38 protein-coding genes (1 of these 38 running past the window's edge) are annotated in these 57,671 nt (G+C 67.9%); 25 read left to right on the forward strand and 13 right to left on the reverse strand.

Going from position 1 to position 57,671, the window contains the following annotated elements; genetic code table 11:
* Positions 1-95 precede the first annotated feature (95 nt).
* Positions 96-857, reverse strand: a complete 762-nt coding sequence (locus tag CRM90_RS15095; RefSeq protein WP_102807773.1) for an isocitrate lyase/PEP mutase family protein — start codon at positions 855-857, stop codon at positions 96-98.
* A 153-nt stretch (positions 858-1,010) separates the two neighbouring features.
* Here CRM90_RS15095 and CRM90_RS15100 point away from each other — a divergent pair, with 153 nt between their 5' ends.
* From CRM90_RS15100 to CRM90_RS30710, 5 genes are all read left to right on the forward strand, one after another.
* Positions 1,011-1,307 carry an Rv0250c family protein gene (locus CRM90_RS15100; protein ID WP_102807774.1) on the forward strand — a complete coding sequence of 99 codons (297 nt, stop codon included), beginning with the start codon at positions 1,011-1,013 and terminating at the stop codon, positions 1,305-1,307.
* 68 nt (positions 1,308-1,375) lie between these two features.
* Positions 1,376-2,212, forward strand: a complete 837-nt coding sequence (gene sdhC, locus CRM90_RS15105; protein WP_102807775.1) for a succinate dehydrogenase subunit SdhC — start codon at positions 1,376-1,378, stop codon at positions 2,210-2,212.
* Positions 2,213-2,248: 36 nt separating this feature from the next.
* Positions 2,249-4,165, forward strand: a complete 1,917-nt coding sequence (locus tag CRM90_RS15110) for a fumarate reductase/succinate dehydrogenase flavoprotein subunit (protein WP_102807776.1) — start codon at positions 2,249-2,251, stop codon at positions 4,163-4,165.
* 2 nt (positions 4,166-4,167) lie between these two features.
* Positions 4,168-4,920, forward strand: coding sequence for a succinate dehydrogenase/fumarate reductase iron-sulfur subunit (locus tag CRM90_RS15115; protein ID WP_102807777.1), 753 nt, complete (start codon positions 4,168-4,170; stop codon positions 4,918-4,920).
* Between the two features lie 114 nt (positions 4,921-5,034).
* Complete coding sequence (locus CRM90_RS30710; RefSeq protein ID WP_199189912.1) at positions 5,035-5,190, forward strand: hypothetical protein; 156 nt, start codon at positions 5,035-5,037, stop codon at positions 5,188-5,190.
* A gap of 23 nt (positions 5,191-5,213) precedes the next feature.
* Here CRM90_RS30710 and CRM90_RS15120 read toward each other — a convergent pair whose 3' ends face one another.
* Complete coding sequence (locus CRM90_RS15120) at positions 5,214-5,696, reverse strand: flavin reductase family protein (RefSeq protein ID WP_102807778.1); 483 nt, start codon at positions 5,694-5,696, stop codon at positions 5,214-5,216.
* A gap of 117 nt (positions 5,697-5,813) precedes the next feature.
* On the opposite strand from CRM90_RS15120, the gene CRM90_RS15125 reads away from it, so the two are divergent.
* Both CRM90_RS15125 and CRM90_RS15130 read left to right on the forward strand, forming a co-directional pair.
* The gene (locus tag CRM90_RS15125; RefSeq protein ID WP_102807779.1) at positions 5,814-7,523 is read left to right on the forward strand and encodes an AMP-binding protein; all 1,710 of its coding nucleotides are present in this window, start codon (positions 5,814-5,816) and stop codon (positions 7,521-7,523) included.
* Between the two features lie 11 nt (positions 7,524-7,534).
* Positions 7,535-8,173, forward strand: coding sequence for a GAP family protein (locus CRM90_RS15130; RefSeq protein WP_102807780.1), 639 nt, complete (start codon positions 7,535-7,537; stop codon positions 8,171-8,173).
* A gap of 19 nt (positions 8,174-8,192) precedes the next feature.
* Here CRM90_RS15130 and pe read toward each other — a convergent pair whose 3' ends face one another.
* From pe to CRM90_RS15145, 3 genes are all read right to left on the reverse strand, one after another.
* On the reverse strand, positions 8,193-9,311 hold the full coding sequence (gene pe / locus CRM90_RS15135) for an acyltransferase PE (RefSeq protein WP_102807781.1): 1,119 nt from the start codon (positions 9,309-9,311) through the stop codon (positions 8,193-8,195).
* Positions 9,308-12,286, reverse strand: coding sequence for an MMPL/RND family transporter (locus tag CRM90_RS15140; RefSeq protein WP_102807782.1), 2,979 nt, complete (start codon positions 12,284-12,286; stop codon positions 9,308-9,310). Before CRM90_RS15140 ends, pe begins: the two co-directional genes overlap by 4 nt.
* Positions 12,287-12,416: 130 nt before the next feature.
* Complete coding sequence (locus tag CRM90_RS15145; protein ID WP_102807783.1) at positions 12,417-13,826, reverse strand: condensation domain-containing protein; 1,410 nt, start codon at positions 13,824-13,826, stop codon at positions 12,417-12,419.
* Between the two features lie 356 nt (positions 13,827-14,182).
* On the opposite strand from CRM90_RS15145, the gene CRM90_RS15150 reads away from it, so the two are divergent.
* The 3 genes from CRM90_RS15150 (at position 14,183) to CRM90_RS15160 (ending at position 28,736) form a co-directional block, all read left to right on the forward strand.
* A complete protein-coding gene (locus CRM90_RS15150) occupies positions 14,183-25,195 on the forward strand; it encodes a type I polyketide synthase (protein ID WP_102807784.1) in 11,013 nt (3,670 codons plus the stop codon).
* A gap of 304 nt (positions 25,196-25,499) precedes the next feature.
* Positions 25,500-27,335: an acyl-CoA dehydrogenase gene (locus tag CRM90_RS15155; RefSeq protein ID WP_102807785.1), complete on the forward strand. Its 1,836-nt coding sequence runs from the start codon at positions 25,500-25,502 to the stop codon at positions 27,333-27,335.
* Between the two features lie 174 nt (positions 27,336-27,509).
* The gene (locus tag CRM90_RS15160) at positions 27,510-28,736 is read left to right on the forward strand and encodes an alpha/beta hydrolase family protein (protein ID WP_102807786.1); all 1,227 of its coding nucleotides are present in this window, start codon (positions 27,510-27,512) and stop codon (positions 28,734-28,736) included.
* A 235-nt stretch (positions 28,737-28,971) separates the two neighbouring features.
* Here CRM90_RS15160 and CRM90_RS15165 read toward each other — a convergent pair whose 3' ends face one another.
* The gene (locus CRM90_RS15165; RefSeq protein ID WP_233209338.1) at positions 28,972-30,324 is read right to left on the reverse strand and encodes an acetyl-CoA C-acetyltransferase; all 1,353 of its coding nucleotides are present in this window, start codon (positions 30,322-30,324) and stop codon (positions 28,972-28,974) included.
* A 66-nt stretch (positions 30,325-30,390) separates the two neighbouring features.
* On the opposite strand from CRM90_RS15165, the gene CRM90_RS15170 reads away from it, so the two are divergent.
* Both CRM90_RS15170 and CRM90_RS15175 read left to right on the forward strand, forming a co-directional pair.
* Positions 30,391-31,761, forward strand: a complete 1,371-nt coding sequence (locus tag CRM90_RS15170; RefSeq protein ID WP_102807788.1) for a 3-oxoacyl-ACP reductase — start codon at positions 30,391-30,393, stop codon at positions 31,759-31,761.
* A 40-nt stretch (positions 31,762-31,801) separates the two neighbouring features.
* A complete protein-coding gene (locus CRM90_RS15175) occupies positions 31,802-32,617 on the forward strand; it encodes a MaoC/PaaZ C-terminal domain-containing protein (protein WP_233209348.1) in 816 nt (271 codons plus the stop codon).
* On the opposite strand, the gene CRM90_RS15180 is transcribed toward CRM90_RS15175, so the two are convergent.
* Together CRM90_RS15180 and CRM90_RS15185 are read right to left on the reverse strand one after the other, a co-directional pair.
* Positions 32,614-33,234, reverse strand: coding sequence for a TetR/AcrR family transcriptional regulator (locus CRM90_RS15180; protein ID WP_102807790.1), 621 nt, complete (start codon positions 33,232-33,234; stop codon positions 32,614-32,616). The genes CRM90_RS15175 and CRM90_RS15180 overlap by 4 nt on opposite strands.
* A gap of 51 nt (positions 33,235-33,285) precedes the next feature.
* Entirely contained in the window at positions 33,286-34,497 is a 1,212-nt protein-coding gene (locus tag CRM90_RS15185) for a glycoside hydrolase family 3 N-terminal domain-containing protein (RefSeq protein ID WP_102807791.1), read from the reverse strand.
* 141 nt (positions 34,498-34,638) lie between these two features.
* On the opposite strand from CRM90_RS15185, the gene CRM90_RS15190 reads away from it, so the two are divergent.
* From CRM90_RS15190 to CRM90_RS15205, 4 genes are read left to right on the forward strand one after another with little or no spacing between them, the layout of a single operon-like run.
* Positions 34,639-34,812, forward strand: coding sequence for a DUF2613 domain-containing protein (locus CRM90_RS15190; RefSeq protein WP_102807792.1), 174 nt, complete (start codon positions 34,639-34,641; stop codon positions 34,810-34,812).
* Positions 34,813-34,858: 46 nt separating this feature from the next.
* Complete coding sequence (locus CRM90_RS15195; protein WP_102807793.1) at positions 34,859-39,130, forward strand: alpha-(1->3)-arabinofuranosyltransferase; 4,272 nt, start codon at positions 34,859-34,861, stop codon at positions 39,128-39,130.
* Positions 39,131-39,139: 9 nt separating this feature from the next.
* Positions 39,140-40,129: a phosphotriesterase family protein gene (locus CRM90_RS15200; protein ID WP_102807794.1), complete on the forward strand. Its 990-nt coding sequence runs from the start codon at positions 39,140-39,142 to the stop codon at positions 40,127-40,129.
* On the forward strand, positions 40,122-41,588 hold the full coding sequence (locus CRM90_RS15205) for an AMP-binding protein (RefSeq protein WP_102807795.1): 1,467 nt from the start codon (positions 40,122-40,124) through the stop codon (positions 41,586-41,588). The genes CRM90_RS15200 and CRM90_RS15205 overlap by 8 nt, the downstream gene beginning before the upstream one ends.
* 1 nt (position 41,589) lies before the next feature.
* Here CRM90_RS15205 and CRM90_RS15210 read toward each other — a convergent pair whose 3' ends face one another.
* Genes CRM90_RS15210 through CRM90_RS15225 form a run of 4 tightly spaced genes read right to left on the reverse strand, consistent with a single transcriptional unit; the run spans position 41,590 to position 46,304 of the window.
* Positions 41,590-42,561 carry an SIS domain-containing protein gene (locus tag CRM90_RS15210; protein ID WP_102807796.1) on the reverse strand — a complete coding sequence of 324 codons (972 nt, stop codon included), beginning with the start codon at positions 42,559-42,561 and terminating at the stop codon, positions 41,590-41,592.
* Positions 42,551-43,762, reverse strand: coding sequence for a glucosamine kinase (locus CRM90_RS15215; RefSeq protein ID WP_102807797.1), 1,212 nt, complete (start codon positions 43,760-43,762; stop codon positions 42,551-42,553). Before CRM90_RS15215 ends, CRM90_RS15210 begins: the two co-directional genes overlap by 11 nt.
* Positions 43,763-43,766: 4 nt before the next feature.
* On the reverse strand, positions 43,767-45,068 hold the full coding sequence (locus tag CRM90_RS15220; protein ID WP_233209339.1) for a glycosyltransferase: 1,302 nt from the start codon (positions 45,066-45,068) through the stop codon (positions 43,767-43,769).
* 57 nt (positions 45,069-45,125) lie between these two features.
* Positions 45,126-46,304 (reverse strand): acyltransferase family protein, encoded by a 1,179-nt coding sequence (locus CRM90_RS15225; RefSeq protein ID WP_102807798.1) that lies wholly within the window; start codon positions 46,302-46,304, stop codon positions 45,126-45,128.
* Positions 46,305-46,474: 170 nt separating this feature from the next.
* On the opposite strand from CRM90_RS15225, the gene pgfA reads away from it, so the two are divergent.
* The 7 genes from pgfA (at position 46,475) to CRM90_RS15260 (ending at position 54,792) form a co-directional block, all read left to right on the forward strand.
* Positions 46,475-47,674 carry a cell envelope lipid trafficking protein PgfA gene (gene pgfA / locus CRM90_RS15230; protein ID WP_102807799.1) on the forward strand — a complete coding sequence of 400 codons (1,200 nt, stop codon included), beginning with the start codon at positions 46,475-46,477 and terminating at the stop codon, positions 47,672-47,674.
* Positions 47,671-49,416 (forward strand): MmpA family trehalose lipid delivery protein, encoded by a 1,746-nt coding sequence (locus tag CRM90_RS15235; RefSeq protein ID WP_233209340.1) that lies wholly within the window; start codon positions 47,671-47,673, stop codon positions 49,414-49,416. The genes pgfA and CRM90_RS15235 overlap by 4 nt, the downstream gene beginning before the upstream one ends.
* A 118-nt stretch (positions 49,417-49,534) precedes the next feature.
* Positions 49,535-51,754, forward strand: coding sequence for a propanediol/glycerol family dehydratase large subunit (locus CRM90_RS15240; protein WP_102807800.1), 2,220 nt, complete (start codon positions 49,535-49,537; stop codon positions 51,752-51,754).
* Positions 51,751-52,086, forward strand: a complete 336-nt coding sequence (locus tag CRM90_RS15245) for a diol dehydratase small subunit (protein ID WP_102807801.1) — start codon at positions 51,751-51,753, stop codon at positions 52,084-52,086. Before CRM90_RS15240 ends, CRM90_RS15245 begins: the two co-directional genes overlap by 4 nt.
* 2 nt (positions 52,087-52,088) lie before the next feature.
* Positions 52,089-53,783 (forward strand): diol dehydratase reactivase ATPase-like domain-containing protein, encoded by a 1,695-nt coding sequence (locus tag CRM90_RS15250; RefSeq protein ID WP_102807802.1) that lies wholly within the window; start codon positions 52,089-52,091, stop codon positions 53,781-53,783.
* Between the two features lie 33 nt (positions 53,784-53,816).
* Positions 53,817-54,263, forward strand: a complete 447-nt coding sequence (locus CRM90_RS15255; RefSeq protein WP_102807803.1) for an SRPBCC family protein — start codon at positions 53,817-53,819, stop codon at positions 54,261-54,263.
* Positions 54,247-54,792, forward strand: coding sequence for a TetR/AcrR family transcriptional regulator (locus tag CRM90_RS15260; RefSeq protein WP_102807804.1), 546 nt, complete (start codon positions 54,247-54,249; stop codon positions 54,790-54,792). Before CRM90_RS15255 ends, CRM90_RS15260 begins: the two co-directional genes overlap by 17 nt.
* 91 nt (positions 54,793-54,883) lie before the next feature.
* Here CRM90_RS15260 and CRM90_RS15265 read toward each other — a convergent pair whose 3' ends face one another.
* On the reverse strand, positions 54,884-56,041 hold the full coding sequence (locus CRM90_RS15265) for a glycosyltransferase family 4 protein (protein WP_102807805.1): 1,158 nt from the start codon (positions 56,039-56,041) through the stop codon (positions 54,884-54,886).
* Between the two features lie 123 nt (positions 56,042-56,164).
* Between CRM90_RS15265 and CRM90_RS15270 the strand changes: the two genes are divergently transcribed.
* A complete protein-coding gene (locus tag CRM90_RS15270) occupies positions 56,165-56,941 on the forward strand; it encodes a class I SAM-dependent methyltransferase (RefSeq protein ID WP_102807806.1) in 777 nt (258 codons plus the stop codon).
* A gap of 41 nt (positions 56,942-56,982) precedes the next feature.
* Positions 56,983-57,671, forward strand: the beginning of a protein-coding gene (locus CRM90_RS15275; RefSeq protein WP_102807807.1) for an aldehyde dehydrogenase. The gene runs 784 nt beyond the window's last position; only the first 689 of its 1,473 coding nucleotides appear in the window; the start codon lies at positions 56,983-56,985; the stop codon falls past the right edge of the window.

A 57,671-nucleotide genomic window follows, 5' to 3' on the forward strand; every position in this document is an offset into this window, starting at 1 on the left:
ACGCATGCAACAACTCCTCAGCTAGGAGCTGTTGCACTAGACCCCTGAACCCAAGCGCGGATTCTCCACGACAACCCCCACGCTCGGTGGAACTGCTAGCGCCAGCGGTCCAGGATCTCGTTGGCCCGCACGCTCAGCGCCCGCTGCCAGAACGGCCCGAAGCTGATCCGCCCCACCCCCAGCGGCCCGAACGACGCCGGGTCGTCGGACTCCGGCAGCGCGATCGCGTTGATCGGTAGCGGCAGCTCAGTTGCCAAGCGGCGCAACGTCTCCGGTTCGTGACGGCCCACCGGGTACAGCACGTCGGCTCCGGCGGCCGCCGCCTCGGTCAGCCGGGCGATCGCCCGGTCCACCCGGTCGGCGTCGTCGCCGTCGTTGCGCAGGAACAGGTCGGTGCGGGCGTTGACCACCACGTGCACCCCGGCGCTGTCGGCGGCGGCACGCAGCGCGCCCACCAGTTCGGCATGCTCGGCTGAGGATCGCAGTCGCTTGCCCTCACTGTGCACGGTGTCCTCGATATTGAGGCCCACCGCGCCGGCGCTCAGCAGCCCATCGATGAGGCGCTCGGCAGGCTGTGCGTAGCCGGACTCGATGTCCACCGAGACCGGCACATCCACCGCCGAGGTGATCTGGGTGACGCGGGCGACGACGTCGTCGAAACTCATCCCCTCGCCGTCGGGCTTGCCGACGGAATCGGCCATCGGATGGCTGCCGACGGTCAGCGCCGCGAACCCGGCCGCCACCGCCAGGTTCGCCGACCAGGCATCCCACACCGTCGGTAACACCACCGGATTGCCCGGCTGATGCAACGCCAGCAGTGCGTCGGCGTGCTTGGCAAGACTGCTCGTACCGGACATCGGGTCCCCTATCTGTCGGCGTGATCCTGGGCTGTCCAACACGACTGCCGCAACGCCATTCCCGACGTGACCTGTCTCACGTTGAGATCCGAATGTGGCTAGCATCGGGTGTCGTACTGTGATCCATAACACCTTCAGCCCAGGGAGGTCCCCTTGTCCACCACCACAGAATTGGCCGAACTTCACCATCTGATCGGTGGATTGCGGCGCTGCGTGAGCTCGTTGCAGAGCCGTTACGCCGACAGTCCGGCAATGCGCCGAATCGTCAACGATGCCGAGCGCATCCTCAATGACGTGGAACTTCTTGATATCGACGCCAATGAGCTTGCCCTAACCCAGCAAACGGCCGTGTCGTCAACCGAGAAGATCGGGATCCCCGACACCCCTTACGACTCCGCCTTCTGGCGCGACGTCGACGACGAGGGCGTGGGCGGCCACAACCGCCGCTGACCCGAATTTAACCGGGTGCCGTGATCTGGGTACCCTCCGATGAGTTCATGCGAAGGGGATCACAGTAGATGAGCGCACCTGCGGCTAACCGCCCGAAGACCGGCGTCTTCTCACCCGGCCGTGCCCAGATACCGCAACGCACGCTGCGGACCGACAACTGGCTGAAAGCGCCGATCTGGACCGACCTCGGATTCGCGGCTTTCGTCATCTACGCGACGGTGCGCGCGTTCCAGCGGGACCACTTCTTCGTCCCGCAGTACCACTACCTGACGCCGTTCTATTCGCCGTGCCTGAGCAAGGCATGCGGTGAGGCGAGCGACTTCTGGCCGCAGATCCTGCCGACGACCGGCCTGCTGTCGTTGCTGCCGTACGCCTTCCTGTCACTGCCGTTCCTGCTGCTGTTCCGGTTGACCTGCTACTACTACCGCGGCGCCTACTACCGCTCGGTGTGGCAGTCCCCGACGGCGTGTGCCGTGGCCGAGCCGCACGCGAAATACACTGGCGAGACCCGCTTTCCGCTGATCATCCAGAACACCCACCGGTACTTCTTCTACATCGCCGGCATCATCTCGCTGATCAACACCTACGACGCGATCGTGGCGTTCCACTCCGAAACCGGCCCCGGTGGCTTCGGATTCGGCCTGGGCAACATCATCCTCGTCGGCAACGTGGTGATGCTGTGGGTCTACACGATCTCCTGCCACTCCTGCCGGCACGTGACCGGCGGACGGCTCAAGCACTTCTCCAAGCATCCGGTCCGGTACTGGATCTGGACCCAGGTCAGCAAGCTGAACACCCGGCACAAGCTGTACGCCTGGATCACGCTCGGCACCCTGATGTTCACCGATTTCTACGTCATGCTGGTGGCCAGCGGCACCATCTCTGACCTGAGATTTGTTGGCTGAGAAGAACTTTCAAACCCATAGCTTGAGCGAGGTCAAATGACGGTGGAAGTCGAACGGCATTCCTACGACGTGGTCGTGATCGGTGCCGGCGGCGCAGGCCTACGAGCGGTGATCGAGGCCCGGGAACGCGGTCTCAAAGTCGCCGTGGTGACGAAGTCACTGTTCGGCAAGGCGCACACCGTCATGGCCGAGGGCGGCTGCGCGGCGGCGATGCGCAACGTCAACACCAAGGACAGCTGGCAGGTGCACTTCGGTGACACCATGCGCGGCGGCAAGTTCCTGAACAACTGGCGGATGGCCGAGTTGCACGCGCAGGAAGCCCCCGACCGGGTCTGGGAGCTGGAGACCTACGGCGCACTGTTCGACCGCACCAAAGACGGCAAGATCAGCCAGCGCAACTTCGGTGGCCACACCTACCCGCGCCTGGCGCACGTCGGTGACCGCACCGGGCTGGAGATCATCCGGACCCTGCAGCAGAAGATCGTCTCGTTGCAGCAGGACGACAAGAAGGAACTCGGCGACTACGAGGCCCGGATCAAGGTCTTCCACGAGTGCTCGATCACCGATCTGATCAAGGATGGCGACAAGATCGCCGGCGCCTTCGGCTACTGGCGCGAGACCGGCAAGTTCATCCTGTTCGAGACGCCCGCCGTGGTGCTCGCCACCGGCGGCATCGGTAAGTCGTTCAAAGTGTCGTCGAACTCGTGGGAGTACACCGGCGACGGGCACGCGCTTGCCCTGCGCGCGGGTACCGGCCTGATCAACATGGAGTTCATCCAGTTCCACCCGACCGGCATGGTCTGGCCGCTGTCGGTGAAGGGCATCCTGGTCACCGAGGGTGTCCGCGGTGACGGCGGTGTTCTGAAGAACTCCGAAGGCAAGCGGTTCATGTTCGACTACATCCCCGACGTGTTCAAGGGGCAGTACGCCGAATCCGAGGAAGAAGCCGATCAGTGGCTCAAGGACAACGACTCGGCACGCCGCACCCCTGACCTGCTGCCTCGCGACGAGGTTGCCCGTGCCATCAACGACGAGGTCAAAGCCGGCCGCGGAACCCCGCACGGCGGCGTCTACCTCGACATCGCCTCCCGCATGCCCGCCGAGGAGATCAAGCGCCGGCTGCCGTCGATGTACCACCAGTTCATCGAGCTGGCCGAGGTCGACATCACCAAGGACATGATGGAAGTCGGTCCGACCTGTCACTACGTGATGGGCGGCATCGAGGTCGATCCCGACACCGGCGCCGGCGCGACGCAGGGCCTGTTCGCCGCGGGCGAGTGCTCGGGCGGTATGCACGGCTCGAACCGACTGGGCGGCAACTCGCTGTCCGACCTTCTGGTGTTCGGCCGGCGTGCCGGGCTCGGTGCGTCCGACTACGTGCGGGCACTCTCGGAACGTCCCGCGGTGTCGGACGCGGCGGTCGACGCGGCCGCCAAGCTGGCGCTCGCGCCGTTCGAGCCGAAGGACAACCCCGAGAACCCCTACACCCTGCACGCCGAGCTGCAGCAGTCGATGAACGACCTGGCGGGCATCATCCGCAAGGAGGGTGAACTCGAAGAGGCGCTGGGCAAGATCGACGAGCTCAAGGCCCGCTACGCCAACGTCGTCGTCGAGGGCGGCCGGATCTTCAACCCGGGCTGGCACCTGGCGATCGACATGCGCAACATGCTGCTGGTCAGCGAGTGCGTGGCCAAGGCGGCGTTGGCGCGCACGGAAAGCCGTGGCGGACACACCCGCGACGACTTCCCCAAGATGGACTCGCACTGGCGGAACAAGCTGCTGGTGTGCCGGGTCGCGCCGGGCGAAGCGGACGCGGTCGTGCCCGACGTGACGGTGACGCCTGAACAGCAGCCCGTGATGCGGCCCGATCTGCTGGCGACGTTCGAGCTGAGCGAACTCGAGAAGTACTACACCGAAGATCAATTGGCCGAGCACCCTGACCGGAAGGGCTGAGAATGGCTGCTTACGACGCAAAACTGCGGGTTTGGCGCGGCGACGAGGACGGCGGCGACCTGCAGGACTACACCGTCGAGGTCAACGACGGCGAAGTGGTGCTCGACATCGTGCACCGGCTGCAGGCCACCCAAGCCGGCGACCTCGCCGTGCGGTGGAACTGCAAGGCCGGCAAGTGCGGTTCGTGTTCCGCCGAGATCAACGGCAGGCCGCGGCTCATGTGCATGACCCGGATGTCGACGTTCGATGAGGACGAGGTCGTCACGATCACTCCGCTGCGAACGTTCCCGGTGATGCGCGATCTGGTCACCGATGTGTCCTTCAACTACGAGAAGGCGCGGGAGATCCCGTCGTTCACTCCCCCGAAGGATCTGCAGCCGGGCGACTACCGGATGCAGCAGGAGGACGTGAACCGCAGCCAGGAGTTCCGCAAGTGCATCGAGTGCTTCCTGTGCCAGAACGTGTGCCACGTCAACCGTGACCACGAGGAGAACAAGAAGTCGTTCGCCGGCCCGCGCTACCTGATGCGCCAGGCCGAGTTGTCGATGCATCCGCTGGACACCATCGACCGCCGCGACATGGCCCAGGACGAAAACGGCCTCGGCTTCTGCAACATCACCAAGTGCTGCACCGAGGTGTGCCCCGAGCACATCAAGATCACCGACAACGCGCTGATCCCGATGAAGGAGCGCGTCGCCGACAAGAAGTACGACCCGGTGGTCTGGCTGGGCAACATTTTGTTCCGCAAGAAGTAGCTCCCTCGCGCGAGCAGACGCGAACGCCCCCGACACGCTGAGTGTTCGGGGGCGTTTTGCGTCTGCTCGCCAGTGCAGGTTCCCGTTGGCGCAAGCGTGAGTAGCCTCGAATAGATGGGGACAGTCCACAGCATCAACGACATCCGCACCGCGATTCGCGAGCTGTCCGCCCGCGCCGAGCTGGCCCGCAAGCAGGGTCGGACCGCCGATGCGGACGAACTCGAACAGCGCGTCGCCGGCTATCGCGACGAACTCGCCGAGAAGCGCTGACCGAAGGCGGAGATCAGGCTGGGCTAGATGCCCAGTCTGCGAAATGTGCTGCGGTGGAACACAATCGGCGGCACGTCATGCACAGTGATGTCCTGGACCCGCAGTACCACGATGGTGTGGTCGCCGGCCGGCACCAACTGATCGATCGAGCTCTGCATCCACACGCTGGTGCCGTGCACGAACACCGCACCGCTTTCATGAGAGTGCGTCTCCAGCCCGGCGAAGCGGTCGCCGGTCTTGGCTGCCAGCGTGCGGGCCGCCGCGTCGTGCGATTCGCCGAGCAGGCTGATGCCCAGGGACGGCAGGTCCTTCAGCTTGGGCCAGGTCTCGGAATTGTTCTGCACACAGAACGAGACCAGCGGCGGGTCCAGCGACACCGGCACGAAGGTGCTGGCGGCCAGGCCCACCCGGACGCCGTCGACTTCCGCGGCGATCGCGATGACACCGGACGGGAAATGGCCGAACGCCTCACGCAGCGAGGCGGGGCTCAGCTCTGTGTTGCTCATAGCGTTGACATCTTCCCACGTCGCGCCCGGCCGCGGCCAGAATGAATCCCGCCCAGAGGGCAATTGAGACTCCTGGGGGCGGGCACAGCTCAAATCTTCGTTGAGTAGCCTTGGACAGTGCCGAACGTCTCCATCCTGTCCGTGCTGCGTGACCGCGCCGATACGACGCCAGATGCCGTCGCCTTCACGTTCACCGACTACGACCGGGACTGGAATGGCGTCGCCGAAAGTCTGACCTGGTCTCAGGTGTACCGCCGCACCCTCAACGTCGCACGGGAGATCAGCCAGCAGGGCGTCCCGGGCGACCGGGCGCTGATCATCGCGCCGCAGGGCCTGGACTACATCGTCGCGTTCCTGGGCGCCATGCAGGCCGGCTTCATCGCCGTCCCACTCTCGGTGCCCGTGCCCGGGTCGCATGACGAGCGGGTCAGCGCGGTGGTGACGGACACGTCGCCGACAGTCGTGCTGACCACCTCCGCGGTGTTCGAGGTGGCCGCGCAGTACGTCGACGACGGCGCCGCCGTGATCGCCACGATTGCCGTGGACACCCTCGACCTCGACGCACCCGGCGCCGACAGCGTCGAGGTGCCCGACGGCCCCGACATCGCCTATCTGCAGTACACATCGGGATCGACCCGGCTGCCGGCCGGCGTGATGATCTCGCACCGCAATATGGTGGCGAACTTCGACCAGTTGATGGCCGACTACGTGCCACACTTCGGCGGCGAGTTCCCACCGGGTACCAGCCTGGTCTCCTGGCTGCCGTTCTACCACGACATGGGCCTGATGCTCGGGATCGGTGCTCCGATCTTCAGCGGGCACCCGGCCGACCTGATGAGCCCGATCGCGTTTCTGTCCCGGCCGGCGCGGTGGCTGCAGGCGCTGGCACGCCACCCGAAAGCATGGTCGGGTGCACCGAACTTCGCCTTCGACCTCACCGCGCGCCGCAGCACCGACGAGGAATTGGACGGCCTCGACCTCGGCGGCGTCATCGGCATCATCAACGGAGCCGAGCGGATCCATCCCGACACCCTGGTGCGGTTCAATGAGCGGTTGGCGCCCAACGGTTTTCGTCCCGAAGCGATGGCACCGTCCTACGGTCTGGCGGAGGCGACGGTCTACGTCGCCAGCAGCACCGCGAATGAGGTGCCGGAGGTGGTCGAGTTCGACGCCGACGAACTGACCCAGGGCAACGCCATTCGCAAGCCCGGTGGCACCCAGCTGCTGCGGTACCAACTGCCGACATCGCCGCTGGTGCGGATCGTCGACGCCGATACCTGCGAGACGTGCCCGGACGGCACGGTCGGCGAGATCTGGACGCATGGCGAGAATGTCTCGGCCGGATACTGGCGCAAACCCGAGCAGACCGGTTCCGCCTTCGGCGCGACGCTGGCCGGCCCGGCGGGCGACGTCCCCGCGACCGGTTGGCTGCGGACCGGTGATCAGGGCTTCGTCTCCGAGGGTGACCTGTTCATCGTGGGGCGCATCAAGGACATGCTGATCGTGCGCGGCCGCAACCACTACTCCGACGACATCGAGGCGACGGTGCAGAAGATCACCCGGGGCCGGGTCGCAGCGATCGCGGTGGCCGATGAGGAGACCGAAAAGCTGGTCACCGTCGTCGAATTGAAGAACCGCGACGATACCGACCTCGAGTCAGTGAAAAGCGATGTGGTCGCGGCTATTTCGCGGGCTCACGGTCTGCAGGTGGCTGACATCGTCCTGGTGGAGCCCGGGTCCATACCGACCACCACCAGCGGCAAGATCCGCCGGGCCGGGTGCGTCGAACAGTATCGGCAAGGACAGTTCGTGCGGTTGGATGCGTAGCTGATCATCCGATGTGGTTCACCCTGCTGGTGATGGCCGTGGCCGTCAGTCTGGAACCGTTCCGCATCGGCATGTCGGTGGTGATGCTGAATCGTCCCCGCCCGCATCTGCAGTTGGCCGCGTTCCTGTGCGGCGGCTTCGTGATGGGTTTGTCGGTCGGCGCGGTGGTGTTGTTCGCGCTGGAATCGCACATACCGGCCTCGGCGCATTTCACCCTCCCACGGGTGCAGATCGTGATCGGTGCGCTGGCCCTGGCGGCCGCGGCGATTCTGGCCGTCACCAAGGGCCGCCGCGACCGGACGGTGCCGGCGTGGTTGAGCCGTCTGCTCGACGGTCCGTCGCTGTGGGTCGCCGGAGTCGCCGGTCTGGGGATCGCGCTGCCCTCGGTGGACTACCTGGCGGCGCTGGCCGTGATCGGCGCGGGCACCGCCGATCCCGCGATGCGGTTTGCGGCGCTGCTCACGTTCACCGTGATCGCATTCGCACTCGTCGAGATTCCGCTGCTGGCCTATCTGGCGGCCCCGCAGCGCACGCATGCGGCGATGACCCGACTGCACGGCTGGGTTCGGGCGCGGCGACGCCGCGAGGTGGCGGTGCTGCTGGCCGTGGTCGGCGTCGTGTTACTCGCGGCGGGTCTTCTCGGCGTCTGATCCCTGTCGGCCGTCTGGATCAGTGCGCGCTGGGGCCGTGGTTCAACACATACTGCAGCCCCGCCGTCAGCTGCGACAGCGGATCGCTGCCGCCACCGAAGGCGGCCTGCGTGGCCGGCGCCGTGACGGCGGCCGGGTCGTAACCGTTCACGGGGTCGACCTCGATCGGCGCGGTCAACGGGTCATCGTTGCGCGAATACCCGGCATCCACTGAGGGTTTCAGCACCGCATCCAGCTGCCTGAGTGTCCCTTCGTCCACGCCGAGGTACTTGAACGGCAACACCAACGGCAGGTGCTGTTCCGGGATCAAGTACGTCGTCGTCTTCGCGCCCCGGGAGTTGACCGTGGTCCTGATGTTCTGCGGCGGCACCATGCTCGGATTGGTGAACGCGACGGCGGTGTGACCGGTCGCCAGCCCCACGACCGCATTCGCCAGCGCCATCCAGTTGTCCTGGCGGTCCGGCCAGTCGGCGATGCTGTCGTAGGCCGACACGAAGCGGTACGAGTCGTACTGGCTGTCGACCTGCGGGGGGATCCGGTAGTCCAGTGCCGGAACGACACTGCCGACCGGGAAGTTCTGGGCCAGGAAGCCCGCCCCGAAGGCGTGCGGGGAGATCGGATCGCCGTACGTGGCGAACGACAACTGATCCGGTGGCGGCGCGTTCGGATCGGTGGCCAACCGGTTCTGCACGGCGTTGAGCACCATCGCGCCCTCGGACAACCCGATCGCGGTACCCGGGCCGCCCGCCTGAACCGCCCGGAGGACGTTGCCCTCGCCCTCATCGACCGATTCGCCGATGCTCGGGCCGTCGATACCCAGACCCGGGAAGTTGTCGTCGAGCTTGCCGATACCGGGGAACAACCGCTCCAGGGTGTGGCCCTGAACCTGGCCGGCGGGATAGTCCACGATTTGCCGGTCCAAGCCCGGGAACCACTGGGCGCCGGTACGGCGGATGTACTCGTCGTACGGGATGCCCAGCACGTGCGCACCACCGAGGGCATAGCCCCGGCCGGGCGTGCCGATCGGCGTCGGCCCGTCACCCTGCGACCCGCCCGGTGACGGTTGGTCGGCGGCGGCGACTCCGCCCGTGGCGCACACCGTGATCAGCGTTGTCGCCGCAGCGAGTAGCTTCTTCATGCTTTGACGCTCCCCTGCGAGCTCGATCGTGACGGCCACCAGTTCGCTTTTCCTACCAGCGTAGCCATGGCGGGTACGGTCACGGTCCGGACCAGGAACGTGTCCAGCAAGATCCCGGCGCCGATGACGAACCCGCCCTGAACCACGGTACCGATGCTGGAGAACAACAGGCCCCACATCGACGCCGCGAAGATCAATCCGGCCGCGGTGATCACGCCACCGGTCGACGACAACGTCCGGATCACCCCGTAGCGGGTGTTGTCCGCGGACTCGTCCCGCAGCCGCGACGCGAACAACAGGTTGTAGTCGGCGCCCACGGCCACCAACACGACGAAGGCCAGCGGCGGCACCGTCCAGTGCAACTGCTGATGGAACAAGTACTGGAAGACCAGTACGCCGATACCGAGCGCCGCGAAGTACGAAAGCACCACCGAACCAACCAGATACAGCGGCGCGATCACCGCCCGCAGCAACAGCATCAACGTCAGCAGCACCACGATCATCGTGATCGCGATGATGAAGCGGATGTCCTTCTGGTAGTAGTCGCGGGTGTCGCGCAGCGCGGCGGGATACCCGCCCATCGAGATCGTGGCATCCGCCAGATACGTATTCGGCTGCGCGCTGCGGGCGGCGTCCCTGATCGCGTTGACCTGATCCATCGCCGCGGCGCTGAACGGATCGAGCTTGGTCAGCACCAGATACCGAACCGAGTGCCCGTCCGGTGAGATGAACATCTTCGACGCCATCTTGAAATCGGGCAGCTCGAGAACCTCGGGCGGAATGTTGAACCCCGCCATCGCCGGCGATGCGGCGTTCTGCTTCATCGACAGCAGGAACGCGGCCGCCTGATCGAGTCCGGTACGCATCAGCTTGATCTGGTCGACGACCTGGTCCACGCCGTTGGCCACGTCCCGACTTCCGCTGGCGGCGCGATCAGCCCCCTGCCGGAGCTTGGTCGTGCCCGCCTTCGCGCCGCCGGGCGAGTCGAGCCCCATCTGGCGCATCAGCTTCGTCAGCCGGCCGAACGCGTCATTGAGCTGGTTGAGCGTCGCGTTGAGGGACTGCTTGTCCTGCATCGACTGCAATTGCGTTGCCAGCGAATTGATCTCGTCGAGGGTGCCGTCATTGCGGGCGTCGACCAAAGCCTGGAAATGCCCACGGGTCTCTGCGCAGGACGGATCCAGGTCGCACACCGCATTGCCGTGTAGCGCGACCAGCACCGGGCCCACCCAGGCGAACATGTCCCGGGCCGCCGTGAAGCTCACACCCATCGAATTGCCGAGCCGGTTGACCGCGTTGACCAGCTTGGTCGCGACTTCGACGTTCTTGACCAGCTTGTCGCCGCCGTACTGGCCCTTGATGGAGCCGAACGCGTCGACCACGCTCTGCACGCTGCTGGTGATCTGACCGACCTGACCCCGCACGTCGCCGAGATTGTTCGCCAGCGTGTCGGCGCCGCCGGCCAGCCGGTTCAGGCTGCCCATGTTCTCGGCGATCATCGCCGAGCCGGTGCCCAGCCGGTCGCCGACCAGGCCGGCCTGATAGGTGGCACGGAACTCCTGCGGCACCTCACCCAGGGGCCGGGTGATACCGCTGACCATCGAGATGTTCGGCACCTGACTGATGCGCTCCGCCATCTGCTCGAGGTCGGCAAGCGCCCGCGGGTTACGCAGATCGCGTGGCGAGCGGACCAGCACGTAGGACGGAATCGACTGGTTGAGATCGAAATGCCGCTCCAGAGCGGTGTAACCCACCGAACTCGGGGCCCCCGGTGCGACGGCCTTGCGGTCGTCGTAGTTGTAGTGCGCCAGCCCCACACAGCTGGCCAACAGGATCAGGATCAACACGCTGGCCACCAGATGTGCCCGCGGTCTGCGCACGATGCGGATGCCGGACCGCCGCCACCACCGTGCGGTCAACTCGCGGCGAGGCGTGATCCAACCGCGCGGGCCGGCCAGCGCAATGATGGCCGGCAACAACGTGATCGCGGCCAGGAAGGATACCCCGACGCCGACCGCCGATGACACACCGACGGTCGAGAACACCCCCATCTTGGCGAAGCTGATGCCCAGGAACGTGATTCCGATGGTGGCCGCGGATGCGGTGATCACCTTGCCCACCGAGTTCAATGCCAGCCGCACCGCCGCGTCGGAGTCCTCGCCGCGGCGCATGTAGTCGTGGTAGCGGCTGATCAGGAAGACGGCGTAATCCGTTCCCGCACCGGCGATGATCGCGCTCAACAGGATGATCGCCTGGTTGGACACCCCCAGACCGGTGGTGTGTGACAAACCTGCGACCACGGATTGCGCGATCACCAGCGAGATTCCGATGCCGATCAACGGCAGCAGCATGGTGATCGGATTGCGGTACACGATCAACAGCACGAGGAGCACCAGCACACCGATCGCGATCTCGATCGGCAGGCGGTCTCGTTCGCCGGCCACGGTGAGGTCGGCGACGGTGGCCGCGGGTCCGGTCAGGTGCACCTCCAGCGGGCTGCCCGCGGTGCTCTGTTTGACGATGTTGGCCACTCGGTTGTAGGCCTCATAGGACTGCGGGGTCCCCAACGCGCCCGCGAGTCCGACCGGCACCACCCAGGACTTGTTGTCCTTACTCGTCAAAAACGAACGCAGAGCAGGTGTTCCGACGAAATCCTGCAACATCACGACGTCGTGCTGGTCGTCGCGCAATGCGGTGACCAGCTTGCGGTAGGTGGCTTCGTGAGCGGGCGTCAAACCCCGCTCGTCGGTCAGCACCACCAAGAGCAGATCGTCACCGCCGGGTTCTTTGAACGCCTCGGTCATCTGCCGCGCCGCCACGCTGGACGGCGCATCGCCCGGCAGCATCGACAACGGATGTTTCTGGGCCATCTCGGTCAGGCTCGGAAAGGTCAGCGGCAACGCAACCGCCAGGGCAACCCAGACACCGATCACAGCCCAGGGCCACCGCACCACAAAATCGGTCAGCCGTCGCACAATTTCCTCACACCGCGCGAGGCCTTGCGGCCCCGTGCCCCTTCACTGCATCGAACTTCACGAAATCCAACACTTCACTGAATCCAACACTTCACTGAATCCAACACTTCACTGAATCCAACAAAAGGCGTCACCAATGCCCGCTGTCGGCGATCCGTCCACACACCGACTTCATCGCGGCGATGTAGCGAGCGACCGATTTCTGGGCGGTTGGATTGTCCGGAAACATCACCGCCATCGCGGTGCCGGCCTCATACCGGAATATATAGATCGTCAGCTGGTAGCTGAAGCGGCCGTCGGAGTAGATCCCGATGTTGTTCGAATAGCCCATGTCAGCGGCCGCGAGCACGGCGTTGAGCGGTGCGGCGCCGCCATGCAGGAAGTTCGAGACCGGGAAGTTCGGGTGCGGCTTCTCCAACCACGGAGCCAGCTCGAGCACCCGGTAATACGGCACCCGCGCCAGGCTCAGGCCGGAATCGAACGACGTCTGCGCCGCCCAAGCGGCCTCGCCGAACGTCGTCGCGGCGATCGGCACGGTGATCGGCACCAGGCCGGTGAACCAGCCCTGAGTGGTGAAGTTGTCCGAGGTTCTGCGGGTGTCCCGAGGCGTGAGCCCGTAATACGTTGTCGCACCCGTCAATTCATGTTCCACCATGGCGGTGCAGGCATACAGACCGCCGACGAAGCGAACGCCGGCCGCGGTACACGCCGCGTCGAATCGCGCGGTCTGATCGGCGTCCAAGATCATCTCGCCGACCATGTCAGCGACCGTCGGCTCCAGGGCGTTCCCCAACGGCAGCGGGAACTCGGGAAGCGTGCCGTTGTTGTTCTCGGCAAACTCGATCCATTCCCGGACCTCCGGCGAATCGACCGTCAGATCCGCGGTGGCGTCGCGCTCCTGGATGCAGAAATCGTCGAAGCTGCCGGCCTCGGGCAGCGCCATCGGCTGTCCGGTCATGGTCAGTGACGTGTACATGCCGTGCGCCTCGAGCATGGTGATCCCGATCAGCGCCGCATCCCCGTGAACATGGTCGATGCTGGCATAAAAATCGAAGTGATCGTCACTTTGCACGACACCGAAAGAAAAGCAGCCCCATTCCATGGGAGTCGGAATGTCGACGATGTGTTTGCGCGCATCCTCGGCCGCCATGACGCCGTTGTCGATCGGTTCGAATTCAATATCGGCGGGATCGGTGATGGTGCGCCTGACAATATCGCCGGACCCCGCGTATTCGAACCAGCTCCGATACGTGTCGTGGCGGCGAAGATACGCGTTCAGCGCGTGATTCATGGCGTCGATATCGCACTGGCCAGGCACTTCGCAGGTGGCGATGATCTGCCGCGAATAGTCGAGTCCGGCCTTGTCCTGTTCGTAGACGCCGCGAATGTGTTGACCCTGCATATAGCTGACGGGCACCGAACTGACGGGCGCTTGACGCGCCTTTTCCATTGCGGCCTTTGTCGGGTGCCAGGAAATCACCACACCGGGGCTCGGCGACCAATCATCGATTGTGCCGATGGTTATCTTCCCGATGTGCAAAATTCCCCTCCCGGGTCTACAGCGGCTACGGCCTGGAGACCGGCAACCTGGTGGCCAGACCAAGATAGCGCCTGTCGCTGTGGCGGTTCGCCGTCGACCCGTAAAGCCCCTGGTCACAAGTAGTGACTAAAGGCCCTAAATAAACCGGTAACGCCTGGCCACGCACCCGTCGACACCAGGGTGAAAGCCGTTCGTTCAGCAACGCCCGTGCAATACTGACCGTCGGGAGATGAGCCGGCCGTCGCTGTCGGGAGATGACCGAGCCGTGGCCGTTCGGAAGTTGTTCCTGGCCCTGACGTGGTCTCCCACGACAGCACTGCGACACTTCACCGGCCCGATGCGGAGAACACAACCTGATGGCACCCACCGAACGTCCGACGCAGCAGACGCCTCGTTTTGCAATCATCGGTTACGCGGCACGTCTTCCCGGAGCCGCGGATGCGGACCAGTACTGGGACGTCCTGCACAGCGGCCGGGACGCGATTTCAGAGGTGCCGGCCGACCGGTGGGACATCGAGGAGTTCTTCGACTCCGACCCGGACGCGGCAGGCAAGATGGTCACCCGGCGAGCCGGGTTCGTCGACGACGTCACCGGGTTCGACGCACCGTTCTTCGGGGTCTCAGCGCGCGAAGCCAACCTGATGGATCCGCAGCACCGACTGCTGCTGGAGACCGCATGGCAGGCGGTCGAGCATTCCGGCACTGCGCCAACGACTTTGGCGAACAGCAGAACCGGCGTTTTCGTCGGCTTGGCCACCCATGACTTCCTGGGCATGGCATCCGATGCGCTGACCTACCCCGAGATCGAGGCCTATCTGGCAATCGGCACGTCCAGCGCAGCCGCCGCGGGCCGGATCAGCTACCGGTTGGGGCTGCAGGGCCCCGCGGTCACCGTCGACACGGCGTGCAGCTCCTCGCTGGTGGCGATTCACCAGGCCTGCCAGGCACTGCTGCTGGACGAATGCGACCTGGCACTGGCCGGCGGGGTGAACGTCATGCTCAGCCCGGCCACCATGATCACGTTCTCGCACTCCCGCATGCTGGCGCCCGACGGCAAGTGCAAGACCTTCGACGCCTCGGCCGACGGTTACGTACGCGGCGAGGGGTGCGGTGTCATCGCCATCAAGCGACTGGACGACGCGCTCCGCGACGGCGACCACATCCGCGCCGTGATCCGCGGCAGCGCGGTCAACCAGGACGGCGCCTCGGGCGGGCTGACCGTACCCAACGGCGTCGCTCAGCAGCGCGTGATCGCCGAGGCGCTGGAGCGGGCCGGCCTGACACCCACCGACATCAACTACCTGGAAGCCCACGGAACCGGGACGTCGCTGGGTGACCCCATCGAGGTCCAGGCCGCGGCCGCCGCGCTCGGCAAGGGCCGCGACGCGGACCAGCCGCTGCTGATCGGGTCGGCGAAGACCAACATCGGCCACCTGGAGGCCGCCGCGGGCGTGGCCGGCGTCCTCAAGGTCGTCCTGTCGCTCGAGCACTCCGAGCTGCCCCCGCACCTCAACTTCAAGAACCCGTCCCCGCACATCCCGTGGGACCGGATCCCGGTGCAGGTCGTGGACAAGGCTCGGTCGTGGGAGCGATCCGATCGACCGCGTATCGCCGGCGTCAGCTCGTTCGGGTTCTCCGGCACCAACGCCCACGTCATTCTCGAAGAGGCACCGGTCGTCAACCCGGTTGCTGCCGGTGCAGCGCCGGACGACCGCCGGTTCGCCGTGCTTCCGCTGTCGGCGCGCACCCCGGCCGCCCTGGTGCAGACCGCACAGCACTACCGCAGCTGGCTGGGCGAGCACCCCGACGCCACTCTCGCCGACGTCTGCCTGACCGCCGGGGCGGGCCGGGCCCACTTCGAACACCGCGCCGCCCTCGTGGTCAACTCCGTCGAGTCGGCCCGCGAGCTGCTCGGCGCGCTCGCCGACGACCTACCCGCTCCCGGACTGGTCCGCGGCGACTGCGTCGATGCGCCGAAGACCGCCTGGTTGTTCCCCGGACAGGGCAGTCAGTACGCCGGCATGGCCCGCGAACTGTTCGAGACCGAACCGGTGTTCGCCGACACCATGAACCGGTGCGCCGACGCTGTCGCCGATGTGCTCGACAAGCCGTTGCTGGACGTCATCTTCGATCTGGATGGCGCCGAGACCCTGAAGCAGACCCGGCATGCCCAGCCTGCGATCTTCGCGGTCGAGATGGGCTTGGCCAGGCTCTGGCAGTCGTGGGGTTTCGAGCCGGACGTGGTCCTCGGCCACAGCGTCGGCCAGTACTCCGCCGCCTGTGTCGCAGGGGTTTTCAGCCTCGAGAACGGCGCACGGTTGCTCGCCGAGCGCGGCCGCCTCTTCGGTGACCTGCCCGCCGGCGGGCGGATGTGCGCTGTCTTCGCCGACCCGGACCGGGTGGAGAGCCTGACCGACGAGTTCCCGAGCCTGTCGGTGGCCGCCTACAACGGCGCCAACACGGTGCTGTCGGGACCGGCCGCCGACCTCGAACGCGCGGTCGCCCACCTGTCGGACGAGGGCGCCCGCTGCGACTGGCTGGACACCAGCCACGCATTCCACTCGTCACTGCTCGACCCGGCGCTGGACGCCTTCGAGTCCTACGCCAACGAATTCGAATTCGCGGCACCTCAGCGGATTCTGGTGTGCAACCGCACCGGGGCGGCACTGGGTCGCAACGCCAAGCTCGATGGGCAGTACTGGCGCCGCCACGCCCGTCAGCCGGTGCAGTTCGCCAAGGGGGTGGCGACGCTGGCCGAACTCGGCTGCGCGCTGCTGCTCGAGGTCGGCCCGCAGCCGGTGCTCACCGCCGCTGCACTGCGGGCCTGGCCGGACCCGGCGACCGCACCCAAAGCCGTTGCGTCGCTGCGCCGTAACGGCGCGGACCACCGCCAGCTGACCGAGGCTCTGGCCGGCGCCTACGTCGCCGGGCATGTTCCCGACTTCGCCGCACTGCTGCACGAGCCGGCCCGCAAGCTCGATCTGCCGACCTACCCCTTCCAGCATCGCCAGTACTGGTATCAGAGCAAGCAATCCCAGTCGACCGCCAATGATGTCGCCCGCACCGAGGCTGTGCAGCTGCTCGAGGACGGCCGGATCGAGGAACTGGCCGCACTGCTCGGCGGCGACGGATCCACCACTGCCGCCGAGGTGCTGAGCAAGCTTGCCGCCCAACACAATCGGCAGCGGAGCGCACAGTCCATCGCCGATATCCGCTACGAGGTCCGCTGGCAGAAATCCATCAGCCCGTCGACCGAGGTCGGCGAGGGCGCAGCGTGGCTGCTCATCGGCGACGACGACGCCGTCATGCGCCCGCTGGTCGATGCGCTGACCGCACACGGCCACCGGCATCGCGTCCTCGGTCTGCCGGTGTCCGACGCCGACGAGGAGCGTCTGGTCGCCGACCTGACCGCGGCGGTGCAGGACGAGCCCGCGCTGCGCATCCTGCACCTCGCGGCCCTGGACTCGGACGGCGCGTCGTCGATGCGGTCCCTGCTGCGCATGCAACACCGCGTACTCGGGGGCACCCAGCGCCTGTTCCGCGCCGCGGCTGCCGCCGAACTGCGCAGCCCGATCTGGGTATTGACCCACAACGCGCAACGCGTGAGCGACACCGACACGGTGGCGCCGGAGCAGAGCGGACTGTGGGGCTTCTGCCGCGTCGCCGCGCTGGAGTACCCGCAGCTGTGGGGCGGCCTGGCAGATCTGTCCGGGACCAGCGCCGACGAGTGGACGCGGCTGATCAAGCAGGTCGTCACCGCGTCGCCCGGTGAGGATCAGATCGCGTTGCGGGACAGCGGTGTTCATGTCCCGAGGCTGGTCCGGCGGACCGGTCAGCCGAACTCGACCCCGCTGGAATTGCGCTCCGAGGCAACCTATCTGGTGACCGGCGGGCTCGGCTCGATCGGGCTGGAAATCGCCGGCTACCTGGCCGCGCACGGAGCTCGCCAGCTTGTGCTGACCAGCCGCCGCGCCCCAGACGAGGCCGCGCAGCGCCGCATCGACGCGCTGGGCGAACAACACGGCTGCGCGGTCCGGGTGATCGCAGCCGATGTCGCCGACCCGCACGACGTCGCGCGGCTGCTCGCCACCGTGGCCGCCGAGCTGCCGCCACTGGCAGGCATCGTGCACGCCGCCGGCGAGAACTGCACCACCCCGCTGAGCTCCCTCGACAGCACCGAGATCGACCGGGTGTTCTCCGGAAAGGTCTGGGGCGCTTGGTACCTCAGTGAGGCCGCCGCCGATCTGAAGCTGGACTTCTTCCTGTCCACCTCGTCGATCTCGTCGGTGTGGGGCAGCTACGGCCAGAGCGCCTACAGCGCGGCCAATGCCTTCCTCGACGGGTTGACGTGGCGACTGCGCGAGCGCGGCGTCCACGGCATCAGCGTGAACTTCGGCCCGTGGTCGGCCGGCATGGCAGACCAGGACGCCCGGGCCCAACTGGACCGGCGTGGCATCCGCACACTGTCGCCCACCGATGCATTGGCCGGCATGGCCGACGTCATGTTCGCCGCCGGTTCGCAAGGTCCGGCCGAAGCCGTTGTGGCGCGCATGGACTGGGCCCGCTTCCTGCCGATCTACCTGCAGGCCGGCCGCCGGTCGCTGATGGCCGAGGTGGCCCGCGAAGTTCCGGAGTCGGCGCCCTCGGCCCCCGGTGCGTCAGGCACCACCCGGCTGGTCGAACAGCTCACCGCCGCACCGGTCCAGCAGCGTAAGAAGCTCGTTCTGGAGTACCTGCGCAACACCGTCGCGGAGGTGACCCGGGTCGACGCGTCGGAGGTCCGCGAAGAGGCCGGATTCTTCGACCTCGGCATGGACTCTCTGATGGCGGTCGAACTTCGACGCCGTCTGGAACAGGCTGTCGGCAAGGAACTTCCGGCGACACTCGCCATGGACTTCCCGCGGCTGACCGACGTGGCCGACTACCTGCTCGGCGAGGTGCTCAACCTCAACGAGAAGGCCGGCGCACAGCTTGCCGCCGCGCCGGCGTCGCTGGCGGGTTCGGCGACCGACGAGCCGATCGCCATCATCGCGGTGGCCTGCCGGTTCCCGGGTGCGGCTGATGCCGATGCGTACTGGGATGTGCTGTCCGGCGCCGTGGACGCGATCCGGGAGATACCCGAGGACCGCTTCGACGTCGACCAGTACTACGACCCCGATCAGCAGACGCCCGGCAAGATCTACACCCGCAGCGGCGGTTACTTGGAGAGCGTCGACAGCTTCGACCCGGAGTTCTTCGGCATCTCCCCGCGCGAAGCGGTCTGGATCGACCCGCAGCAGCGCCTCATGCTCGAAATCGCTTGGGAGGGCTTGGAGCGTGCGGGCTACTCCCCCGCCTCGCTGCGCGGCAGCCGCACCGGCGTCTTCGTCGGCGTGGGCGCCAATGAGTACTCGCACCTGCTGTCCGGCGAATCGGTCGAGAACCTGGAAGCCCACTTCATCACCGGCAACGCGCTCAACGCGATCGCAGGCCGGGTGGCGTTCACCCTCGGCCTGGAAGGACCTGCGATGGCGGTGGACACCGCCTGCAGCTCATCACTGGTGGCGGTGCACCAGGCCAGCCAGGCGTTGCACTCCGGTGACTGCGACATGGCCCTCGCCGGTGGCGTCAACGTCCTGCTGAGCCCGGCGTCGATCGTCGCGGCGTCGCGGGCCCGGATGCTGGCGCCCGACGGCCGATGCAAGACCTTCGACGCGGCGGCCGACGGCTACGTCCGCGGTGAGGGTTGCGGCATCCTGGTGCTCAAGCGACTGTCCGACGCGCAACGCGACGGCGACCGGATCGCCGCGGTCATCCGCAGCAGCGCGGTCAACCAGGACGGTGCGTCCAGTGGTCTGACCGTGCCCAATGGCGGTGCGCAACAACGCCTCATCACCGCGGCACTCACCCGCGCGGGTCTCGGCGGCGCGGATGTCGACTACCTCGAAGCTCACGGCACCGGCACCCCGTTGGGTGACCCGATCGAGGTGCAGGCCGCCGCGGCCGTCTACGGCGCGGGTCGTGACGCGGCCCGGCCGCTGCTGATGGGCACGGCCAAGACCAACATCGGGCACCTGGAGTCCGCTGCCGGGGTGGCCGGTCTGATCAAGGTCGTGCTGTCGCTGCAGAACGAATTGCTGCCGCAGAACCTGCACTTCCAGAACCCGTCACCGCACATCCCCTGGGACTCGTTGCCGGTGCGGGTGGTCGACGAGGCCACCCCGTGGGTCGCCAACGGCAGGCCGCGCCGCGCCGGGGTGAGCTCGTTCGGCTTCACCGGCACCAACGCCCACGTGTTGATCGAAGAGGCACCGCAGCCCGCGCTCGGTGACGATCCCGCCGACGAACCGGTCGAGGTCATCGCGCCGGAGCCGGTGCGTGAGCCGCTGAGCGTCCTGCCGCTGTCGGCACGGTCCGGGCCGGGCCTGCTGGCGTTGGCGCAGCGCTACTCCGATTGGCTGGCAGCCCATCCCGATGCCTCGATCGCCGACGTGAGCTACACCGCGGGGGCGGGACGATCGCACTTCGAGCACCGGGCGGCGGTGGTCGCGAACTCCGTGTCCGAGGCCAAGATGCTGCTCGACGATCTGGTGGCCAACCGGCTGCGCCCGGGCGTGCTCCGCGGCGAGTGCACCGACCCGCCGACCACCGCGTGGTTCTTCCCGGGACAGGGCAGCCAGTACCCGGGCATGGCGAAGGAATTGTTCGACACGGAACCGGTATTCGCCGACACCCTGCGCCGCTGTGCGCAGGCCGTCGATCCGATGCTGCCGCGTCCCCTGCTCGACGTGCTGTTCTCCGGTGACCGCGAGAACGCGGAAACCCTGCGGCACACGTCATTCGCCCAGCCTGCGATCTTCGCCGTCGAGATGGGCCTGGCCCGGCTGTGGCAGTCGTGGGGCATCGAACCGGACGTGGTACTGGGCCACAGCGTCGGCCAGTACGCGGCCGCGTGCGTGGCAGGGGTGTTCAGCCTCGAGGACGGTATCCGCCTGATCGCCGAGCGGGGCCGGTTGTTCGGCAGCCTGCCCGAGGGCGGCCGGATGGTCGCGGTGTTCGCCGACCCCGATTACGTGGAGCGTGCCGCGACGAGCTTCCCGCGCGTCTCGGTTGGTGCCTACAACGGCCGCAACACGGTGCTGTCGGGCCCGGGCGAGGATCTGGAGCAGATCGTCGCCGCCTGCAGCGAGGACGGCGCCCGATGCACCTGGCTGGAAACCAGCCACGCCTTCCACTCGGAGCTACTGGATCCGGTGCTCGACGAATTCGAAACGTTCGCAACACAATTCGAGTACGCGGTGCCGACCCGGCCGCTGGTCTGCAACCGGACCGGCGCGGTGCTCACCGCCGAGACGCCGATCAACGCGCAGTATTGGCGCCGGCATTCCCGGCAGCCGGTGCAGTTCACCGAAAGTGTGCGCACCGTGGCGGCCCTGGGTTGCTCGGTGCTGATGGAGATCGGTCCGCAACCGATCCTGACCGCCGCGGCACTGCAGATCTGGCCGGAGTCCTCGGCGACGCCGCGCGCGATCGTATCGCTGCGCAAGGGCGCCAACGCTGCGCGCCAGATGACCGAAGCGCTTGCCACCACCTACATCTGCGGACACCGGCCGGATTTCGCAGCCCGGTTCCACACGACGGGCCGGCGACTCGAACTGCCGACATATCCGTTCCAGCGCCGCCGGTACTGGCCAAAAGCATCCAATACCACCGGATTGGGCTCGGACGGCGTTCGGCTTTCCGGGATCCTGGGCAGCGCCAAGGACCTGGCGTCGGGCGACACCGTCTACACGAACGTGCTGTCGGTCAAGACCCAACCGTGGCTGGCGCACCATGTCATCTACGGCACCGTGGTGGTGCCCGGCGCAACGTACGCGGCGATGGCCATGGCCGCCGCAGGCGCACCGGCACGGGTGAAGGAAGTCTTCTTCTACGAACCGATCATCCTGCCCGACAAGGCCTCTCGTGAGGTCCAGCTCAGCCTGCATCCCGTCGACGACGGCTGGAAGTTCCAGGTGCACAGTCGGCCCCACGGGGTTCGGGAGGCCGAGTGGTCGCTGAACTCCGATGGCACCCTGCTCTCCGGGGTAGACCCGGATGCGAAACCGGCGGAAACGGTCGCCCCGGACGAGGCGATCGAGCAAATGAATCGCACCCGCCCCCAGGAACTGTTCGACATCTTCCACGACATGGAATTGGCCTGGGGTCCGACGTGGTCCGGCTCGCTGAAGTCGTTGTGGGTCGGCACGGGTGAGGCGATCGGGGACATCGCGGTCGGCGAAGAACTCGGCGAGCATCTCGGCTCCGAGCCGATCCACCCGGTCTTGCTGGACCTGTGCACCGGTGTGGCATTTCCCGCCTTCCCCGCCACCCTGGCTGCCGAGCAGGGGATGACGGACCTATTCCTGCCGTTGCGGTATGGGCAGGTGACGATCGCCGAGAAGATGCCGCGGCGGTTCTACTGCCGGGCCCGTTGGCACGAGAACACCATCACCAACGAAACCCAGGTCTTCGACATCGATTTCCTGGATCGGGACGGCCGAGTGCTCGGTGGTATCGCCGAGTTCACCGTGAAGCGTGCGCCGCGCGAAGCGTTGATGCGCGGGCTGGGTGGCGATTCCAGCCGGTTGCTGTACAGCCTGGGCTGGCAGGAGATCGCGGCGGCTCCCGCAGTTGAGGAGGCCGGAGACGGTGCGGCCAAGAGCGCGAACGGCACCTGGCTGATCGCCGGCTTCGATTCGCTGGCGACCGAGGTTCCGGGGTCGGTGACGATCGACGAGGCGACGGATCCGCAGTCGTGGCAGCGGGCGTTCGCCGAGGCCGCCGAACGTGGTGCGCCGGTCACCGGAATCGTCTGGCGCAGTTCGGGACACGCTGCCGAGGACGGATCCACCGCGGATCTCGCGTCCCGGCTGGAGGCGCAGGTCGCCACGCTGCTCGGTGCCGCGCAGACCGCACTGGCCGAGCAGAAGGGCACGTTGGCCGACGGCCTGTGGATTGTCACCGAACGTGCGGTGGCCACCGAGCCCGGCGAGCCGGTCGATCCGGTCCAGTCGGCGCTGTGGGGATTCGGCCGCACCCTGATCGCCGAGCAGCCGAGCCTGCGTGTTCGCCTGGTCGACTCCGACGGCGGCGACGAGTCGCTGAGCTGGCTGCCCGGTGCGCTGGGTGCCCCGGTCGTCGAGCCGGAAATGGCAGTGCGGCAGGGACGTTTCCTGGTATCCCGGCTGCTGCACTGGGCGCGTAACGGTCAGCTGCCGATGCCGCGCAGCGACGACTACGCCCTGGCGCCGACCGAACGCGGTGCGATCGACAACCTCCGCCTGACCGAGATCGAGGTGACCCCTCCGAAGGACAACGAGGTGCAGGTCCGGATCGAGGCCGCCGGCCTGAACTTCCGTGACGTGCTCAACGTGCTGGGCCTCTACCCCGGTGATCCGGGCCCGATCGGTGGCGACCTGTGTGGTGTGGTCACCGACATCGGCTCCGCGGTCACCGGATTCGAGGTCGGCCAGCGAGTCTTCGGGTCGATGCAGGGTGCCTTCGCCAGCCGGCTGAACGTTCCCGCGCCACTGCTGACGACTGTGCCGGACGGGATCAGCGCGGTCGATGCCGCGACGATTCCCGCTGCGGCATTGACGGTCCGGCTCGCGTTCGACTGGGCGAAGCTCAAGCCCGGCGACAAGGTGCTCATCCACGCCGCCAGTGGTGGTGTGGGGCTGGCCGCGGTGCAGATGGCACGTGCGCACGGCGCCACCGTGTTCGCCACCGCGAGCAAGTACAAGCGCGCCACCCTGCGGGACATGGGCGTCGAGTACGTCTATGACTCGCGCACAACGGAATTCGCGGACCAGATCCTGGCGGACACCGACGGCGCAGGTGTTGATGTGGTGCTCAACTCGCTGACCAGCGAAGGATTCGTCGAGGCGACGGTGCGGGCCACCGCCAAGGGCGGCCGGTTCGCCGAGATCGCCAAACGCGACATCTGGACGCACGAGCAGATGGCCGAACTGCGTCCCGATATCGCCTACGAGATCGTCGCGCTGGACGTCACGATGATGACCGATCCCGACCACATCCAGCGACTGATGGTGGAGGTCGCCGACGGCCTTGCCAAGGGCGAGTGGACGCCGGTGCCCGCCGAGGTCTACCCGCTGACCGAGGCCAGGACCGCGTTCCGGCGGATGCAGCAGGCCCGCCACATCGGCAAGATCGTGGTGCAGATGCCCAAACCGCTTCAGCCGCGCGGGGATCGGAGCTATCTGGTCACCGGCGGTCTGGGTGCGCTCGGCCTGCACACGGCGTCGTACCTGGCCCAACTGGGCGCCGGCGACATCGTGCTGACCAGCCGCCGCGCCCCGGATGCGGAGGCCCAGGCGGCCATCGACGCCGTCACCGAGCGATTCCACTGCCGGATCCACGTGTTCTCGGCCGATGTCGCCGAGGAGTCCGAGGTGGCCGAACTGCTGGACAGGATCCGGGCCGAGTTGCCGCCACTGGCGGGCGTGGCACACCTGGCCGGTGTGCTCGATGATGCCCTGCTGCCGCAGCAGGACCTCGATCGGTTCCGGAAGGCATTGGGGCCCAAGGCGTATGGCGCGCACCACCTGCACAGGTTGACGAAGGACGACGATCTCGACTTCTTCATCCTGTACTCGTCGGCCTCGGCGGTGCTGGGCTCGCCCGCCCAGGGCAACTACGCAGGAGCCAACGCGCTGCTCGACGGGCTCGTCGCGCAACGACGGGCGCAGGGACTGCCCGCCACCGCCGTCAACTTCGGCCCGTGGGCGCAGGGCGGCATGGCCAGCTCGGCGGCCGCCGTCGCCAACCTCAGCGCGCAGGGCATGATGCCGCTCGAACCGTCGGCGGCACTGGCCGCTCTCGGCGAGGCCATCCGGCAGGGCGCCGCGCAGGCCACGGTGCTCAAGGCGAACTGGCAGCGGACGGCGAAGATGCTGGCCGGCATCCGTCCGCCGCTACTGGACCAGGTGCTGCCCAGCGGCGACGGCACAGTGGTCGGGGACAGCGAGTTGTTGCGGCAGCTGCAGGAGCTTCCGGTGGCGGCGCGAGCCGGCTTCATCACCGAGTTCCTGCAGAAGGAGGTGCAGGGCTTCCTGCGTCTCGCGCAGCCGCCTGCCGCGTCCAGCCGGTTCCTGGATCTGGGCACGGACTCACTGATGGCGGTCGAATTGCGCAACCGGCTGTTCGGTCAGTTCGGCGGGAAGTTCGACATCAGCCCGACGGCGGTGTTCGACCATCCGACGATCGGCGAGCTCGCCGAGCATCTGGTCTCGCAGCTGCCGGATTCCGACGAGCCGGCGGCCGAGCCGGAACCGGCGACCTCCGCAGCGCCTGCGGAGGCCACGCCTTCACCCGCCTCCGAGGACTGAAACGCGGCAACGCCGTAGCGAGTGTGACGAAAATCGCACCGCTGCGGCGTTGCGGCCGCGCTTCACGCGGCCGGGCATCTGACCTGTTCAGAGCCTCGTGGGCGGCCCGAAGTTTGGAATTGACGAACGCGGTAATACCCCAAACCGACCGGTGGGTTGGTTAGTTGGCTGAACTTGCTCACACGCGGTTGATTTCCAGTTACCCGTGGGTATAGTAAGCCGTGTTACTGGTGGGTAACTTAGACCAAAGTACTCAACCACAAAGCCCAAATTCAGATGACATTCTCGCTGAGGAGGACCCGTCATGAGCCACTACAAGAGCAACGTCCGCGATCAGGTATTCAACCTCTTCGAGGTCTTCGGTTTCGATAAGGCCCTCGGCGCGGGCGAGTACAGCGACCTCGACGCCGACACCGTGCAGGAGATGCTCGGGGAGATGGCCCGTCTGGCGGAGGGCCCGCTGGCGGCGTCCTTCACCGATGGTGACCGCAACCCGCCGGTGTTCGACCCCGAGACGCACACCGTGACCCTTCCCGAGTCGTTCAAGAAGTCGGTGAAGGCGTTCATCGACGGCGGCTGGGACAAGGTCGGCCTCGACGAGGACCTCGGCGGTATGCCGATGCCCAAGACTCTGGTGTGGGCCCTGCACGAGCACGTGCTGGGCGCCAACCCCGCGGTCTGGATGTACGCCGGCGGCGCCGGTTTCGCCCAGATCGTCTACGACCTCGGCACCGAGGAACAGAAGAAGTGGGCCATCAAGGCTGCCGAGCGCGGCTGGGGCTCGACCATGGTCCTCACCGAGCCGGACGCCGGCTCGGACGTCGGCGCCGGCCGCACCAAGGCCGTCAAGCAGGACGACGGCTCGTGGCACATCGACGGCGTGAAGCGGTTCATCACCTCCGCCGATTCCGACGACCTCTTCGAGAACATCCTGCACCTGGTGCTGGCCCGCCCCGAGGGCGCCGGACCCGGCACCAAGGGCCTGTCGCTGTTCATCGTGCCGAAGTTCCACTTCGACCCCGAAACCGGCGAACCCGGTGAGCGCAACGGCGTGTTCGTCACCAACGTCGAGCACAAGATGGGCCTGAAGGTCTCGGCCACCTGCGAGCTGACCTTCGGCCAGCACGGCATCCCGGCCAAGGGCTGGCTCGTCGGCGAGGTACACGAGGGCATCGCGCAGATGTTCGATGTCATCGAGCAGGCTCGAATGATGGTGGGCACCAAGGCCATTGCGACGCTGTCGACCGGCTACCTGAACGCCCTGGAGTACGCCAAGGAGCGTGTGCAGGGTGCCGACCTGACCCAGATGACCGACAAGACCGCGCCGCGCGTGACGATCACCCATCACCCGGACGTCCGCCGCAGCCTGATGACCCAGAAGGCCTACGCCGAGGGTCTGCGGGCGCTGTACCTCTACACCTCCACCTACCAGGACGCCCCGGTTGCGCAGGCGATTCAGGGTGTCGAGGCCGACCTGGCCGTCAAGGTCAACGATCTGCTGCTGCCGATCGTCAAGGGTGTCGGTTCCGAGCAGGCCTACGCCAAGCTGACCGAAAGCCTGCAGACCTTCGGTGGCTCCGGCTTCTTGCAGGACTACCCGGTCGAGCAGTACATCCGCGACGCGAAGATCGACTCGCTCTACGAGGGCACCACCGCCATCCAGGCGCAGGACTTCTTCTTCCGGAAGATCGTGCGCGACAAGGGTGTTGCGCTGGCGCACGTGGCCGGTCAGATCGAGGCGTTCATCTCCAACGAGTCGGGCAACGGCCGGCTGAAGTCGGAGCGCGAGCTGCTGGCCAAGGCGCTCGAGGACGTCCAGGCCATGGCCGCGTCCATGACCGGCTACCTGATGGCCGCGCAGGAGGATTCCGCCAGCATCTACAAGGTGGGGCTGGCCTCAGTCCGCTTCCTGATGAGCGTCGGCGACCTGGTCATCGGCTGGTTGTTGCAGCGGCAGGCCGCGGTGGCCATCGCAGCGCTCGACGCCGGTGCCAGCGGTGCCGACCGCTCGTTCTACGAGGGCAAGATCGCGGTCGCGTCGTTCTTCGCGAAGAACATGCTGCCGCTGCTGACCAGCACTCGCCAGGTGGTCGAGACGCTGGACAACGAGATCATGGAGCTCGACGAAGCAGCCTTCTGAGTCATCCACGCACAACGGCTCCGGGACCTTCGGGTCTCGGAGCCGTTGGCGTTTCGGTGCCGACTCGCCGGGGACTTCAGGTCTTTTGTGCCAGCTGACCCGCGCAGGGGAACGGATATCGGGACTTTGGGCTCTGGCAGTGAGCTGGTGATCCGCTACATTCTAGGAATGGCAATGCCCGGCAGCAACGACGCAGTTCCGGCGCATCCCGTTGCTACCGGCAAAAAGTCTGGTGGTGGAGCTCCTCTGGCGAATATTGTCGCGCCGTTCACCAAGACCGCTGGGTACTACGCGCGGTCCTGGGGCGCATACCTCGATGGCGGCAGTGGCGAGTTGCCCGTCGCGCGACCGACGCTTTCGCTGGCCACGCACGCCCTGCGGGACGAGATCGTGCTGGTCGGCCTTCGCATGCGCAGGCCGCTCAGCGACGCCGCCGTCTACGACAAGATCAACGCCGAAGTCGTCAAGGCCATCGACTTCTACGGCAAGCACGGCTGGCTGGCCAGGCCGGAAGGATTTTTCGCCGCTCCGCCGGTGCCGACCAACGTATCGATCCGGACGTTCGGCAAAGGCAACCGCAAGCACGAGCGGATGTCGTTCGACAGCGGCTACACGCCCTACGCCCGGGAACCGGGGCGCCAGCGCTGGCTGAGCTACCCCGGCAACCGCCGCGCATACGCGCTGATGCTGCGCCACAGCGAGCCCCGGCCGTGGCTGGTGTGCATCCACGGCACCGAGATGGGCCGGGTGAATCTGGACCTCACGTTGTTCCGGGCGTGGCATCTACACGAGGCATTCGGCCTCAACGTCATCCTGCCGGTGCTGCCGATGCACGGCCCGCGGGCCAAAGGTCTGCCGAAGGGCGCGGTGTTCCCCGGCGAGGACGTGATGGACGACGTCCACGCCACCGCGCAGGCGGTGTGGGACGTGCGCCGGGTGCTGGCCTGGATCAGGTCGCAGCAACCGGGCGCGCGGATCGGGGTGAACGGCATCTCGCTGGGCGGCTACATCGCAGCTCTGGTCGCCAGCCTCGACGAGGACCTGACGTGTGCCATCCTCGGCGTGCCACCGGCCAACCTGGTGTCGATCCTGGGCCGGCACGCCGGACTGAGCATCGACGATCCGCGGCACCGAACCCTGGAGTTGGCCGCACCGATCGGCGACATGATCTCGCCGCTGTCGCTGCAACCGAAGGTCGCCCCAGAGGGCCGGTTCATCTACGCCGGCGTCGCCGACCGGATCGTGCACCCGCGCGAGCAGGTGCTGGGATTGTGGGAGCACTGGGGGCGGCCGGACATCGGCTGGTACCGCGGCGGGCATACCGGGTTCTTCCAAGCCCGTCCGGTGCAGCAATTCGTGGACGCCGCACTCGTGCAATCGGGGCTCGTAGACCGGGGCTAGCGGACAGCCTGCTCCAGCAGCTTTGCCGGACCGCTGGGAGTCCTCATAGTGACCGCCGCTGGAATCCCCTCTTGTCCAGCGGCGGTCCTTCGTTCATGTCAATAGGACACAAACAAAGAGGATGCCCCGTGTTGCCGTCGGGTCGGGGGGTCAGACGGCAACACGGAGCTATCCGGTACATCTGTATCCCGGACGGGTTCGTTACAAACCCACGGAAACTTTTTTCGATTTTTTTCTAGGCCTCGAGAATCGCGGTCACGCCCTGGCCGCCGGCGGCGCAGATGGAGATCAGGCCACGCACCGGTTGTCCCGTCGCCTTGTGCTTTTCCGCCAGCTGTTTGGCCAGCTGAGCCACGATCCGGCCGCCGGTTGCGGCGAACGGATGGCCGGCCGCCAGCGAGGAGCCGTTGACGTTGAGCTTGGTTTTATCGATGCCGCCCAGTGCACTATCCAGGCCGAGCCGCTCCTTGCAGTACTCCTCGGATTCCCACGCCTGCAGGTGGGCCAGCACCACCGACGCGAATGCCTCGTGGATCTCGTAGAAGTCGAAGTCCTGCAAGGTCAGACCGTTGCGGGCCAGCAGGCGGGGCACCGCGTACGTGGGTGCCATCAGCAGGCCGTCGGCACCGTTGACGTAGTCGACCGCGGCGGTCTCGGAGTCGACGAAATAGGCCAGCGGAGTCAGCGAGTGTGACGTTGCCCACTCATCGCTGGCGAGCAGTACCACCGAGGCGCCGTCGGTGAGCGGGGTCGAGTTGCCCGCCGTCATCGTCGCGTCGCCGTTGCGCACGCCGAACACCGGCTTGAGCTTGGCCAGCTTCTCGGCGCTGGAGTCGGCGCGCAGATTGTTGTCCCGGTACAGCCCCAGGAAGGGGGTGACGAGATCGTCGAAGAAGCCGGCGTCGTAGGCGGCGGCCATGTTGCGGTGGCTGGCGGCGGCCAGCTCGTCCTGGTCGACGCGCTTGATCCCCATCTGCTTGGCGGTGATCGCGGCATGGTCGCCCATCGACAGCCCGGTTCGCGGCTCGCCGTTGGTCGGGATCTCGATGCCGAGGGAGGCGGGCAGCTTGCCGACCAGCTTGAGCCGGTCCACGTTCGACTTGGAGCGGCGCAGATTGAGCAGGGTGCGACGGAGCTCGTCGCCCAGCCCGATCGGGGCGTCGGAGGTGGTGTCCACCCCGCCCGCGGCCGCGGCTTCATAGCGTCCGGCGGCGATTCCGTCGGCGGCGGCGATGGCCGCCTGCAGGCCGGTGCCACAGGCCTGCTGCAGATCGATCGCCGGGGTGTAGGGCGAGAGCTGGCTGCCGAGCACGCTCTCCCGCATCAGGTTGAAGTCGCGGCTGTGCTTGAGCACCGCGCCGCCGATGACCGCGCCGAGTTGCTCGCCGGCCAGCCCGAATCGGTCCACCAGCCCGCCGAGGGCGGCGGTGAACATGTCCTGGTTGGATGCCTGCGCATATGCGCCGTCGGAGCGCGCGAACGGAATGCGGTTGCCGCCGATCACGGCGACCCGGCGGCTGTTTCTAGTGGTAGAGGCCACGTCAATCTCCCCTTTGGGTTCGGTTTGAGAGGGGGTATACCCACCCATACTACGCACGGTCCTTACTCTGGAGTAAGTTCGTTCCCGGTCCACCCGCATCGCAACTCGAAAGGCATGTTCGTGGCTTCCGACCTTTTCTCGCAGATCGTCAACTCAGCGCCGGGCTCCCTGCTGGCCAAGCAGCTCGGCATTCCGCAGCCCGAGACGCTGCGCCGCTACAAAGCCGGTGAGCCGCCGCTGGCCGGCTCACTGCTGATCGGTGGTGACGGCCGCGTGGTCGAGCCACTGCGCGCGGCGCTGGCCGAGGACTACGACGTGGTCGCCGACAACCTGGGCGGCCGCTGGGCCGACTCGTTCGGCGGGCTGGTCTTCGACGCCACCGGCATCACCGAGCCGATCGGACTGCGCGGTCTGTACGAGTTCTTCACCCCGCTGCTGCGCAATCTCGGTCACTCGGGTCGCATCGTCGTGATCGGCACGACGCCCGACGAGGCGGGCAGCGCCAACGAACGCATCGCCCAGCGCGCCCTCGAAGGATTCACCCGGTCTCTGGGCAAGGAGGTGCGCCACGGGGCCACCGTCTCGCTCGTCTACCTGTCGCCGGCGGCGAAACCCGCTGCGACAGGACTGGAGTCGACGCTCCGGTTCCTGCTGTCGGGCAAGTCGGCCTACGTCGACGGGCAGGTCTTCTATGTGGGCGCCGCGGATTCCACCCCGCCCGCCGACTGGGACAAGCCGCTGGACGGCAAGGTCGCGATCGTCACCGGCGCCGCCCGCGGCATCGGCGCCACGATCGCCGAGGTGTTCGCCCGCGACGGCGCCAAGGTCGTCGCGATCGACGTCGAGGGTGCGCGTGATGCCTTGAGCGAAACCGCGGTGAAGGTCGATGGCACCGCACTGCCGCTGGACGTCACCGCCGAGGATGCCGTCGACAAGATCACCGAGCATCTGCGTGAGCACTACGCCGAGCACAACGGGGGCCGCGCCGACATCCTGGTCAACAACGCCGGCATCACCCGCGACAAGCTGCTGGCCAACATGGACGACGCCCGCTGGGATGCCGTCGTCGCGGTCAATCTGCTTGCACCGCAACGCCTTACCGAAGGCTTGATCGAGAACGGCAGCATCGGTGACGGTGGACGCATCATCGGGCTGTCCTCGATGGCCGGGATCGCAGGCAACCGCGGACAGACCAATTACGCGGCCACCAAGGCCGGCATGATCGGCCTCACCGAGGCGCTGGCGCCGTCGCTGGCGGACAAGGGCATCACGATAAACGCCGTCGCACCCGGATTCATCGAGACCGCGATGACCGACGCGATCCCGTTGGCCACCCGCGAGGTCGGCCGCCGGCTGAACTCCCTGTATCAGGGCGGCAAGCCGGTCGACGTCGCCGAGACCATCGCCTACTTCGCCAGCCCCGCGTCGAATGCCGTCACCGGCAACACGATCCGCGTCTGCGGCCAGGCCATGCTGGGAGCCTGAGGTGACAGCCGTGACCGAACAGCCGAGCGGACTGCGCAACATGCTGCGCGCCGCGGCGGGCTCGCTGCCGTTCATCCCGCGCAGCGACCACCTGCCCACTCGCACCCTGACGGTCGATGAACTGGCCATCGACCCGTCCAACGTCGCCGCCTACGCGGCGGTCACCGGCCTTCGCTTCGGCGACACCGTGCCGCTGACCTATCCGTTCGTGCTGACGTTTCCCACCGTGATGTCCCTGATCACCGGATTCGACTTCCCGTTCGCGGCCATGGGTGCGGTCCACGTGGAGAACGAGATCACCCGGTATCGCCCGATCGCGGTCACCGACACCGTGAAGCTCGCGGTGCACGCCGAGAACCTGCGGGAGCACCGCAAAGGCCTGCTGGTCGACGTCATCGCCGACATCCACGTGGGCAACGAGCACGCCTGGCATCAGGTGACGACGTTCCTGCACCAGCAGCGCACCAGCCTGTCGGGTGGACCCAAACCCGAACCGCCCAAGCGGCCGAAGCTGCCGCCGCCCAACGCGATCCTGCGGATCAGCCCTGGCCAGATCCGGCGTTACGCATCGATCGGCGGGGACCACAATCCGATCCACACCACGTCGGTCGGCGCCAAGCTGTTCGGCTTCCCCACGGTGATTGCCCACGGGATGTTCAGCGCGGCAGCGGTTTTGGCCAACATCGAGGCGCAGATACCCGATGCGGTCCGCTACTCGGTGAAGTTCGGCAAGCCGGTCATCCTGCCGGCCACCGCCGGTCTCTACGTCGACCGGGTAACCGACGGCTGGGACATCTCGATGCGCAACCTGAGCAAGGGATACCCGCACCTCACCGGAACGGTTCGCGGGCTCTAGGAAGTCGCGGTCGAGGCTTCCTTGTCGGCGGGGGCGCCCTTGAGGCCGCGCCAGAACAGGTTGATCAGCATGTCGGCGGCCTCGTCGACATCGGCGTCGCCTGCGCTGACGCGGGCGGCGACCGCCTCACCGGCACCCACCAGGGCGACAGCCATCATGTGGAAGTCGGTGCCGGGCTCAGGGTGTCGAGTGCCGGCCTCCAGCAGCCGGGCCACCATGTCGATGATCTTCTCGCGGCCCTCACGGACGGTGTGCGCGAACGCCTGAGAGCTGGTCGCCTGGGTGTAGAGCACGATCCAGGAGGCCCGGTTGGCGTCGATGTATCGCAGCACGGACAGAATCACGCTGCGCAACAGGTCATGTGGGCTCTGCTTGAGGTCGATGTCCTCACGCACCGCTTCGATGAAGCGGCTCAGTTCGCGGGCCAGGCACGCCCCGAACAATTCTTCCTTGGAGCCGTAGTACAGATACAGCATCGGCTTGGAGATCTGCGCCTCACCGGCGATGACGTCCATCGACGTCTCGTGATAGCCGTTGACCGAGAACATCTGTACAGCGGCGTCGAGCATCTGCTGCTCCCGCACGGCACGGGGCAACCGCTTGGTGCCACCCGCCATATCACCGCCTTCCGCCAGACCCCCGCGTCGCTGAGTCCGTGATCTCTCAGGCTAACCGCCGCAGCGGGGACTTTGCCCTTTGAGACGCGCCATTCGCAACACCGAAGTCTCGATGGCGGGCAGCGACAGTTCACCCGCATTGACCGCCTTCTCGAGCCGGTCGAGCACCGCTGGCACCTCGTCGGTGGTCACCCACAGCGCCACGTCGGTGCCGGCCTGCAGGCTGCGCAGCACCGCTTCGGCCACCCCGTACCGGTCGGCGATGGCCGCCATGCTGGACAGGTCGTCGCTGAAGACCGGGCCGTCGAAACCCGGTCCGCCGTAGCCGCCGCTGCGCAGCAGACCCACCGCCGCGGCACTCAGGCTGGCCGGCGTCGTCCCGGTCAACCCCGGCACCTCGAGGTGGCCGACCATGACGGCGACGGGCGCTTCCGTGGTCAACGTGCGGTAGGGCACCAGGTCGTTGGTCATCAGAGCGTCCAGCGGCGGGGTGGTGACCGCCCCGGCGGTGTGCGAGTCGCCCGAACCGTGACCGTGGCCGGGGAAATGCTTCAGCACCGGGAGCAGACCGGCGTCGCGCAGACCGCGGGCGTACGCACCGGCGTATTCGGTCACCTTCGCCGGGTCGTCGGAGAACGACCGGTCGCCGATCACGGTGTCGTCCGGGGCGTCGGTGACGTCGACGACGGGCGCGAAGTCGATGGTGATGCCGAGGCCGCGCATCTTCTTTCCCCGGTCCAGTGCCAGCTGGTACACCTGATCGGCGGTCTGGGTCTGCGCCAGCACCCGCGCCGACGGGGCGTCGCCGATCAGCGACGTCAGCCGCTGCACACGGCCGCCCTCTTCGTCGACGCTGACAGCCAGTGGGAGCGGGCCGGCGTTGGCGTAGTCGGGCAGCGAGCCATCGGTCAGCATCGACAGGTCGGTCCAGCTGCCGATGAAGATGCCGCCGACGTGATAGGTGTCCACCACGTTGCGCGCATCGGCGGCCCCCTTGACCCCGACCATCAGCACCTGGGCGAGCTTGTCGCGGGTCGACATCGCACTGAGCAACCCGGGGCCGTCACCGCACGCCGGCGGCGCCGGGGAGGCAGGCGCCTGGGCCGGTCCGGCCAACGGCACCGAGCTGGCCGACGACGACTTGCCGACCGGTGCCGACGACGACGCCGCGGGGCGCGAAGCGGTCCCTGAACAGCCGACGAGCAGCAGGGGCAGTGCCGACAGGGCCGCGACTCCGCGAATCGAGAACAGGCGGTTAGGCATCCGCACATGCTGTCACGGCCCTCGCCGCGGGCCAACCAAGGTTGGCCGCGTGCTAGGTTTGCCAGCGGGTATTCACCCGTGACATTGCGGGTCTTCACCCGATGATCTGCACCGTCCCAGCACCCGCGAGGAGAAGCGACCATGAACCGGTTCGTGGTTCCCGCCGCCGCCAGCATCGTGGTCGGTCTGCTGCTCGGAGCTGCCGCGATCTTCGGCGTGACGTTGATGATCCAGCAGGACACCAAGCCCCCGCTGTCGCCCGGCGACCCGGCGTCGTCGGTGCTGAACCGCGTCGAGTACGGCAACCGCGGCTAGCCTGAGCACTATCGCCGCCGCCTCCCCCGCGGTCACGGAGGCGCCCATCACGACCCCGCCGCTATCGCGGCGTTGGCTCTCCTGTGTCTTCCTCGTCGCGCTGGTGTTGTGCTTCGCCCAGTCGCCGGGACTGATCTCGCCGGACACCAAGCTCGACCTGACCGCGAACCCGCTGCGTTTCCTCACCCGCGCGGCCAACCTGTGGAACAGCGACCTGCCGTTCGGCCAGGCGCAGAACCAGGCGTACGGCTACCTGTTCCCGCACGGGGCGTTCTTCCTGCTCGGCGACACCCTCGGGTTGCCGGGCTGGGTCACTCAGCGGCTTTGGTGGGCGTTGCTGCTGACCGCCGGCTTCTGGGGTTTGTTGCGGGTGGCCGAAGCGCTGGGCATCGGGACCCGCTCGTCGCGCATCATCGGCGCTCTGGCGTTCGCCCTGTCCCCGCGGGTGCTGACCACGCTGGGGTCGATCTCCTCGGAGACGCTGCCGATGATGCTGGCGCCGTGGGTGTTGCTGCCGGTGATCCTTGCGCTGAAGGGTGGCGCCGGAGCCGCCGGGCCGGGGACGTCGGGCCGAAGCAGATCGTTGCGAATGCTGGCGGGCCGCGCCGGTCTGGCGCTGGCGTTGATGGGAGCGGTCAACGCCGTCGCGACGCTCACCGGCTGTCTGCCGGCGATCATCTGGTGGCTGTGTCACCGACCCAACCGGGTGTGGCTGCGGTTCAGCGCCTGGTGGGCGCTGGCCTCCACACTCGCGGTCACCTGGTGGGTGGTCGCGCTGCTGCTGCTGGGCAGGATCAGTCCACCGTTCCTGGACTTCATCGAGTCCTCCGGGGTCACCACGCAGTGGGCGTCGCTGACCGAGATGCTGCGCGGCACCGACAGCTGGACGCCGTTCGTCTCGCCGAACGCCACCGCCGCGGCCGAACTCGTCACCCAGCCGGCCATGGTGCTGGCCACCACTCTCGTCGCGGCCGGTGGGATGGCGGGGCTGGCGCTGCGTTCGATGCCGGCCCGCGGCCGGCTGATCATCATGCTGCTTACCGGGGTGGTGCTGCTGGGCCTCGGCTACTCCGGTGGACTCGGCTCGCCGGTGGCGCAGCACGTGCAGGCCTTCCTCGACGCGGCGGGCGCCCCGCTGCGCAACGTCCACAAGCTGGAGCCGGTGATCCGTCTCCCGCTGGTGCTGGGGCTCGCACACCTGCTCAGCCGAATCCCGCTGCCCGGCAGCGCGCCCCGGCCGGTATGGGTGCGGGCGTTCGCGCATCCCGAGAACGACAAGCGGGTGGCGGTCGGCATCGTCGTGATGGCCGCGCTGATGGTCGCCACGTCGATGGCCTGGACCGGCCGGCTCACCCCGCCCGGTGCATTCCGCGCGATCCCGGACTACTGGCATCAGGCCGCGGACTGGCTGACCAAGAACAACACCGGTCAGCCGACACCAGGCCGGGTGCTGGTGGTTCCCGGTGCGCCGTTCGCCACCCAGGTCTGGGGTAACAGCCACGATGAACCGCTGCAGGTTCTCGGCGAAAGCCCTTGGGGGGTGCGTGATTCCATTCCCCTAACCCCGCCGCAGACGATCCGTGCGCTGGATTCGGTGCAGCGACTGTTCGCCGCGGGCCGGCCGTCGGCGGGCCTGGCCGACACCCTGGCCCGCCAGGGCATCTCCTACGTGGTGGTCCGCAACGACCTGGACCCGGACAAGTCACGCTCGGCCCGCCCGCTGCTGGTGCACCGCGCCATCGACGGATCGCCGGGTCTGCAGAAGGTGGCGCAGTTCGGCGACCCGGTCGGACCGGGCACACTGGACGGTTTCATCAGCGACAGCGGGCTGCGGCCACGCTATCCCGCCGTCGAGATCTATCACGTTGGCGCCCAGGGCAATCCAGCGACACCGTACTTGACCGACGCGAACCGGATGGCCCGGATAGACGGCGGTCCCGAGGTGCTGTTGCGCATCGACGAACGCCGCAGGCTGCTCGGGCTACCGCCCCTCGGCCCGATGCTGCTGACCTCGGACGCCCAGCGCGCCGGGCTTCCGGTACCGGTGGTCACCGTGACAGATACCCCCGTCGACCGGGAAACCGACTACGGCCGGGTCGACGATCACTCGTCGGCGGCCCGGGCCGAGGGCGACCACCGCAACACCTTCAACCGGGTACCCGACTACCCGGTTCCCGGTGCCCGACCCGTCCACGGCGCCTGGACCGGAGGGCGGCTGTCCGCGTCGAGCTCGTCGTCGGACGCCACCGCGCTGCCCAACGTCGCGCCGGCCAGCGGACCGGCCGCCGCCATCGACGGCGACTCGGCCACCGCGTGGGTGTCCAACTCGTTGCAGGCCGCGATCGGACAGTGGCTGCAGGTCGACTTCGACCATCCGGTCACCAATGCGACGCTGACGATCACCCCGAGTGCCACCGCTGTCGGAGCCCAGGTCCGCCGATTGCAGGTGTCCACCGTAAACGGCACCACCACAGTGCGTTTCGACGAGCCGGGCAAACCGCTCACAGTGGCGCTCCCCTACGGCGAGTCGCCGTGGGTCCGGATCACCGCGATCGGCACCGACGACGGCTCGTCGGGTGTCCAGTTCGGCATTACCGATCTGTCGGTGACCCAGTTCGACGCCTCCGGATTCGCCCATCCCGTCGACATCAGGCACAGCGTCGTCGTGCCCGGGCCGCCCGGTGGGTCCGCGATTGCCGGCTGGGATCTCGGCTCCGAACTGCTCGGTCGGCAAGGCTGTGCCGATTCCCCCGACGGGGTGCACTGCGCGGCGTCGATGTCGCAGGCCCCCGAGGAGCCGGTCACGTTGAGCCGCACGCTGACCGTGCCCAAACCGATCGACGTCATCCCCACGATCTGGGTCCGCGCCCGGCAGGGACCGCACCTGGCGGACCTCGTCGCCCAGCCGGGCACCGTCCGCTCACGCGCCGACGCCGATCTGATCGACGTCGACGGATCCGCCTATGCCGCAACCGATGGCGACCCGCGCACCTCATGGACGGCACCCCAGAACGTGGTGCAGCATCGCAGTGCCCCCACCCTCACGGTGACCTTGCCGAAACCGACCGAGGTCACCGGCCTGGTGCTGACCCCGAGCTCGTCGGCGCTGCCCACTCATCCCACGATGGTGGCCGTCGACCTCGGTGACGGCCCGCAGGTCCGCCGGATGGACGCCAGACCGGATGCCGGTGCGCAAAGGCTGACGCTGCGTCCACGGCTGACCGACACCGTCCGGATCAGCCTGCTCGACTGGAATGACGTGATCGACCGCACCGCACTGGGTTTCGATCAGCTCAAGCCCCCCGGCCTGGCCGAGGTGGGTGTACTGGGCCCGGACGGCAAGCCCGTCGCCGCCGCCGACGCGGCCACCAACCGCAAACGCACCATCGAGATCCCGTGCGGCCAGGGACCGATCGTCGCGGTGTCCGGCAGGTTCGTGCAGACCTCGGTGACGACGACCGTCGGCGCACTGCTGGACGGCGAACCGGTCCCGGCCCGCGCGTGCGACCCGGCGCCGATCGCTCTACCCGCCGGCCAACAGGAGCTGCTGATCAGTCCCGGCTCGGCATTCGTGGTGGACGGAGCCCAGCTGTCCGGCCCGCTGGCCAACCAAATCAGCACCGCCCCAACGACTCCCGCCGACGTCACCAGTTGGGGTGCTGATCGCAGGGAGTTCGACGTCCACCGGGCGCCCACCGCACGCGTGCTGGTGGTCCCGGAAAGCGTGAATCCCGGTTGGGTGGCCCGACTGCCCGACGGGGTCACACTCACGCCGGTGATCGTCAACGGCTGGCAACAAGGCTGGGTGGTGCCTGCCGGTGAACAGGGCACCGTCACGGTCAGCTTCCCCTCGAACCGGATCTACCGGATCGGGCTCGCCGTCGGCCTGTCCCTGCTCCCGCTGCTGCTGCTGTTGGCGCTGGTGCCGCCGCGCCGCCCGCCGGCAGCGCACGAGCCGGCCCGGCCCTGGGCCGTGCCGCTGCTGGCCGGCGCCGGGGTGCTGGCCGCCGGTGGGTTGATCGCCGGAGTCGGCGGGCTGGCCGTGTTCGGGACGGCGATGCTGCTCGGATACCTGCTACGCGGGCGGGCCCGGCTGCGCGACCGGCTGACACTGACAGCCAGCGCTTGCGGGCTGATCGCGGCGGGCGCGCTGCTGTCGCGCTACCCGTGGCGCTCGGTCGACGGCTACATCGGCCACTCACCATGGGTGCAGCTGCTCGCCCTGATCGCCGTCGGCGCGCTGGCCGCCTCCGCCATACGTCCTCGACAGCCTCGAACTGATCGCGAAACCACCGAGGACACAAGCATTTCCCGTTAGGGTGTCGGCATGACAGAGCCGTCACAGGTCGAGACCGTGCGAGGCCCGGTCTCGACCAGCGACCTGGGTGTGGTGTTCATGCATGAACACGTCTTCATCCTGTCGCAGGAGATCATGGCCAACTATCCCGAAGGCTGGGGTGACGGCGAGGCCCGCGAGGCCGACGCGGTCGCCAAGCTCAACGAGTTGAAGGCACTCGGGGTGGACACGATCGTCGACCCGACGGTCATCGGGCTGGGCCGCTACATTCCGCGCATCCAGCGGGTGGCCGCACAGACCGACCTCCAGATCGTGGTCGCCACCGGGATCTACACCTACAACGACGTGCCGATGTACTTCCACTTCACCGGCCCGGGAACCCTGCTTGACGGTCCGGAGATCATGACTGATCTGTTCGTCCGGGACATCACCGAGGGCATCGCCGACACCGGCGTGAAAGCGGGAATCCTCAAGTGCGCCACCGACGAACCCGGCGTCACCGCGGGCGTCGAGCGAGTGCTGCGCGCGGTGGCCCAGGCCCACAAACAGACCGGGGTGCCGATCACCACCCACACCCACGCGCTGAGCCGACGCGGTCTCGAGCAGCAACGAATCTTCGCCGAAGAGGGCGTCGACCTCAGCCGGGTCATCATCGGGCACAGCGGCGACACCACCGACCTGGGCTATCTGGAGGAACTGATCGCCGCAGGCTCGTACCTCGGCATGGACCGATTCGGGCTGGACGGCTTCCTCAGTTTCGACGACCGCGTCGACACCGTCGTGCGGATGTGCGAACGCGGGCACGCCGACAAGATGGTGCTGTCCCATGACGCGTCCTGCTATATCGACTGGCTGCCCGAGGAAGTCGTCCCGGTGGCCATGCCCAATTGGCACTTCCGGCACATTCACAACGATGTGCTTCCCGCGCTGCGCCGGCGCGGAGTGACCGACGAGCAGATCACCACCATGCTGGTGGACAATCCCCGCGCCATCTTCGCCAAGCAAGGTGCCTATGAGTGACCAGACGCCTGCGCTCGGGGCCCGGCTGAGCCGGCTCGCCGCCGAGGCACCCGATCGCCCGGCCGTGTCGTGCGAAGGCCGCACCATCACGCGCGCTCAGCTGGAGTCGGCGTCGAACCGGCTGGCGCGCGCCTATGCCGAACTCGGAGTCGGTCAAGGCGATTACGTGACGATCGCGGTGGCCAACTCGATCGAGTGGGTGCAGGCGACGGTCGCGGTGTGGAAGCTCGGCGCCATCCCGCAACCGCTGTCACCGCGGATGCCGGACGCCGAATTCGAAGGCCTGCTCGATTTGAAGCCGCGCGCCCTGCTGGTCGGGCGCGCCGACCCGCGCGGGGTCGTGCCGTCGGTGGCCGCCGAGTTCACCGGCAGCCCAAATCTCTCGGATGCTCCACTGCCCGAGGCGGTTTCACCGGCATGGAAGTCGATCGCGTCGGGCGGCAGCACCGGACGGCCGAAACTCATCGAGGCCGGGGGGGACAGCCGGTATCCGGCCGACCTGGTGGCGATGGGGATGGGCAACGAACCGACCGACACCCAGCTGGTGCCGGTCCCACTGAGCCACAACACCGGATTCACCTCGGCCACCATCGCATTGGCCACCGGGCAGCACCTGGTGCTGCTACCCAGGTTCGACCCGGAGCGCTTCCTGCGGGTGATCACCGACTACAAGGTGAACTACCTGACCACCGTGCCGACGATCATGCAGCGACTGCTGCCCGTCTACCACGCCAACCCGGCCGCCTACGACCTGTCGTCGCTGCGCCGGCTGTGGCACGTCGCCGCCGTCTGCCCGCCGAACGTCAAGCAGGCGTGGATCGACCTGCTCGGCCCGGATGCGGTGTGGGAACTGTACGGCGGCACCGAACTTCAGGCGCTGACGTTCATCAGCGGCTCCGAATGGCTGACCCACCGCGGATCAGTCGGGCGCGTGGTGGCCGGTGAGATGAAGGTTCTCGACGACGAGGGAACCGAATGCCCACCGGGGGTGCTCGGGGAGATCTACATGCGCCCCAGCCCCGGTTCGCAGCCCACCTACCGCTACATCGGCAGCACCGCCAAATCCCGCGACGGCTGGGACTCGCTGGGGGATCTCGGCTGGTTCGACGCCGAGGGCTATCTGTACCTGGCCGACCGTCGGGTCGACATGTTCACCGTCGGCGGCCGCAACGTGTACCCCGCGGAGATCGAGAGCGCCCTGTCCGAGCACCCCGCCGTGCTGTCCTGTCTGGCCGTCGGGGTGCCGCACGAGGACCTCGGTCAGGTGCCGTATGCGTTGGTGCACACCGACGGTGACGTGCTCACCGAAGACGACGTCAAGGCGTTCGTGGCGCAGCGGCTGGCCGATTACAAGGTGCCGCGCGCGGTGGAGTTCGTGGACACCCCGCTGCGGGACGACGCTGGCAAAGCCCGCCGATCCGCGGTGCGGGATCAGGTGATCGCCCGGCTGCAGGGTTAGGTCAGGCCGTCGCGGTCTGCTGCCAGGCCCGGGCCGCGACCAGTTCCGGCACCAGGACTTCGGTCAGCAGCCGCACATCATCCTGCTCGTCGCCGGGGTAACGGACTTCGAGCCGGGCCCCCGGGACCGCGCCGCCGACCGCGACAACGGTGGTGCCGCGCAACGTCGTCCACTCCGCCATCTGGTCCTCCCACTCCGAGCCGGCGAAGACCAGCATCCGGTAGTCGGTGGTCTTGGTGAGGTAGACGTCGACGTGGCTCCAGTCGCCGGTCTCACAGCCGACGGCGGCACGGCGCGGGCCCTCGCGGAGCATCAGCGCGCCCTGCTGCGCCGAGCAGAACCGGTGGGCCGGCGCCGCCAGGTGAGTGCCCGCAGGCCCGAGCAGCATGTCTGCCACCTCGGGACGCCAGGCCGCCTCGGTGTCGAGCAGGTGCGCGCTCGCTTCGGCCGTCGTCGCGATCGACGCGACCAACCCGGCGGTGTCGCGGCCGGCCAGATGCGACTCCAGCGCCATGAGCAGCGCCAGCGTGTGCTGATAGCTCCGGCAGGCCACCCCGCCGCGCTCCGGTTCTGCTGCCAAATCGACGACCGCGGAGCAGGATTCGGTGATCGCCGATCCTGCGGTGTTGGTCAGCGCCACCGTCGTCGCCCCGGCGGGAAGCCTACGCAGCGCGTCCAGCGTTTCCGCCGAACCACCCGTCGCCGAGGTTGCCACCACCAGGGTGCCCGGTCCCCAGTCCGGCAGCAGACGGGTGGACGCCAACTCCGAGATCGCGAGAATCCCTCGCGCGCGCATCCGCGCGGCCACGACGCCCGCAGCGTAGGCGGAGGACCCCATCCCGACGAACACCACCCGCTGCGTGCTGGCCGGAACGACCGCTGCCCAGGGATTGTCGGCGGCGAGCCGCTCGGCCAGCCGAGACAACGCCTCGGGCTTGCGGGCCAGGTCCGCGGCGAAGCCGTCAGGGTCCACCGGTGATTCCTTCGTCGAGCAACATGGGTAGTGCCGCCTCCGGAACGTACATCCAGCGCGGCAGATGCCGTGCCGCGTAGACGACTTCCCGCAACACCTGCTGCAAGCGGAATGCTCGCAGACAGGCCGGATCGTACAGCTCGCCGTGCCCCAGTGCGGCCAGGTGTGCGGCGTAGCTGCGGGTGAAGTGATCGCGGGCCAGCCGTTCGACCCTGGACAACGCCCCCTCATCGACGCGGTGGTGGCGGCGGGCCACGATCGCCGCATGGCTCAGTGACTGCGCCAACCCGGCGACGTCGAGGGCGGCCGGGATCGGCAGGACCCGCTCGGCGGGTGGCAGTACCGGATTCCCGTCGAAGTCGATGACCGCGTACCCGCCGGGATGTCTCAGCACCTGACCGACATGCAGGTCGCCGTGGCCCTCGATCACCGGAGTGCCGGCCATCCCGCCCAGGCTGTCGAAGATCTCGGTGATCATCCGGCTTTCGAGGAGATCGCGCATGGCCGGATCACTGTGCGCCCGAGCCTCATCCAGGGTCGCGGCTGCTGCCGCCCGCCACCGCTCGGCGTCGGCGGGCGAGGCGATGGTCGCGGAGGGCGCCAGTGCGGCGTGCAGTTCGGCAATCACAGTGCCGACGTCGGCGGCCGCCGTCGCCACGTCGTCCGCCGGGGAGTCCGGCTCGGCTGCCGCCGACGCGATCAGGTCCACCGCCCACGTCCACCCGTCGACGGCGCCGGGCAGATACTCGTCGACACCGGCCACCAGCGTCTCCGCGCCGTCCTCCGATCGCCAGGTGACCAGCCCCCACGGGCACGGCATGTGCCGAAAGCCATTGGCGCGCAACATCTCGATCCGGCCTGGCGCCGGATGCGGTCCAGCCTGCAGATGGGCGGCCCACTTAACCACCGCCGCGTCACCCACGATCACCGATTCGTTGGTCTGATCCACGGTGATCGCGCGTTCACCCGCTGCGACCCGCGCTAACCAGGCGTGCACTGTGAACGATCCGATCTCGGACACCTCCGGCGAAGCCGCCAACAGTGCCAGCAGCGCCTCGGCGATACCATCGCCGGGCCGGGCACGTCGCCACGACCCGCCGGAGTCGAGGACCTGCGGTTCGGCGGTCAGCCCGTCTTTCGTCGTGACGATCGAAAGTCGTTTACCGTCAATGAGATCCAGTGAGTCGAGTTCACCGCCCACGTCGTCAGCCTGACGCGCTGTCGCGGTTCCGATGCTGCAGTCCCACCTGCTCGATCACGTCGGCCCCGACACGCAGACCGTCTCGGGCCCGGATCGACTCGCCTATTCCAGACAGCCGGTTTCGGAGCTCGGTGTCGGCGAGGATCCTGTCCACGGCCGCGATGAGCTCCTCGTCGCGGAAGGCATACGTGTCGAGTCGAGCGCCGAAGCCGAGTTCGTCGATGCGCTGGGCATTTTCATACTGGTCCCAGAACAGCGGCAGCACGATCAGCGGCTTGCCGAAGTGCAGGGCCTCGGTCACCGTGTTGTTGCCGCCATGCGAGATGACCAGATCGACCTGCGGGATGACCTTGGTCTGCGGCAGCATCTGCTCGCCGACCATGTTGTCGGCCAACGTGATCCGATCGGCCTGCGGACCCTTGCTGACGATGTACCGATGCTCGGTCTTGCCCAGCACGTCGACCAGGCGCTGCATGAGTTCGACGTCGGCGCCGCCCAGCGATCCCAGCGACAGGTAGATCAGCGCGCTGGCGTCCGGACGGTGGGCGACCGATGCGGGCAGCTCGTACTCCGCATCGGTCTCGCGGACGCTGGAGTCCATCCGCGTCCAGCTGTCGTCGAGCGGACGTGCGTCGAGGTAGTCGGCCTCGGCCGGGTAGACGTAGAGATTGGCGGCGTTGTCGCGCGGCATGAACTCCAGATCCGGCAGCGGGTCGGCACCCTGGCGCTGAACCCACGCGTTGAAGTCGGACCACATCGCACGGTGGGTGCGGTCGAACTCGGCCCGGTAGGTGTCCCACTGCGTGGGGTCGGCACTGGGCAGCCCGGAAAATGGCGGCGGCACATTCGGTCCCGGCACTTCGAGCGGGCTGCACGACACGATCCGGACGAACGGTGCGCCTGTGCTCACCAACGCCGGGAACAGCACCACGTTGTCCTCGACGATCACGTCGGGCTGGTGTCGGGCGACGATCTCCCGCAGTCGCGGCTCACAGTATTTGGCGCCGTCGATCAGCGCCTGATAGGTCGGCTGGATGAAGGTTTCGAGCTGCAGATGAGTCGGCTTGCGAAACTCCGGGGCGGTCTCGGCGATGAAGTCCGTCCAGAACTTGCCGGGATCCTCGTCGGCCGCGCCGTCGACGGGTTCGGCCAGATCGACCAGTTCTTCCACGAAGCCCAGCGGTGCGAGCTTGCCCGCCCACGAACTTTCGGCGGCGAACACAATCCGGTGGCCGCGCCCACGCAGGATGGCCGCCAGACCGATGCACTGATTCGTCGGGCCGTAGGCCGACTCGGGCCAGAACATGATAGTCAATGGTTCAGAAGCCATGGCGATCCCTTCAGACATCGGGTCAGGCAAAGATCATCGCGCAATCACGGGCTCCGGCGCATCATCGACCGAACTGTCCAGCGGCGGAACCGGAGCCTTCTCGCGATACTCCCAGCGCCGCAGGGCATTCCGGCACGGCGATTCGATCAGGGCATAGCTGACCGCCGCCATCGCGAAGCCCAGCACCAGCGTCAACACCAGTGTCACGAGCAGGTTGCCGTTGAACATGAACCGGCCGACCATCGGGAACACCATCACCAGCGCGGCCAGGTGCCAGACGAACAACCCGTAGGACCACCGGCCCAGGGTGACCATGAACCGGCTGCCCAGAATCGGGTGCCGGGTGTCGGGCCTGTCGAGCACCAGCGGCGCCAGCAGCGCACCGGCGACGATGGCCCCCATCGAGGTGCGGATCACGAACTGCCCCAATGTGGCGGGAACCAGGTCCTTCGGACCGGCCAGCGGTGAGGCCGAGATCAGATAGGCCGCCAGTGCGATACCGGTGATGGCCCAGCGGTTCCGGGCCAGCTTGTGCGCCCACCCCAGCGGGCTGACCGTCCACTCCGCCAGCAGCATGCCCGCGGCGAACCACGAGGCGTAGGCCGGCGGCCAGTTCAGGAAGTTGACCCCCTGCACCGTGTGAATCGGCAGCAGACCCCAGCCGAGGCTGGCCAGCGCGATCGCCGCGATCACCGGGACCCGGGCCCGCACCGGCAGCCGGCGCGCTGCGAAAGCCAGGATCGGCAACGCCAGATAGAAGCTGACCTCGACCGACAGGCTCCACATCTGGGTCAGTCCGGCGGTCAACGTGAGCGGGACGTAAACCTGGGTCAGCGTCAGGTTGGCCCACCACACCGTGAAGCTTGCGTGGTTGGCCTCCGGCAGCAGCGTCAGGATGATGACGACCGCCACCACATATCCGGGCATGATGCGCACCAGCCGCGAACGCAGGTAATGCCCGGTGGGTGGGCGCCGGCGCAGTCCGCGGGCCGCGGCGGCGTGCCCGCGCCACAACAGAAAGCCGGAGAGCGCGAAGAACACCGCGACGGCCAGGTCGAAGCGATGCAGCAGGCGTCCGACCACGGCGCCGGTGGTGCCGGTCTGAAATGCGACGTGGGTGAGCACCACTCCCATGGCGGCGCACGCGCGCATGCCCTCCACGGCGGGGAGGAAGCCGCGGGTGCCCCCGACCCCCTGCGCGACCGACGTCATGGGAGCCAGTGTGCGCCGGAATGGGGTGGTTCGCGAAAGTGGGTACACCTGGCCTGCGGTGGCGACCTCCTAATGAACCGGTGCCTTGGGCTGGGCTGTTAGGGTCGAACAGGTTTGCTTCGCCGTCAGGCGGGGTGCGGCACGATCGGCAGTGAGGAGGCCACGGCAGCGTGAATCGCGCAGGCATGGTGCGTATCGCGGCATTCGGCATCATCGGGCTCGGAGCCGCCCTCCTGATCGCCGCGTTGCTGTTGACGACCTACACCTCCAGCAAGATCAAGAAGATCCCGCTGAACATCGACGAGACTCTGGTCAGCGACGGCACGGGTAGTGCGCTGGACCCGGCGTCGCTGATGGGTGAGAAGTTCGTCGTGGACAAGAACGTGCCGCTGGTCTCCCAGCAGCAGATCACCGTCGAGTCGCCGGCCAACGCCGACGTGGTGACGCTGCAAGCGGGCACCAGCGTGCGACGCAGCGACAAGCAACAGGACAACGGCCTGCTGCTGGCCATGGTCGACACCGTGACCGTCAACCGCAGCACCGCGATGGCGGTGTCCGACGACACCCATCCGGGCGGGTCGGTGCAGAAGCCGCGGAGTATCGAGGACAACAAGCCGCCGACCAACATTGCGCTTCCTCATGACGGCCTGGCCTACCGGTTCCCGTTCGGCACCGAGAAGAAGACCTATCCGTTCTTCGACCCGATCGCGCAGAAGGCCTTCGACGCCAACTACGACGGCCAGGAAGACGTCAACGGGCTGACCACCTACCGCTTCACCCAGAACGTCGGCTACGACGCCGACGGCAAGCTGGTCGACCCGATCAAGTACGCCTCGCTCTACGACAAGAACGAGGACGGCGAGGTGACCGCGCGGGCCGAGCTGTGGGGTCTGCCCGGGCCGCCGGAGGAGCCGGTCACCATGACCCGCTATTACGCCGCGCAGCGCACCTTCTGGGTCGACCCGGTGACCGGTGTGATCGTGAAGTCCACCGAGCACGCCAACCACTACTACGCCCGCGACGCGCTGCGCCCGGAGATGGAACTGGTCGATTACAAGGTCACCTCCACCGAGCAGACCATCGAGTCCCGGGTGGCCTCCGCCCGCGACGAGCGCGACCGGGTGGGACTGTGGTCGCGGGTGCTACCGATCAGCTTCACCGCCGCCGGTCTGGTGGCACTCGTGGGCGGGGCGCTGCTGGGCACGTTCAGCCTGCGTGCCGAGTCGGCTCTGATCGACCCCGGCCTGGACACCGCCGACCATGGCTTCTTCGGCAAGGACGAAACCGGACCGATGCCGGCCGCCGAGGCGGCCACCGAGAAGCTGCCCGCGGCCAGACCGGACCTGGAGCCTCCCCCGCCGCAGCGGTGAGCACTCCCGTGACCCGGGCGCACCGGGCCGTCCGGTGGGTGGTGCCGGGCTACGCACTCCTGTTGGCCCTCGCGGTCACCGCGCCGCTGCTGGCGCCCGGCTATCTGTTATTGCGCGATGCGGTGTCCACGCCGCGGTCGTATTTCTCCGATGCGGCGCTGGGTCTGTCCGAATCAGCGCCCCGCGCGCTCCCGCAGGACTTCCTCATCGCCGCTTTGACGCCTGTGCTCGACGGCGGCGTGCTGGTAAAGGCGCTGCTGGTCGCCGGGATTTTCCTGGCCGGCTGGGGAGCCGGACGGTTGGCCGCCGAGCTGGTCCCGGATGCCGGAATGCCCGGGCAGTTGATCGCGGCGACGCTCGCGGTATGGAACCCCTACGTTGCGGAGCGGCTGCTCCAAGGGCACTGGAGCTTGCTGGTCGGGTACGGCTGCCTGCCGTGGGTGGCTGCCGCGGTGATTCGGGTGCGGGATGAGGCGACCGTGGCCCGGTGGGCGGCGGTGGTGTTCTGGATCGCGCTGGCCGGGCTGACACCGACCGGGCTGTTACTGGCCGCTGTGGTGGCGCTGGTGTGTGTCGCGGTTCCCGGGACGGGGGCGTCGCGGCCATGGTGCGCGGCCGGGGTGCTGACGACCGCGGTGCTCACGGCGTCACCGTGGCTGATGGCGTCGGCGTTGGGCGGCGGGCTCGGCTCGTCGCCGTCACCGGGTGTGACGGCGTTCGCGGCTCGGGCGGAGCCGGGCCTGGGTACCCTCGGCAGCCTGGCGGGACTCGGCGGAATCTGGAACGCCGAGGCTGTTCCCTCCTCTCGCACAATGCTTTTCGCGCTGCCCGCGACCCTGGTGCTCGTGGGCATCGTGGCCATCGGGTTGCCCGCGGTACTGCGTCGCCGGTCCGTGCTGCCGCTGCTGGTGCTCGCCGCGGTCGGCGTGCTGCTGCCCGCCGCAGCGGCCACCGGGCCGGGACTGGCGGTGCTGCGTGACGTGGTGGAGGCCGTGCCGGCGGTCGGGATCCTGCGCGACGGGCAGAAGTGGGTGGCGCTGGCGATGCCCGGCTACGCGGTCGCCGCCGCGGCGGCGGTGGTGACGTTGCGGGGCCGGCTCCGGCCCGGCACCACCGCGGTAATGGGGATCGTGGCGCTCATCGCCGTGCTGCCCGATCTGGCCTTCGGCGCGTGGGGCAAGTTGACGCCGGTGCGCTATCCGCAGGGTTGGGCGGTGGTGGCCGGCTTGATCGACGCCGACCCGGCCGACGTCGCCGTGCTGCCCGCCGACAGCATGCGCCAGTTCGCGTGGGCCGGTGCGGCACCGGTGCTCGATCCGTTGCCGCGCTGGGTGCGCGCCGAGGTGTTGGCCACCGGCGACCTGACGATCTCCGGGCACAAGGTCCCCGGTGAGGGCGGCCATGCCCGCGATGTCCAGCGGATGCTGCTGGCCGGCGGTTCCCCCGAGGCGCTCGCCGGTGCCGGGGTGGGCTGGGTGGTCATCGAATCGGGCAGCGCAGGCACGATCGGCAACGCACAGCGGACCCTGGCGCAGCTGCCGGTGGCCTACCGCGACGGCGAGCTCGCGCTGTACCGCGTCGGGGGGGTGAGCGTCGGTGCGACACCCGCAGCGCGGCTCGCGGTGTTCGCGGCCCACCTGGTATGGCTGCTGACGCTGGGCGCCGCGGGGGCGGTGGCTGTGTTCAGCGCCGCGCGCCGGCGGCGCAGGTCAAGTTCGGCGACCCCCGACGCGGCGCCCTGATCGCCCGTATCGTATTCGAGGACAAAGCGATTCGCGAAGCGGAACGAGGATGACGGAGAGTATGGCTGGACGTGACGACGAGGTTCTTTCCCGCCCTGAAGATCTCGACCAGGGCCGGATGCGGATACTCGACGCGAAAGCGGTCAACCTGGACGGCTTCAGCGTGGCCGACCCGACTCTCGGCCTGGCCGCGATGCACAGCCCGCACGACCCCGCACCGTCTCTGGTGGTGCGCGACGGTGTCGTGGTCGAGTTGGACGGAAAATCCGCGAGCGACTTCGACGTCATCGACGAGTTCATCGCCCGGCACGGGATCGACCTCGAGACGGCCGGTGAGGCGATGGCGCTCGACGACGTCGCACTGGCCAGGATGGCCGTCGACGTCAATGTGCCGCGCTCCGAGGTGGTGCGTCTGATCGGCGGCACCACGCCGGCCAAGCTGGCCAGAGTGGTCGCGGTGATGACGCCGGTCGAGATGCAGATGGCGATGGCCAAGATGCGCGCCCGACGTACCCCGAGCAATCAGGCGCACGTCACCAACCAGCTCGACGATCCGCTGCTGATCGCCGCCGATGCGGCCAGCGCGGTGGCCTATGGCTTTCGGGAAGTCGAGACGACGGTGCCGGTGCTCGGCGATGCCCCGTCGAATGCCGTCGCGTTGCTGATCGGCAGCCAGGTCGGTGTTCCGGGGGCGCTCGCTCAGTGTTCGATCGAAGAGGCCTTGGAGCTGCGGCTGGGCCTGCGCGGCCTGACCAGCTACGCCGAGACCATCTCGATCTACGGAACCGAGCAGGTGTTCGTCGACGGTGACGACACTCCCTTCTCGAAGGCCATTCTCACCTCGGCCTACGCCTCCCGCGGGCTGAAGATGCGAGTGACCAGCGGCGGCGGTGCCGAAGTTTTGATGGGTGCGGCCGAGAAGTGTTCGATCCTGTATCTGGAGTCCCGGTGTGTGTCGCTGGCCCGCGCGCTCGGGTCGCAGGGCGTGCAGAACGGCGGGATCGACGGTGTCGGTGTGGTGGCCTCAGTCCCGGAGGGCATGAAAGAGCTGCTGGCCGAGAACCTGATGGTGATGCTGCGCGACCTCGAGTCCTGCGCAGGCAACGACAACCTGATCTCGGAGTCGGACATTCGTCGCAGCGCCCACACCCTGCCCGTCCTGCTCGCCGGGGCGGACTTCATCTTCTCCGGATTCGGCTCGATCCCCCGCTACGACAACGCTTTTGCGCTGTCGAACTTCAACTCCGACGACATGGACGACTTCCTGGTGTTGCAGCGGGACTGGGGTGCCGACGGCGGACTGCGGACGGTATCGGCCGAGCACCTGGCGCGAGTGCGCCGGCGGGCGGCCACGGCGGTGCAAGCGGTCTACCGGGATCTCGGCCTTGCCGACTACGACGATGCCCGCGTCGACGAGGTGGTGGTGGCCAACGGATCTCGCGACCTGCCCGCCGGGCACCCCAAGATGGTCGCCGAGGCGGCGGCCGCGATCGAGGCTCGCCAGCTGACGGTGTTCGACGTCGTGGCCGCGCTGCACCGCACCGGCTTCGAGCCGGAAGCCGAGTCGATCATGCGCCTGACCGCCGAACGATTGCGCGGCGACCAGCTCCAGACATCGGCCATCTTCGATCAGGACTTCAACGTGCTGTCCAAGCTCACCGACCCGAACGACTATGCGGGCCCGGGAACGGGTTATGCCTTGTCCGATCAGCGGCGAGCGGAGATCGACGACATCCGGCAAGCCCGGACGACGGCGGAGCTGACCGCCGATCAGGCCGACCACCACGGTCACATCACGTTCACCCCGGTCGAGACCGCCAGGCAGGGCAGCGATCCGCGCGAGGTGTGCATCGGTTTGTCGCCGGCACTGGGGTGCAGCGTGTGGCTGACCCTGTGCGGGCTGACCGTCGGTGAGGTCCTGCGGCAGATCGAAGCGGGGCTGGAAGAGGAAGGTTGCGTGGCCCGGCTGGTCCGGGTGCGATCGACCATCGACGTCGGGCTGATCGGATTGACCGCTGCCAAGCTGTCCGGATCCGGGATCGGAATCGGCTTGCAGGGCAAGGGCACCGCTCTGATCCACCGGCGGGACCTGGCACCGCTGGCGAATCTCGAGCTGTTCAGTGTGGCACCGCTGTTGGACGCGGACATGTACCGCCAGCTGGGCAAGAACGCCGCCCGCCACGCCAAGGGCATGGCGCCGGTACCCATCTTCACCGGCGGGACCGACGAGTCCATTTCGGCGCGCTATCACGCCAGGGCAGTGGCGCTCGTGGCCCTGGAGCGCGAAGCGTGCGAACCGGGCGAATCACCCGTGACCGTCGAAGCGAGGCGAGCATGACCGAGGATCGATTCACCGTGGCGGCCGCCGTCGACGGCAAGCTCACGCTGGCAGATCTCCGAATGGAGCCGTCGGCATTGGTTCATCAGGCGGACGTCGCCGCGGCGGGTGGTAATCCGCAACTGGCCGAGAACTTCCTTCGCGCAGCCGAATTGGCGACGATGGGCGACGACGAGGTGATGAAACTCTACGAGGCGTTGCGCCCGCACCGGTCGACGGCGCCGGAGCTGAACGCACTCGTGGCCGATCTGGAGGCGCGCGGCGCGGCCCGGTGTGCGGAGCTGGTGCGTCACGCTGCGGCGGTCTACCAACGCAGGGGTCTGCTGCGTTGAGCGTGGTGGCCGGAATCGACGTCGGAAACCACACCACCGAGATCGTCGTCGCCCGGACTTCGTCTGGCTCAGTGGAACCCGTATGCCACGGACAGGCACCGACCCGGGGTCGCAAGGGATCTCGGGAATCCCTGGCCGGCGCGGCGGCGCTGTTGCACAAACTCGAGGTGCAGGCAGAGTGCAGAGTCGACGAGGTGGTGCTGTCGGTATTGCGTCCGGTGGACACCGCCACCGCACCACTGCCGCCACCGACGCCACCGCACTGCCCGGTGCGAAGCCTGCGCAGGCCCAGCGCCAGCACGCCGGCAGGGGCGGGATCGGCCGTGGGCGTGCACGTACCGCTGGCCGATGTCACCGGTTCCGTGGCCGCCCGGCCAGCGATCGTATCGGTCAGCGCAACAGTCGATTTCGAGGTCGCGGCACGGCAGATCAGCGACGCCGTCCAGCGTGGATGGCACATCGCAGGGGTGATCGTCGAGCGTGACGAGGCCGTGCTGATCGCCAACCGGATACCCGCAGGCATCCCGGTTGTCGACGAAGTCGAGCTCGGCGGTTTGCGACCGGGCGCGCCGGTCGCGATCGAGGTGGTGGCGCAAGGGCGGTCGTATCGGGCGCTGGCCGATCCGCTGGCGCTGTCGGCGGCGCTGGGGGTGGCGCACGAGCACATTCACCAGATCGCCGAGTTCACCCGCGAATTGGCGGATTCACCGGCCATCGCGGTGACTCTGCGTGACGGAGAGCCCGAGCCGCCGTCCGCCGACGGGGACTACGCGGACTGTCGCGTCGACGGCGTCGTGCGGCGCTATTCGCCGGCCGAGGCCGAAAGCCTGCTGCGGGTCCGGCCGCCCGGCACCGTGGTGACGGTACGACTGGCCGCCGTGGCCTCGGCCGCATCCGGAATCGCGGTCGACGACGCCTACTTCACCAGTTTGAAGGCCATCGACGACGGCGCGTGGCTGCGCCGCGGGGTCGCGGAGACCAGCGGCACGGTGGTCGCGCTGCTGGCCGCTGACGAGGTGGCCGACGCAGCCGTCACCCTGGCCGAGCTGTGCGGTCGCCCGGCTCGGACCATCGCGTCGGAACCCCGGGCGGCCGCGCGCGGTGCCCACACCACTCCCCATCTCCCGCCGGGGTCGATCGTCTGCGATATCGGCGGCGGGACCATCGACCTGATCGGCGCAGACCAGGAAGTGGTCGCTGCCGGTGCCGGCGAGGCCATCACCACCGCGGTCGCGGCAACCCTCGGAGTGCCGCGGGCACTGGCCGAGCAGATCAAGCGTTCACCGGCAATCCGGGTGGAGGGGCCGCACATCGCTCACGAGGAGGACGGCCGCCGGGTGTTTCTGGACGCTCCTGCCCCGCCCGAGGCGATCGGCCGGTTGTGCACCCGTGGCAACGCCGGACTGGTCCCGTTCTCCAACCGGTTGGCCGCCGAGGAGTGGCGCAGCCTGCGGTTGGCGGTCAAGCAGCAGACCGTGGCCGCCAACATCGCACGCTGCCTGAAGGCTTTCGACGAGCCGCCGGTCGCGCTGGTGCTGGCCGGTGGCGGCGCGCTGGACGACGAACTGTTGCGGACGGTCGGCGAGTCGCTGCGCTCCGTTCCGGTGGCCGTCGGCCGGGCCAACGTCGACGGCACACATGGGCCGCGCTATGCCGTCGCCTCCGGGCTGGTCCACCTTCACGCCGAAGGCGGTTGAGCTGCCCCGCCTTAAAGATGTACCATCTGGTACATGCTCAGTTCCAGCAGCGTCGCCATCGACGCACCCGCAGATCTGGTGTGGGAGGTGTTCACCGATGTCGAGCACTGGCCGGACTGGACCGCATCGGTCACCCGACTGCACGGCCTGGACGGCGCACAACTGGCGGTCGGGCGCCGCTTCGAGATCACCCAACCGCGGATGCCCCGGCTGATCTGGACGGTCACGGACATCGAGCCGGGTACATCGTGGACGTGGGTGCAGCGGTCACCCGGCGGGCTGACCTCGGCACGACACGAGGTGCTGCCGGCTGTCGGCGGCGGAACACTGGTGCGACAGGAACTCGCCCAGCGCGGAGTGGTCGGGGCGATCGTCGGAGTGCTGATGCAGCGGATGACGCGGCGTTACCTGGCGATGGAAGCGCGGGGGTTGAAGGCGCGCTGCGAGGGCTTGCGGAAGCTTCGTGGTTCGAACGCCTGATCTGCGACGGCGCACGGAACTGCTCGACGCCCTGGTCGCCGACTGCGCCGAGAACGGTGTCGGTGGACGCGCGCTGCGCGAACTCGCCGACGCGGTGGGAACCAGCCACCGAATGTTATTGCACCACTTCGGATCCCGCGACGAGCTGCTGTTGGCGATCGTCGACGAGGTGGAACGCAGGCAGATGGCGCTGTTGAGTGAGCTGATGGCAGCGGGCGGCACGGGGTTCGCCGAGATGTGGGAGCATCTGCGCAGGCCCGAACTGAGAGCGCTCGAGCGGTTGTTCTTCGAATGCTATGCCCGTGGGGCCCAGGGCGAATCACCGTTCGCGACGATGCTGCCCGGCGCGGTCGATCGCTGGCTCACGGTGACACGATCCGCGGACGACCCCGCGCTTGCCCGGCTCGGTCTGGCGGTCATGCGCGGCCTGCTGCTCGACTTGGCCGGCACCGACGACGACGCCGGCGTCGACGCCGCCGCCCAACATTTCGTCGAGCTGATCGGCTCACTCGAAAACACCGCGCGCTAATCGGCTTTGGCCGCAACGGGCCTGAGCATCACCGAAATCGACGCCACGGTCGTTGTTTGGGCACAATCGCAGCCCTGACGTCGATCTCGTGCTAGATGACGCCGCTGACCCGGCCGCCGGTGTGCACCGACTCCAGGACCGTGCGCATGGCATCGGCACTCTGCTGCCAGGAGAAGTCCCGGCTGCGCGCCGTGGCCTTGGCACCGAGCTCGTCGCGCAGAACGTGGTCGGTCAGCAGGCGTTCCAGGCGATCCACCAGGTCGTGGTGATCGTCGGCCAGCACGCCGGTGACCCCGTCGATGACCGAGTCGGTGAGACCACCCGAGGACCGGTAGCCGATGGTCGGCACACCGTGCTGGGCGGCCTCGATGACGGCCAGGCCCCAACCTTCCTTGCGTGACGGCAGCACATGCACCCAGGACCGTTGCACGACAGCGTGTTTGGTGTGGTGATCGACGTGGCCGTGGAACGTGACGGCATCGGAGATGCCGAGCTGCTCGGCCCGCTCCACCAGGCGGTCGCGCCACCAGCCACCGCCCACGATGTCCAGGTGCAGGCCGTCGACCCGGGGCCGCAACGCCGCCACCGCATCCAACGCGTCCTCGATCTGCTTGTGCGGCACCAGCCGTGACAACACCACGACCCGGGGCGTCGGCGACCGTGGTGCGGTCAGGGTGTCCGGCGGAGCGTCGTCGAGACCGTTGCGCACCACGGCGATCCGCGCGGTATCGACGCCGAGATCGGACAGATCGCGGGCCGACGGCAGGGAGACTGTGACGTACTGGTTGTGCCGGTGCATGCGCGGCGAGAGCCACGATTCGACCAGCCAGCCAACGCGGCCGAAGAAGCGACCGGCCACCGGCCACTGTTCACGGTGGCAGTGGTGCACCAGGACGGCGACCCGGCGGCCGAAGGCGAGCCGGGCCAGGAAGGGCACCCCGTTCTGGGTGTCGATCACGACGTCGGGGCGCACGGCGCGCAGCGGTCCGAGGCCGAGCCGGGCGGCCACCATGGCCAGCCCCGCCCAGATGTACACGCTGTAGGGCCCGCCGCCGCGGCTGACCCGCACCCCGTCGACGAGCTCGCGACGGGGTGCACCGGGGTAGCGGGCGGTGCGCAGAGTGACCTCTATGCCGGATTCGGCCAGCAGCGAGCCGATGCGCTGGACGTAGGTTTCGCTGCCGCCACCCTGCGGGTGGCCGGTGTCCCGCCAGCACAACAGCAGGACGGAGCGAACGGGTGTGGACATCAACGCCAGCCTAGACCGCCAGTCGAGTTTCACTTTTTGCAGCTCTGCACCTCGAACTTTTTCTGCGCAGCGTGAGTTTCAACTCTGGCGAGGGTGAATTTCGAGCTGACTAAGGTGGGCCCGATGGCCGTCACCGACCTGTTCGCCCGTCGCGCGACGCTGGGCAGATCGACGCGGCTGCTCAGTGAATTCCGGTACGAACAGTCCGACCCCGCCCGCTTCTACGGCGCCCTGGCCACCGACACCGCGGAGATGGTGACCGACCTGTGGCAGGCCGCCAACGGTCCGGTGGCCGGACACACGCTCGTCGACGTCGGCGGCGGGCCGGGCTACTTCGCCACCGCGTTCACCCGATCGGGCTGGAGCTATGTCGGCGTCGAACCGGATCCGAGTGAGATGCACGCCGCCGAGCACGTCCGGCAGGCCGGGCCGGGCTGCTTCGTCCGGGCATCCGGGATGGCCCTGCCGTTCGCCGACGGCAGTGTCGACGTGTGCCTGTCGTCGAATGTCGCCGAGCATGTGCCGCGCCCGTGGCAGCTCGGGGCGGAGATGCTGCGGGTGACCCGGCCCGGCGGTCTGGCGATCCTGTCGTACACCGTCTGGCTGGGGCCGTTCGGCGGCCACGAGATGGGCCTCACGCACTACCTCGGCGGGGCCCGTGCCGCGGCTCGCTACACCCGCAAGCACGGCCATCCACCGAAGAACAACTACGGGTCGTCGCTGTTCGCGGTGTCCGCGGCCGCGGGCCTGCGCTGGGCGGCCGGTACCGGAGCGCTGGTCGCGGCATTCCCGCGCTACCACCCGCGATGGGCGTGGAGGCTGACCGGTGTGGCCGGCGTACGGGAGTTCCTGGTGAGCAACCTGGTGCTGGTGCTGCAGCCGCCGATTCGCCCGAAATGAACAGGTTCTAGTTTCTGTCTCCAATAGGTAGTGTGACGGTCATGACACAGAGCACGGCTTTCAGAACCGAGTGGGACAAGCTGTTCATTGGCGGCAAGTGGACCGAACCGTCCACCTCCGAGGTCATTGAAGTGCACTCCCCTGCCACCGGCGAGCTGGTCGGCAAGGTGCCGCTGGCTGCCAAGGCCGACGTCGACGCGGCCTGCGCCGCCGCCCGCAAGGCCTTCGACGAAGGTCCGTGGCCGAAGATGTCGCCCACCGAGCGCGGCGAGATCCTGGCCCGCGCCGTCAAGATCCTCGAAGAGCGCGCCGAGGAGTTCAAGTTCCTGCTGGCCGCCGAGACCGGCCAGCCGCCGACGATCGTCGACATGATGCAGTACGGCGCCGCGATGTCGTCGTTCCAGTACTTCGCCGGTGCCGCCGACAAGTTCACCTGGCGCGACTTCCGCGACGGCGTCTACGGCACCACGATGGTGCTGCGCGAGCCGATCGGCGTGGTCGCCGCCGTCACCGCGTGGAACGTCCCGTTCTTCCTGGCCGCCAACAAGCTCGGCCCCGCGCTGCTGGCCGGCTGCACCATCGTCGTGAAGCCGGCCGCGGAGACCCCGCTGTCGCTGTTCGCGATGGCCGACGTCTTCGCCGAAGCCGGCCTGCCGGAGGGTGTGCTCTCGGTGGTGCCCGGCGGCCCTGAAACCGGCCGCGCCCTGACCGCCAACCCCGAGATCGACAA

It is taken from the genome of Mycobacterium sp. ENV421, assembly GCF_002887815.1.
Lineage (GTDB): Bacteria > Actinomycetota > Actinomycetes > Mycobacteriales > Mycobacteriaceae > Mycobacterium.

Coding starts and splice junctions, on each gene's coding strand:
- CRM90_RS15160 (WP_102807786.1), top strand. CDS start 27,510: ATGCCCGGCAGCAACGACGCAGTTCCGGCGCATCCCGTTGCTACCGGC.
- CRM90_RS15225 (WP_102807798.1), bottom strand. CDS start 46,304: ATGACGTCGGTCGCGCAGGGGGTCGGGGGCACCCGCGGCTTCCTCCCC.
- CRM90_RS15270 (WP_102807806.1), top strand. CDS start 56,165: ATGGCCGTCACCGACCTGTTCGCCCGTCGCGCGACGCTGGGCAGATCG.
- CRM90_RS15165 (WP_233209338.1), bottom strand. CDS start 30,324: ATGGGTGGGTATACCCCCTCTCAAACCGAACCCAAAGGGGAGATTGAC.
- CRM90_RS15170 (WP_102807788.1), top strand. CDS start 30,391: ATGTTCGTGGCTTCCGACCTTTTCTCGCAGATCGTCAACTCAGCGCCG.
- sdhC (WP_102807775.1), top strand. CDS start 1,376: ATGAGCGCACCTGCGGCTAACCGCCCGAAGACCGGCGTCTTCTCACCC.
- CRM90_RS15205 (WP_102807795.1), top strand. CDS start 40,122: ATGAGTGACCAGACGCCTGCGCTCGGGGCCCGGCTGAGCCGGCTCGCC.
- CRM90_RS15245 (WP_102807801.1), top strand. CDS start 51,751: ATGACCGAGGATCGATTCACCGTGGCGGCCGCCGTCGACGGCAAGCTC.
- CRM90_RS15255 (WP_102807803.1), top strand. CDS start 53,817: ATGCTCAGTTCCAGCAGCGTCGCCATCGACGCACCCGCAGATCTGGTG.
- CRM90_RS15115 (WP_102807777.1), top strand. CDS start 4,168: ATGGCTGCTTACGACGCAAAACTGCGGGTTTGGCGCGGCGACGAGGAC.
- pe (WP_102807781.1), bottom strand. CDS start 9,311: ATGAAGAAGCTACTCGCTGCGGCGACAACGCTGATCACGGTGTGCGCC.
- CRM90_RS15155 (WP_102807785.1), top strand. CDS start 25,500: ATGAGCCACTACAAGAGCAACGTCCGCGATCAGGTATTCAACCTCTTC.
- CRM90_RS15240 (WP_102807800.1), top strand. CDS start 49,535: ATGCGGATACTCGACGCGAAAGCGGTCAACCTGGACGGCTTCAGCGTG.
- CRM90_RS15180 (WP_102807790.1), bottom strand. CDS start 33,234: ATGGCGGGTGGCACCAAGCGGTTGCCCCGTGCCGTGCGGGAGCAGCAG.
- CRM90_RS15110 (WP_102807776.1), top strand. CDS start 2,249: ATGACGGTGGAAGTCGAACGGCATTCCTACGACGTGGTCGTGATCGGT.
- CRM90_RS30710 (WP_199189912.1), top strand. CDS start 5,035: ATGGGGACAGTCCACAGCATCAACGACATCCGCACCGCGATTCGCGAG.
- CRM90_RS15095 (WP_102807773.1), bottom strand. CDS start 857: ATGTCCGGTACGAGCAGTCTTGCCAAGCACGCCGACGCACTGCTGGCG.
- CRM90_RS15150 (WP_102807784.1), top strand. CDS start 14,183: ATGGCACCCACCGAACGTCCGACGCAGCAGACGCCTCGTTTTGCAATC.
- CRM90_RS15130 (WP_102807780.1), top strand. CDS start 7,535: ATGTGGTTCACCCTGCTGGTGATGGCCGTGGCCGTCAGTCTGGAACCG.
- CRM90_RS15185 (WP_102807791.1), bottom strand. CDS start 34,497: ATGCCTAACCGCCTGTTCTCGATTCGCGGAGTCGCGGCCCTGTCGGCA.
- CRM90_RS15175 (WP_233209348.1), top strand. CDS start 31,802: ATGCTGCGCGCCGCGGCGGGCTCGCTGCCGTTCATCCCGCGCAGCGAC.
- CRM90_RS15200 (WP_102807794.1), top strand. CDS start 39,140: ATGACAGAGCCGTCACAGGTCGAGACCGTGCGAGGCCCGGTCTCGACC.
- CRM90_RS15190 (WP_102807792.1), top strand. CDS start 34,639: ATGAACCGGTTCGTGGTTCCCGCCGCCGCCAGCATCGTGGTCGGTCTG.
- CRM90_RS15120 (WP_102807778.1), bottom strand. CDS start 5,696: ATGAGCAACACAGAGCTGAGCCCCGCCTCGCTGCGTGAGGCGTTCGGC.
- CRM90_RS15220 (WP_233209339.1), bottom strand. CDS start 45,068: ATGTTCTGGCCCGAGTCGGCCTACGGCCCGACGAATCAGTGCATCGGT.
- CRM90_RS15265 (WP_102807805.1), bottom strand. CDS start 56,041: ATGTCCACACCCGTTCGCTCCGTCCTGCTGTTGTGCTGGCGGGACACC.